The 57,671-nt window shown below is 62.4% G+C and carries 46 protein-coding genes and 1 pseudogene; 17 read left to right on the top strand and 30 right to left on the bottom strand.

Annotation, left to right across the window (positions count from 1 at the left end; all coding sequences use genetic code 11):
• Positions 1 to 366: 366 nt before the first annotated feature.
• From ACW9IN_RS04750 to tssA, 12 genes are all read right to left on the bottom strand, one after another.
• Positions 367 to 1,014 carry a hypothetical protein gene (locus tag ACW9IN_RS04750; protein ID WP_457364794.1) on the bottom strand — a complete coding sequence of 216 codons (648 nt, stop codon included), beginning with the start codon at positions 1,012 to 1,014 and terminating at the stop codon, positions 367 to 369.
• A gap of 21 nt (positions 1,015 to 1,035) precedes the next feature.
• Positions 1,036 to 5,421, bottom strand: a complete 4,386-nt coding sequence (locus tag ACW9IN_RS04755; protein ID WP_457364795.1) for an RHS repeat-associated core domain-containing protein — start codon at positions 5,419 to 5,421, stop codon at positions 1,036 to 1,038.
• 12 nt (positions 5,422 to 5,433) lie between these two features.
• Complete coding sequence (locus tag ACW9IN_RS04760; protein ID WP_457364796.1) at positions 5,434 to 5,868, bottom strand: DcrB-related protein; 435 nt, start codon at positions 5,866 to 5,868, stop codon at positions 5,434 to 5,436.
• 15 nt (positions 5,869 to 5,883) lie between these two features.
• Positions 5,884 to 7,827 carry a type VI secretion system Vgr family protein gene (locus ACW9IN_RS04765; protein WP_457364797.1) on the bottom strand — a complete coding sequence of 648 codons (1,944 nt, stop codon included), beginning with the start codon at positions 7,825 to 7,827 and terminating at the stop codon, positions 5,884 to 5,886.
• Positions 7,828 to 7,921: 94 nt separating this feature from the next.
• Entirely contained in the window at positions 7,922 to 10,600 is a 2,679-nt protein-coding gene (gene tssH / locus ACW9IN_RS04770) for a type VI secretion system ATPase TssH (RefSeq protein WP_457364798.1), read from the bottom strand.
• Positions 10,593 to 11,636, bottom strand: coding sequence for a type VI secretion system baseplate subunit TssG (gene tssG, locus ACW9IN_RS04775; protein ID WP_457364799.1), 1,044 nt, complete (start codon positions 11,634 to 11,636; stop codon positions 10,593 to 10,595). Before tssG ends, tssH begins: the two co-directional genes overlap by 8 nt.
• Positions 11,600 to 13,459, bottom strand: coding sequence for a type VI secretion system baseplate subunit TssF (gene tssF, locus ACW9IN_RS04780; protein WP_457364800.1), 1,860 nt, complete (start codon positions 13,457 to 13,459; stop codon positions 11,600 to 11,602). Before tssF ends, tssG begins: the two co-directional genes overlap by 37 nt.
• On the bottom strand, positions 13,456 to 13,971 hold the full coding sequence (gene tssE / locus ACW9IN_RS04785; protein ID WP_457364801.1) for a type VI secretion system baseplate subunit TssE: 516 nt from the start codon (positions 13,969 to 13,971) through the stop codon (positions 13,456 to 13,458). Before tssE ends, tssF begins: the two co-directional genes overlap by 4 nt.
• A 78-nt stretch (positions 13,972 to 14,049) precedes the next feature.
• Positions 14,050 to 14,538: an Hcp family type VI secretion system effector gene (locus ACW9IN_RS04790; RefSeq protein WP_457364802.1), complete on the bottom strand. Its 489-nt coding sequence runs from the start codon at positions 14,536 to 14,538 to the stop codon at positions 14,050 to 14,052.
• A 172-nt stretch (positions 14,539 to 14,710) separates the two neighbouring features.
• The gene (gene tssC / locus ACW9IN_RS04795; protein WP_248748435.1) at positions 14,711 to 16,207 is read right to left on the bottom strand and encodes a type VI secretion system contractile sheath large subunit; all 1,497 of its coding nucleotides are present in this window, start codon (positions 16,205 to 16,207) and stop codon (positions 14,711 to 14,713) included.
• Between the two features lie 2 nt (positions 16,208 to 16,209).
• Positions 16,210 to 16,716, bottom strand: coding sequence for a type VI secretion system contractile sheath small subunit (gene tssB, locus ACW9IN_RS04800; protein WP_010207547.1), 507 nt, complete (start codon positions 16,714 to 16,716; stop codon positions 16,210 to 16,212).
• Positions 16,717 to 16,770: 54 nt separating this feature from the next.
• On the bottom strand, positions 16,771 to 17,790 hold the full coding sequence (gene tssA, locus ACW9IN_RS04805) for a type VI secretion system protein TssA (protein ID WP_457364803.1): 1,020 nt from the start codon (positions 17,788 to 17,790) through the stop codon (positions 16,771 to 16,773).
• 394 nt (positions 17,791 to 18,184) lie between these two features.
• Here tssA and tagH point away from each other — a divergent pair, with 394 nt between their 5' ends.
• The 13 genes from tagH to ACW9IN_RS04870 all read left to right on the top strand — a co-directional run bounded on the left by tagH (position 18,185) and on the right by ACW9IN_RS04870 (position 35,729).
• Positions 18,185 to 19,537 carry a type VI secretion system-associated FHA domain protein TagH gene (gene tagH / locus ACW9IN_RS04810; protein ID WP_457364804.1) on the top strand — a complete coding sequence of 451 codons (1,353 nt, stop codon included), beginning with the start codon at positions 18,185 to 18,187 and terminating at the stop codon, positions 19,535 to 19,537.
• Between the two features lie 58 nt (positions 19,538 to 19,595).
• On the top strand, positions 19,596 to 20,105 hold the full coding sequence (gene tssJ / locus ACW9IN_RS04815; RefSeq protein ID WP_457364805.1) for a type VI secretion system lipoprotein TssJ: 510 nt from the start codon (positions 19,596 to 19,598) through the stop codon (positions 20,103 to 20,105).
• A gap of 18 nt (positions 20,106 to 20,123) precedes the next feature.
• On the top strand, positions 20,124 to 21,458 hold the full coding sequence (tssK, locus tag ACW9IN_RS04820) for a type VI secretion system baseplate subunit TssK (RefSeq protein ID WP_457364806.1): 1,335 nt from the start codon (positions 20,124 to 20,126) through the stop codon (positions 21,456 to 21,458).
• 6 nt (positions 21,459 to 21,464) lie between these two features.
• Positions 21,465 to 22,754: a DotU family type VI secretion system protein gene (locus ACW9IN_RS04825; RefSeq protein WP_457364807.1), complete on the top strand. Its 1,290-nt coding sequence runs from the start codon at positions 21,465 to 21,467 to the stop codon at positions 22,752 to 22,754.
• Positions 22,751 to 26,251 carry a type VI secretion system membrane subunit TssM gene (tssM, locus tag ACW9IN_RS04830; protein ID WP_457364808.1) on the top strand — a complete coding sequence of 1,167 codons (3,501 nt, stop codon included), beginning with the start codon at positions 22,751 to 22,753 and terminating at the stop codon, positions 26,249 to 26,251. Before ACW9IN_RS04825 ends, tssM begins: the two co-directional genes overlap by 4 nt.
• Positions 26,248 to 26,901: a type VI secretion system-associated protein TagF gene (tagF, locus tag ACW9IN_RS04835; RefSeq protein WP_457364809.1), complete on the top strand. Its 654-nt coding sequence runs from the start codon at positions 26,248 to 26,250 to the stop codon at positions 26,899 to 26,901. Before tssM ends, tagF begins: the two co-directional genes overlap by 4 nt.
• The gene (locus ACW9IN_RS04840; RefSeq protein WP_457364810.1) at positions 26,902 to 27,621 is read left to right on the top strand and encodes a PP2C family protein-serine/threonine phosphatase; all 720 of its coding nucleotides are present in this window, start codon (positions 26,902 to 26,904) and stop codon (positions 27,619 to 27,621) included.
• A complete protein-coding gene (locus ACW9IN_RS04845; protein WP_457364811.1) occupies positions 27,618 to 30,626 on the top strand; it encodes a serine/threonine-protein kinase in 3,009 nt (1,002 codons plus the stop codon). Before ACW9IN_RS04840 ends, ACW9IN_RS04845 begins: the two co-directional genes overlap by 4 nt.
• The gene (locus ACW9IN_RS04850; RefSeq protein WP_457364812.1) at positions 30,626 to 31,330 is read left to right on the top strand and encodes an ABC transporter ATP-binding protein; all 705 of its coding nucleotides are present in this window, start codon (positions 30,626 to 30,628) and stop codon (positions 31,328 to 31,330) included. Before ACW9IN_RS04845 ends, ACW9IN_RS04850 begins: the two co-directional genes overlap by 1 nt.
• Entirely contained in the window at positions 31,330 to 32,514 is a 1,185-nt protein-coding gene (locus tag ACW9IN_RS04855; protein ID WP_457364813.1) for an ABC transporter permease, read from the top strand. Before ACW9IN_RS04850 ends, ACW9IN_RS04855 begins: the two co-directional genes overlap by 1 nt.
• Positions 32,507 to 34,216: a formylglycine-generating enzyme family protein gene (locus ACW9IN_RS04860; protein ID WP_457364814.1), complete on the top strand. Its 1,710-nt coding sequence runs from the start codon at positions 32,507 to 32,509 to the stop codon at positions 34,214 to 34,216. Before ACW9IN_RS04855 ends, ACW9IN_RS04860 begins: the two co-directional genes overlap by 8 nt.
• Positions 34,217 to 34,300: 84 nt before the next feature.
• A complete protein-coding gene (tagQ, locus tag ACW9IN_RS04865) occupies positions 34,301 to 35,224 on the top strand; it encodes a type VI secretion system-associated lipoprotein TagQ (protein ID WP_457364815.1) in 924 nt (307 codons plus the stop codon).
• Between the two features lie 124 nt (positions 35,225 to 35,348).
• Entirely contained in the window at positions 35,349 to 35,729 is a 381-nt protein-coding gene (locus tag ACW9IN_RS04870) for a helicase (RefSeq protein WP_457364816.1), read from the top strand.
• Between the two features lie 47 nt (positions 35,730 to 35,776).
• Here ACW9IN_RS04870 and ACW9IN_RS04875 read toward each other — a convergent pair whose 3' ends face one another.
• The 7 genes from ACW9IN_RS04875 to exbB form a co-directional block, all read right to left on the bottom strand.
• Positions 35,777 to 36,712 carry a hypothetical protein gene (locus ACW9IN_RS04875; RefSeq protein ID WP_457364817.1) on the bottom strand — a complete coding sequence of 312 codons (936 nt, stop codon included), beginning with the start codon at positions 36,710 to 36,712 and terminating at the stop codon, positions 35,777 to 35,779.
• Between the two features lie 377 nt (positions 36,713 to 37,089).
• Complete coding sequence (locus ACW9IN_RS04880) at positions 37,090 to 38,490, bottom strand: HDOD domain-containing protein (RefSeq protein WP_457364818.1); 1,401 nt, start codon at positions 38,488 to 38,490, stop codon at positions 37,090 to 37,092.
• 77 nt (positions 38,491 to 38,567) lie between these two features.
• The gene (gene recG, locus ACW9IN_RS04885) at positions 38,568 to 40,643 is read right to left on the bottom strand and encodes an ATP-dependent DNA helicase RecG (RefSeq protein ID WP_457364819.1); all 2,076 of its coding nucleotides are present in this window, start codon (positions 40,641 to 40,643) and stop codon (positions 38,568 to 38,570) included.
• Positions 40,644 to 40,651: 8 nt separating this feature from the next.
• Positions 40,652 to 41,572, bottom strand: coding sequence for a LysR substrate-binding domain-containing protein (locus tag ACW9IN_RS04890; protein WP_457364820.1), 921 nt, complete (start codon positions 41,570 to 41,572; stop codon positions 40,652 to 40,654).
• 145 nt (positions 41,573 to 41,717) lie between these two features.
• Positions 41,718 to 42,464 carry an energy transducer TonB family protein gene (locus ACW9IN_RS04895; RefSeq protein WP_457364821.1) on the bottom strand — a complete coding sequence of 249 codons (747 nt, stop codon included), beginning with the start codon at positions 42,462 to 42,464 and terminating at the stop codon, positions 41,718 to 41,720.
• The gene (gene exbD / locus ACW9IN_RS04900) at positions 42,461 to 42,886 is read right to left on the bottom strand and encodes a TonB system transport protein ExbD (protein ID WP_017526806.1); all 426 of its coding nucleotides are present in this window, start codon (positions 42,884 to 42,886) and stop codon (positions 42,461 to 42,463) included. Before exbD ends, ACW9IN_RS04895 begins: the two co-directional genes overlap by 4 nt.
• A 6-nt stretch (positions 42,887 to 42,892) precedes the next feature.
• Positions 42,893 to 43,864 carry a tonB-system energizer ExbB gene (gene exbB, locus ACW9IN_RS04905; RefSeq protein ID WP_457364822.1) on the bottom strand — a complete coding sequence of 324 codons (972 nt, stop codon included), beginning with the start codon at positions 43,862 to 43,864 and terminating at the stop codon, positions 42,893 to 42,895.
• Between the two features lie 188 nt (positions 43,865 to 44,052).
• On the opposite strand from exbB, the gene ACW9IN_RS04910 reads away from it, so the two are divergent.
• A complete protein-coding gene (locus tag ACW9IN_RS04910) occupies positions 44,053 to 44,904 on the top strand; it encodes an SDR family oxidoreductase (RefSeq protein ID WP_457364823.1) in 852 nt (283 codons plus the stop codon).
• A gap of 125 nt (positions 44,905 to 45,029) precedes the next feature.
• Here ACW9IN_RS04910 and ACW9IN_RS04915 read toward each other — a convergent pair whose 3' ends face one another.
• The 6 genes from ACW9IN_RS04915 to ACW9IN_RS04940 form a co-directional block, all read right to left on the bottom strand.
• Positions 45,030 to 45,770: a hypothetical protein gene (locus ACW9IN_RS04915; RefSeq protein WP_457364824.1), complete on the bottom strand. Its 741-nt coding sequence runs from the start codon at positions 45,768 to 45,770 to the stop codon at positions 45,030 to 45,032.
• Between the two features lie 56 nt (positions 45,771 to 45,826).
• Positions 45,827 to 46,207, bottom strand: a complete 381-nt coding sequence (locus tag ACW9IN_RS04920; RefSeq protein WP_404697239.1) for a RidA family protein — start codon at positions 46,205 to 46,207, stop codon at positions 45,827 to 45,829.
• A 24-nt stretch (positions 46,208 to 46,231) separates the two neighbouring features.
• A complete protein-coding gene (gene spoT / locus ACW9IN_RS04925; RefSeq protein ID WP_457364825.1) occupies positions 46,232 to 48,337 on the bottom strand; it encodes a bifunctional GTP diphosphokinase/guanosine-3',5'-bis pyrophosphate 3'-pyrophosphohydrolase in 2,106 nt (701 codons plus the stop codon).
• Positions 48,338 to 48,397: 60 nt separating this feature from the next.
• A complete protein-coding gene (gene rpoZ, locus ACW9IN_RS04930; protein ID WP_060753671.1) occupies positions 48,398 to 48,661 on the bottom strand; it encodes a DNA-directed RNA polymerase subunit omega in 264 nt (87 codons plus the stop codon).
• A 167-nt stretch (positions 48,662 to 48,828) separates the two neighbouring features.
• Positions 48,829 to 49,449, bottom strand: coding sequence for a guanylate kinase (gmk, locus tag ACW9IN_RS04935; protein ID WP_457364826.1), 621 nt, complete (start codon positions 49,447 to 49,449; stop codon positions 48,829 to 48,831).
• A 10-nt stretch (positions 49,450 to 49,459) separates the two neighbouring features.
• Positions 49,460 to 50,323 (bottom strand): YicC/YloC family endoribonuclease, encoded by an 864-nt coding sequence (locus tag ACW9IN_RS04940; protein ID WP_457364827.1) that lies wholly within the window; start codon positions 50,321 to 50,323, stop codon positions 49,460 to 49,462.
• A gap of 185 nt (positions 50,324 to 50,508) precedes the next feature.
• On the opposite strand from ACW9IN_RS04940, the gene rph reads away from it, so the two are divergent.
• The gene (rph, locus tag ACW9IN_RS04945) at positions 50,509 to 51,231 is read left to right on the top strand and encodes a ribonuclease PH (protein ID WP_017735760.1); all 723 of its coding nucleotides are present in this window, start codon (positions 50,509 to 50,511) and stop codon (positions 51,229 to 51,231) included.
• Between the two features lie 22 nt (positions 51,232 to 51,253).
• The gene (locus tag ACW9IN_RS04950; protein WP_457364828.1) at positions 51,254 to 51,622 is read left to right on the top strand and encodes a DUF4870 domain-containing protein; all 369 of its coding nucleotides are present in this window, start codon (positions 51,254 to 51,256) and stop codon (positions 51,620 to 51,622) included.
• A gap of 58 nt (positions 51,623 to 51,680) precedes the next feature.
• On the opposite strand, the gene ACW9IN_RS04955 is transcribed toward ACW9IN_RS04950, so the two are convergent.
• Positions 51,681 to 52,460, bottom strand: a complete 780-nt coding sequence (locus ACW9IN_RS04955) for an exodeoxyribonuclease III (RefSeq protein WP_457364829.1) — start codon at positions 52,458 to 52,460, stop codon at positions 51,681 to 51,683.
• Between the two features lie 82 nt (positions 52,461 to 52,542).
• On the opposite strand from ACW9IN_RS04955, the gene pyrE reads away from it, so the two are divergent.
• The gene (gene pyrE, locus ACW9IN_RS04960; protein ID WP_457364830.1) at positions 52,543 to 53,187 is read left to right on the top strand and encodes an orotate phosphoribosyltransferase; all 645 of its coding nucleotides are present in this window, start codon (positions 52,543 to 52,545) and stop codon (positions 53,185 to 53,187) included.
• A 99-nt stretch (positions 53,188 to 53,286) separates the two neighbouring features.
• Here pyrE and argB read toward each other — a convergent pair whose 3' ends face one another.
• The 4 genes and pseudogenes from argB to coaBC form a co-directional block, all read right to left on the bottom strand.
• The gene (gene argB, locus ACW9IN_RS04965) at positions 53,287 to 54,192 is read right to left on the bottom strand and encodes an acetylglutamate kinase (RefSeq protein ID WP_457364831.1); all 906 of its coding nucleotides are present in this window, start codon (positions 54,190 to 54,192) and stop codon (positions 53,287 to 53,289) included.
• A 19-nt stretch (positions 54,193 to 54,211) separates the two neighbouring features.
• Positions 54,212 to 55,633 (bottom strand): annotated as a pseudogene (locus ACW9IN_RS04970) (phosphomannomutase/phosphoglucomutase); the annotation flags it as partial.
• 239 nt (positions 55,634 to 55,872) lie between these two features.
• Positions 55,873 to 56,328: a dUTP diphosphatase gene (gene dut / locus ACW9IN_RS04975; RefSeq protein ID WP_014720481.1), complete on the bottom strand. Its 456-nt coding sequence runs from the start codon at positions 56,326 to 56,328 to the stop codon at positions 55,873 to 55,875.
• 5 nt (positions 56,329 to 56,333) lie between these two features.
• The gene (gene coaBC / locus ACW9IN_RS04980; RefSeq protein ID WP_015886530.1) at positions 56,334 to 57,542 is read right to left on the bottom strand and encodes a bifunctional phosphopantothenoylcysteine decarboxylase/phosphopantothenate--cysteine ligase CoaBC; all 1,209 of its coding nucleotides are present in this window, start codon (positions 57,540 to 57,542) and stop codon (positions 56,334 to 56,336) included.
• Positions 57,543 to 57,671: the final 129 nt, after the last annotated feature.

Here is a 57,671-nt window from a genome sequence, read left to right on the forward strand (position 1 = left end):
ATGTAGAAAAGATCGCCCGGTTTAGGTGCCTTGAGGGTTTTCATGCAGCGGCCTCTTTATAGGTACAGGATTTGATTTTGCTCGGTTTGATGCCTAGCGCTTTGGCCGCGGCCCTGTAGTTTCTATAGTGACTTTTGCCCCGTGTATCAGTTCGGCTTTACATCGCTGATGTTGAATTACTCCACAACACCAGCGGTTCGCCGCATTCTATTCTTTTGGGCCATTTTGGCTGTGTTCGCAGGAGCCGGAAATGACTCTTTGTTTTAGCCATGATTGCAAGTCTTTTCGGATTGAGATTTTTGTTTTTCTCTGAAGTAGACCTGCGTGCCTAAGTGTGATGTTAATTGTTGAAGAAAAAGTTATTTTCTAAAACAATATCTCAAATGTTATTTTCCCTAGTCGATTCTTGACGTGATAGCCGTTTTCATTTATTTCTGCAGTTTTAAAAAAGTCTTGTCGATCAATAAAGCTGGGAAGCTCGTGCATCCAGGTTTTTTCCTTTTGATTGCTGTCTTCTTTACAATACCAACCTTCACCGACTGCAGAACTAAAAATCCTGTAGACGCTAAATTTGCGTTTTTTGTCTTTGCTGGATTTTGATAGTTTTTTAATTTGTGTCTCTAGCTCAAAATGACTTTGCAATACTGCGTCAGCCGTCGAATTAATAATATTTACAGTTGTAGAATTTTTTTCTCTTTTAGTTGCAATCGCAATTAATGCTTGGCGTAGCTCCTCCAGTAACTGTTTGTCCTGATTGACCCTGTTCATGGAGAGGAAATTATCAAAGTCGAAGTTTTCTATGAAAATGTTTGTGACACCTAGCACGTTATCAAATAAATCTTCGTCACCGCGCGGGCCTAAGGAAACAACAATTTTACTACTCCCATTTATTTCGATTTTGGGCAATAGCTCCATGAATATCTGAGTAATATGATGGCTTAGTTGACGTACGCGAATGCCATCACGCTTTGCGGATATATCACTTTCTTGCAAGGTCAGAAGATTAAGATTCATTGCAATGTTCGCTATAAAAAATTAAAGATTATCAGGTGTGCCATACAATTTAAGATAGCCATCTCTTGTGTCAACCTGCGGCAGTGGTTTTTTGTGAATGGGTGAAGGCATGTTGCCGTTGTTTCTTGCCGCGTGCTTGTCAGTGATTTTTTGCTCCGTCGTTTTTGCTTGAATCCGTGTTTTGTTCTTCTCGACAATCACTGCCTTGTAACGCCCAGGTTGGGGTATGTTTAGAACATTGACCTGTTGGTTGGCACGAGGTGATGTACCGTTCTTATTTAGCGGACGCCCGCTGATTCCCGGCTTCATCATCCGCCCTGTTCTTGTATCAACAATAACGTAGACGTGATTAGGGTTTTTGCTCGCATGACTGTTGCCGTGGACCTTTCCACTGCCTCCACATGTCAGCCCTGACGGATCGATCCATCCGAAGGGGTTGTCGGCATAGAGGTAGTTATTGATGCCCCCTGCCAACCCAATCGGATCCGGCGTCGTAAACCGCCCCACATCCGGATCATAAAACCTGAACGTATTGAAATGCAGCCCCGTCTCCCGATCCAGGTACTGCCCCTGAAACCGCAGGTTCTGCTCTTCGATGTAGTAAGGCTCGCGCACCTCTTCCAGCGTGTTGCCCCACACCCGATACGTGGCGTGCCAGACGCTGTGCCCATCCACTTCGGTGAGTTGTTCGGGCAACCCGTTCAGGTCGTTGTGGTAGTAGCGAATCTTCTGCAACGGGCCACTGCCGTCGACCCGGGCAAGGGGGTCGTAGCCATCATCGTCGTAGACATACAGGCTGGTCTGGCTGTGCTTCTGCTCCTGCAATAACCGCAAGCCATCCCACGCGAATCGAGTCTCGCCCAGCGGATACCCATCGCTGCCGTGCACGGTTTTTTCGATGCGACGGCCCAGTGGGTCGTACGTCATTCGCACGACGCTGCCGTCATCGTTGCGCACTTCGATCAAGCGGCTTTCGGCGTCATAGGCAAAGCGTTGCACGCCTCGCCTGGTACTGCGCTTTTCAATCGTGCGGCCAAAGGCGTCGTAGCGATAACGCTTGTCCTGATAGGTCAGCAACTTGTTGTGCACCACCAGCCCTGCGCCGGTTTGCGGGCCATCCAACAGATTGGCGGCCGCATCGTAGGCGAAGGTTTCGCGTTGACCGTGCAGGTTGTCCTGGCTGGCGATGATGCGGCCGGTGGCGTCGTAGTGCAGCAGTTGGCGGTGTTGCCCGGTGGGTTGCTGGTCGAGTTTGCCGATCAGGTTATCGGCGGGGTCATAGTCGAATTGTTTCTGCGCCGCCGCCGGCAGCAGCGAAGGCTGGCTGGCGTGACGACGGTGGCGGGCGCGCAGGCGGCCGCTGCGGTCGTATTCGCTGCGGGTGCTGAGCTGGCCCTGGGTACGCAGGACTTCGCGATGCAGGCGGTCGCGTTCGAAGTCGCTGATTACCTGGCCGTCGAGGTTGATCTGGTGCAAGTGGCCGCTGCCGTAATACAAGCGATTGAGCCAGCGGCCATCCGGCAGTTGAGTCTGGATCAGGTTGCCCAGTTCGTCGTAATGGTGTTCCAGACCACCCGCCGCACTCTGTTCGGCGCGTAGCTGGCCGATGGCGTCATAGGCGAAACCCAGGGCTTGGGCATTGCCCTGCACGTCGGTGAAGGTGACGGCAGTCAGTTGGTCCACTTCATCATAGGTGTATTCGGTGCGGCCATCGTCGGTGGTCTTGGCGATCAGCCGGCCCACTGCGTCGCGTTCCAGCCGATGGACGATAGGGGCGGGCGGCGCCTCCGGCACCAGCGACAGGCCTGTGCCGTACGGCGCCGGAACAGCGGTGACTTCGGTGATGTTATCCAGCGCATCGTAGCGGTAACGCTTGGCGCTGCCGTCCAGGTCCTGCTGTTCGACCAGGCGATCGCCGGCATCCCACGCAAAGCGATAGCGCTCGCCGTTTTCGTTGATCAGGGCCTGCAGCCGCCCGTAACTGTCGTAACCGAACTGCACCTGCCGGCCATGGGCGTCGGTGCGTTGGCTGACCAGGCCGCGGCGGTTGTGCTGGTAAAGCGTGGTGTGCCCGACGGGGTCGGTGTAGGCGATCAGTTGGCCGCCGGTATTGCGTTGGTAGTGCTCGGTGCGCCCGTCCGGAAGCTGGGTGCCCAGCAAGCGACCCTGGGCGTCGTAGCTGAACTGCGTGCGCTCGCCAAGGGCATCGATGATGACCTGCAAGTAGCCTCGCTCGTTGTAGCCGAAGCGGGTGGGGTAACCCGAGCAATCGATGTGCTCGGTCAGTTGCCCGAACGGGTTCCAGCGCAGCTTTTTGCTTTTTCCGGTGGCGTCGATGATCTCCACGACCTGGCCGTGGTCGTCGTAGCGATAGCGCGTGATGTAGCCCAGCGGATCGGTCTCGGCAATGCAGTTGCCGCGCGAATCGTAGCGATACTGCCAGCTGTTGCCGGCGGCATCGGCTTCCACCAGCGGCAAGGCCCAATGCTCCAGCCACTGGGTCGAATCGCTGCGGCCCAACGGGTCGGTCTCGCCGATCAGGTTGCCGGCCTCATCGTAGCTGTATTCATAGCGCCCACCCTGGGGGTCGGTGGCGCTGAGCAACTGGCGCTCGTCGTTCCACTCAAAGCGCCAGGTCTGGCCGAGGGTGTCGCTGTACTGCGTGATCTGATGCTGGGTGTTCCACTGCCGCGTGCTGACACGCTGCAAACCATCGGTGATGCGCGTAAGGCCGGCTTGCAGGTCATAGTCGAACTGATAGGCGTCGCCGTCATCGGTCCAGTGCCGGACCACACGCCATTCCACACCTTCAACCAGCGCCCACTCATAAAAACAACGCAATCCACTGGGCAGTTGATGCTCCACCATCCGGCGCCCACTGTCGTAAGCGAAGCGGCGCTGCACCTGGTCGGTCGCATCGCGTACTTCAGTCAAGCTCCCTGCTGCGTCCAAACCATAGCTCACCAGCACTTCGCGACGTTGGTCGGGGTACAGGCGTTCAATGCGTGCCAGTCGGCCCTGATCGCGGATCAACTCTACCTGCACCTGATCAAACGTGTCGCGCAGCCGCACCAGGCGTCCGCCGTCGTCGTAGTCGACATGGATCCGGTTGTCGTTGCGGTCGCCCAACTGGCTCAGGCGCAGCCGCGACGGGTTGGCCGTGGGTTCGAACAAACGGTACAGGCCATCGTCGCTTTCGATCAGCAACTGCCCATTGAGGTGGCGCCGTACCGCCAGCCCTTCACCGGCGCTGAACACGGCGCCGCCCAAGGCAATCCAGCCCATATCGATGGCGCGGCCCTGTTCGTCGGTATAGATCAGCGTCTCACCGCCTTCAGGATGGGGGCGGATTTCCACGCACACTTCATAGGGCACGCTCCAGCCGGCGCCGAACAGCTCGCCCGGGCGTTCATCGCGACTGTTGTAGAAGCGTTGCCAGTCGATCGGCAGGATGCCGGGCAGCACGAAATCCAGCTCCTCGACATCACCCAGCACCTTGGCGCCTGTGGCGGCGTGCACCGGGTTCGACGAGCCGAGCGCCGCGTTGGCCAGCGCGCCCATGGCACTGCTGACGGCCATTGAGGTCGCCCCGCCGATCAGCATGCACGGCAGCTTGCTGAAGAACTTGCCCTTGCCGCCCTTGAGCATCAGCAGCGCCGTGACCGCCAGGCCGACGCCCGGGGTCTTGCCGCTGCGAATTTCGCGCACCACCACCGAGCCGCCGCCGATGGTCACGTTGGAAGAGATCAGCCCCGACGACACCACCGTCGCATCGCAGGTGCTGCGGTCGCCACTGCGCACCGCCGGCTGGCCGTTGATCGTGACCTTGTCCGAACCCTCGGCCAGAAACTGCGGCGGCATCGGTGGATGCTTCATGCACGTGACCATGTCCAGCGGCTTGGGCACAGCGCCAGGCGCAGGCGTGGCGACGGTCGGGCGCCACATCTGCGAGAAGAAGCTCTCGGCCATGTCCAGGTAGCTGGGTTCCGGCGCGGGCTCTTCCAACTCGGTGCCCGCTGGCGCGACGTGGGAACTGATCGCGCCGGCGGCGCGGGCCGCCGGAATGTTGTTGGTGAGAGTGTCAGTGGAGCCGGTCAGAATGTTCGCCTGCACCGTGGGTGGAAACAGCGCGTTGCTGAAGCTGTCGCATAAATTCGTCAGGCCTTTGTCCGCCCCCGTCTTGCTCATGGCCAGGCCGACAATCGTGCCTACCACGGCGCCCAACAGGAAGCAGCCAAGCCCGCCGGTGGCGACAGTGATCCCGGTGGCGGCCACCACCGCAGCCGTCGCCACGGCGGTGATCGCGATGTTGGCCGCCACCTCCAGCACACCGCCGAGGATGTCGGCCATCATCGAGGTGTGGGAAAGTGCGTCGCCCATCCGGGCTGCCCAGAGCGCGTCAGACATGCAGGCAGCTCATCAGGAGATAGCGTCGAACGACAGCGAGTTTTTGATCAAGGCCCAGTGCGCAGCCTCGGCATCCCCGAGTTTTTCCGCCTTCACATAACTCAGCGCAAGCATCTTGCGCGTACCCGGTATCACCAGTGCCAACTGATACTGGAACACCTTGTCATTGCCCTTGTTGAACTGGCTGCGCAGCTCGATGCCCTCGATCTCCTGGGCCGTGCCCAGGCGCACGCTGACGCTGGGTTGGCAACGCAGGTCCTGCACCTGTTTTTCCAGGCGTTCGAGCTGGTCCTTGAAATTGCTGTGCAGGGTTTCGCCGTCGGCCAGCAGGCTGCGGCTGATGATCAATGAAGTGCCCAGTTCGGGGAACTTGAGGATATTGATCGTCGCGTCCTGCAACTCGGTCGCCGGCAGTTGAAACTGGAATTCGTTGATGCGGTACGTCATGGAAAACAGGTCTCGTCAGGATGGGCTCTTGGGCGGCGGGAACATGGCGTTGACGCTGGAGTCGATGCTGGCCTTGACCCCCTGGCCCTCGGGCGAGGCGCCGGCACCGCCGCCGTTGTTCAAGTGCAGCACGCCGCCGGTATTGAATTCGGCATCGCCACTGGCATAGAAACTGATCTGCACCCCGGTCAGGTTGATCTGGCCACTGGCGTTGAGCTCCAGCACGCTTTCGCCGCAGACCAGGCGCAGATTTTCGCCCACTTCGATCACGTAGCTTTTGCTGATGCTGTCGGTCTTTTTGTCACCCACCACCAGGATGTCGTAATCCTTCACCGCCCGCAGGCGCGTCGAGCCGATGGTCACGGTTTCGTCGCGGCCCACGCTCTTGGTGCGGTCATGCCCCACCGCATGGGTCTCATCCACCTCGACCACGATGTCCTGGTTGCGCTCGGCGTGGATATACAACTGCTCCAGGCCCTTCTTGTCTTCCATGCGGATTTCATTGAAGTTGGCCGGCGTGCCGCCTTTGCTCGAACGGCTTTTCATGCCGCTCTGGGTGGCGTTTTCCGGCAGATCGTAAGGCACGGTCTGCTCGGCGTTGTACACCCGGCCCGTGATGATCGGCCGATCGGGGTCGCCTTCAAGGAAGCTCACGATCACTTCCTGGCCGATCCGTGGAATCTGCATCGAGCCCCAGTTCTTGCCGGCCCAGGACTGCGACACACGAATCCAGCACGAGCTGTTTTCGTTGGATTGGTCATGACGGTCCCAGTAGAAGTGCACTTTCACGCGGCCATACTGGTCGGTCCAGATTTCCTCGCCTTTGGGGCCGACCACCAACGCGGTCTGCGGGCCTTTGACGATGGGCCGGTGGGTACTCGCCAGCGGGCGGAAGCTTTGCTGGGCGTCGATGCACGTCAGGCTGCTTTCGAACTGCGCGCCGCCTGCGCCGCTGCCGCTTTCCAGGCTTTCCTGAACGATGTAGTAGCGACAGCCCACGATCAGGTATTCGCGGTTCTGGTCCTGGCGGCTGAAGCCGGTCAGGCTGAACAAATGCCCCGAGCCCAGACCGCGTGCATTGCCGGCGAACTCGATCTGTTCATGCAGGGTTTGCAGCGCTTCGATGCGGGTGCGTGCGTAGTGTTCGCCGTCCTCGCTTTGCACGTAGGTACCGGGATAGTCGTACAGCGGATAGTCGCCGGCGGTGTGCGGGCGTGGCATGGCCGAACGCACGTCGATGCTGGCGCTGGGGCGCTGGAAGTCGTAGTCGTTGAGCTCCAGCGAACCCGGTTGTACTTCCTGCGCCAGGTGCCAGTTGTGCATGTGGTCGCGTTCGCGCTGCTGCTCGTCCTTGGGGTAGTACGGAATCGACGCATAGCCCGGCACCGTGGTGTGGGCGCCGTAGGCATCGGCCAGCACCAGCACATGGCGGTCCTGTTCGTGGCGGAAGAAATAGTAGATGCCTTCCTGTTCCATCAGGCGGCTGACGAAATCGAAACTGGTCTCGCGGTACTGCACGCAGTATTCCCACTCGCGGTACGGTCGGCTCAGCGCGTCTTCGAAGTCGGAAAAGCCCAGGTCGCGGAACACCTGCTTGATGATCTGCGGAATGCTCAGGTTCTGGAAAATCCGGCAGTCCGACGTGCGACTGAGCAACCACAGCCACGGGCGCAGGGTCACCTGGTAACTGGCGAACTGGCCCTGGTCGATGTTCTGGCTGCACCGCGCGACGATGCCGTGGAAGTGCCGCTCACCGCCGTCCGCCAGTTGCAGGCCAACGCTCATGGGCTTGCCGAGCAACTGGTTGAGGTCGATGTTGGCGTCCAGGGACGTCAGTTGCAGCTCGTAATTGAACAGCCGCCCCAGCTCTTCACCGCCGCCCATTTCATTGAGCAGCAGCACATCCGGCCCGAGGGGGCTGGTGATCTTGGCCAGTCGTGAGGCTTGGTTGAATAGCATCGGTTGTCCCGTAAATACCGTTGTCACTGACGGAACCGGCTCAAATGTGGGAGCAGGCTTGCCAGCTCCCACACTGACCGTATTCCAACAATAGTTATTCGGCGTCGCTGAAGGCGTAGTGCAATTCGTTATCCCGACTGCTGATCCGCACCCCCGCCAACGCCTTGCCCTCCAGCATGCGCGTGAGGAATTCACGGCTCATGTCCGGTAGCAGGCTGTTGGTGAGGATCGTGTCGATCATGCGCCCGCCGCTTTCGGTCTCGGTGCAGCGCGAAACGATCAGGTCGACCACCGCGTCGTCGTAATCGAAGGCCACCTTGTGGGTGTTCTCCACGCGCTTCTTGATGCGGTTGAGCTGCAAGCGGGTGATCGCCTTGAGCATCTCGTCGCTCAGCGGGTAGTAAGGGATGGTCACCAGGCGGCCGAGCAACGCTGGCGGGAAGATTTCCAGCAGCGGCTGGCGCAGGGCTTTGGCGATCTCTTCCGGCTCGGGAATGTTCGCCGGGTCTTTGCAGACGTGGGAAATCAGCTCGGTGCCGGCATTGGTGGTCAGCAGGATCAGGGTGTTCTTGAAGTCGATCACCCGGCCTTCGCCGTCTTCCATCACGCCCTTGTCGAAGACCTGGAAGAAGATCTCATGCACGTCCGGGTGGGCTTTTTCCACTTCGTCCAGCAGCACCACGCTGTAGGGTTTGCGCCGTACCGCTTCGGTCAGCACACCGCCTTCGCCGTAGCCGATATAACCCGGTGGCGCGCCCTTGAGGGTCGACACGGTGTGGGCTTCCTGGAACTCGCTCATGTTGATGGTGATCACGTTCTGCTCACCGCCGTACATGGCTTCGGCCAAGGCCAGGGCGGTTTCGGTCTTGCCCACGCCCGAGGTGCCGGCGAGCATGAACACACCAATCGGCTTGCTCGGGTTGTCGAGGCCGGCGCGGGAAGTCTGGATGCGCTTGGCGATCATCTCCAGGGCATGGTCCTGGCCGATGATGCGTTTCTTCAGGTGCTTATCGAGGTTGAGCACCGTCTCCAGCTCGTTGCGCGCCATGCGGCCCACCGGAATGCCTGTCCAGTCGGCGACCACCGAGGCCACGGCCTGGTAATCCACGGTTGGCAGGATCAGCGGTGCTTCGCCTTGCAGGGCGCTGAGGCGCTGTTGCAGATCGACCAATTGCGCGCGCAGCTCGTCGTTCTCGTTGTTACCGGCAGCACTGTCCACCACGCCCGCTTTTTCGCGCAGGGTTGCCCGCGTGGCGAGCAGCTCGTCCACCAGGGCCTTCTCTTCGGCCCAACGGCTTTCCAGGGTCGCCAGGCGCTCGCGCTCAGTGCTCAACAACGCCTCAGTGTTGGTCTGACGCGCACCAATCGCAATGCCAATGGCATGCTCGCGGGCGATGATCTGCAATTCGGTTTCCAGGGCCTCGATGCGGCGACGGCTGTCGTCCACTTCCGCCGGCACTGCGTGCAGGCTGATGGCGACGCGGGCGCAGGCCGTGTCCAGCAAACTCACGGATTTGTCCGGCAACTGGCGCGCAGGGATGTAGCGGTGGGACAGCTTCACCGAAGCTTCCAGCGCTTCGTCGAGGATCTGCACCTGGTGATGCTGTTCCATGGTCGACGCCACGCCACGCATCATCAGCAATGCCTTGTCTTCCGACGGTTCGGCCACCTGCACCACCTGGAAGCGACGGGTCAGGGCCGGGTCTTTCTCGATGTGCTTCTTGTACTCGGCCCAGGTGGTGGCGGCCACGGTGCGCAAGGTGCCGCGCGCCAGGGCCGGCTTGAGCAGGTTGGCCGCGTCACCGGTGCCCGCTGCACCACCGGCACCCACCAGGGTGTGGGCTTCGTCGATAAACAGAATGATCGGCTTGGGCGAGGCCTGCACGTCTTCGATAACCTGGCGCAGGCGCTGTTCGAACTCGCCTTTCATGCTGGCGCCGGCTTGCAGCAGGCCTACGTCGAGGCTGCGCAGTTCCACGTCTTTCAGGGCTGGCGGCACGTCGCCGGCGACGATGCGCAGCGCGAAGCCTTCGACCACGGCAGTCTTGCCCACGCCAGCTTCGCCGGTGAGGATCGGGTTGTTCTGGCGGCGACGCATGAGGATATCCACCAGTTGGCGAATCTCTTCATCACGGCCCACGATCGGGTCGAGCTTGCCGGTGCGCGCCTGTTCGGTCAGGTCCACGGTAAAGCGCTTGAGGGCTTCCTGTTTGCCCATCGCACTCGGGGCCATGGCCCCGCTGGCTTCGCCCGGCACGGCGCCGGCATTGAAACCGTCGCTGGCGCTCAAGGCGTTTTCCGGCGAATCACCGACGTATTCATCAAAGCGTTCGCTCAGGGCTTCGGCCTTGATCTTGTCGAACTCCGACGACAGGCCCAGCAGTGCGTGGCGCAGGCTTGGTGTCTTCAAGATTCCGAGCACCAGGTAACCCGTGCGCACCTGGCTTTCACCGAACATCAGGCTGCCGTAGACCCAGCCACGTTCGACCGCTTCCTCTACGTGGGATGACAGGTCGGTGATCGACGTCGAGCCGCGCGGCAGGCGGTCCAGGGCTTCGGTCAGGTCGCGGGCCAGGCGCGCCGGCTCCACGTTGAACTGACGAATGATGCGATGCAGGTCCGAGTCCTGCAGTTGCAGCAACTGATGAAACCAATGGGCCAGTTCCACGTACGGGTTGCCCCGCAGTTTGCAGAACACGGTGGCGGCTTCGATGGCCTTGTAGGCCACGCTGTTGAGTTTGCCGAACAGTGCGGCGCGACTGATTTCACCCATGCTCTGGATTCCTTGAGGTGGTGGCCCGATCGGCGTAGTGCCGGGCCAGGATTAGGTCGTTGGCGTCTCGCTCGGGCTGGCCGAGCCAGGTGTTGAAGCCCAGGCGGAACTGGCCGTTCAGTTGCAGCGCCGGGACTTCGGGTTGTTGCAGGACCAGGTTCAGGTCCCAGTCCAATTCATGGCCCAGGTATTCGGCCACCCACGCCACCAGCTCGTTGAACGGCTGCTGGCCGGGCAGCATGCCCATGTAGTCATCGAGCTTGAGCGGGCCGAGGCGGATACGGAATTTATGCTGGCGGTCCCACACGAAGCTGCCCAGGCAAAAGTCCACGCCCAAGCGGTTGGCGCTCACGCTGACGCGGCTGCGCTCGGGCAACTCCAGCCATTGGCCGACGTATTCTTCGATCTGCACCGGCAGACCGAAATACTCGCTGAGGATCGCCTTCAAACCGTCCGGGTAGCGGGTTTGCGCCGCCAGGTGGCCGCTGTAATGCAGCTTCGCCGTGTCGGGAATCAGCCCTTGGTTGAGCAGGCTCGGCATGCCCCGGCCACTCAACGCCGCGAGGCGCGCCGACCAATAGTCGTCATCCGGGCGGTCGTGGCTGATGGTCGGGCGCGCTTCGGCCCAGGCCCGGTAAAACAGGCTCAGCAGGCGATGGTGGAACACGTCCAGAAACTGTTTGCTGGTGCTGTCGGCGTTGTTGCGCTGGCGCTCGCGCACGTATTCGGTGATATGCAGCGGCAGCGGGCCGTTGGGGCCACCGAGGCCGAAAAAGAACTGTTCCAGGCGCGCGGGTTTGCCGTCGCCGCCGGGATCGACCGCCGCCAGGGTGGCGGGGGCGAAGGTGCAATCGGCTTGCTGCCCAAGTCGCAGCGGGTCATCCGCCAGACGCAGGGAATGGCCCAGGCGCGGCAAATTCGGCGATTCGCACTCGATACGCCGCAGCGCCTGGAAGAAATCGTATTCCCAGGGCTCCTGATGCATCGCATCCAGTGTGTTCACAGGGTCGGACGACGCCCGGGCTTGGCTTTCCATCGCATGATCTCGCCGCGTTCGGTGGTACGGATCACCGTCTCGGTAAAACTGTTGATCGACACGTAGCGTGCCAGGAAGCGCTCCAGTACCGCACCAAGCAGGAACACGCCGGTGCCGCGAAACGCGTTTTCATCGAATTCCAGGGTGATCTCCAGGCCGCGACCAAACACGATCGGGCCAGGCATCGGCAGGCGCCGGGTCACCGCTTTGCTGCTGACTTCGCGCAGGCCCTCGATCTGCAATTGCAGGGCCGCGTCATTGCTGTCGCCATACAGGCGCAGCAGTTCGCGCAAGGCGCCGGCGCCCTGGCCCTGTTCGCTCAGGGACAGGTAATTGAGCGAGAGCTGGCTGATCAGGCGCCAGGCCTTGGCGTCGTGGGCATGGCTGGCGCGCGGGCGACTGGGGCCGGCCACGCAACGTACCGCCAGCACCGGTGCGCTGTCGGCCAGGGTGAAGTCGGTCTTGCCGTTGCCCACGCTCATGAACAGCGGCAGGTCGCGGTTGGTGCACAGCGCCGTCACGCCGAGCTGGCGCAGGTCGTGGCGGTAGGGCGCTTGCTGGCTGTCGACCAGGCTGACAAAGGTTTCGCTGCCCACGTAAGTGGAGCGCGGGCCGTTGCGGCGCTGGTCGCTGGACAACACCCGTGGCTCGCGTCGTACGGTGTAATACGCCTGGTCGCGGCCATACCGCGAGGGATCGCGCACCGCGTAGAACGGCAGGAATGGCTGTTCGGGGCCGGTGCCATGTCCGGTTAAACCGCTCAGGGAGTGAATCTCGAAATCCATCGGTCGCGTGCGGTCGGCGATCACATGGTGTTCGTTGACCCGGTCGGACAAGTGGATACGATCCACCCGTTTGGGAAACAGGTTGATTGCCGGCGTGCAGAACGGCAGGAACTGCGCTGCGCCGACGCTGCCTTCCAGGCTCTGCTCGTGACGGTCGAACAACACGATCAGCTCCAGCTCCTGACCGTCGCAGCGCTTGACCGCACGGCTCAGCTCGGCGAACTCCACGAACAGGAAGCGATGGGGCAGGGCAAAGTATTCCTGCAACAGCCGATAGCCCTGGAAGGCGCGTGCGACGACCGGCATGGCCGCGTCGGCATCGTCGAAACCCCGGGAGCGCAGGGCGTCCGGCGGCAGGCGTTCCACCCAGTCACCGCCGGGTTTGCGTGCGAACACCGCGCAGGCATTGCCCAGCAGTTGCTCGTAGAGACGGAATGGCTGCTCATCGGCGCCACTGAGGTACAGCGGCAGGTTGTCCAGGGCCAGGCTGTTGAACGGCAATTCGGCGCCGGTACGCAGGGTCAGGCGCAAGCCGGCCTTGGCCTTCGGTTCGCTGGCGGCCAGGCGGCCCAGCACGGCGGCGGGGTTGCCGAAGTACTCGGCGTTGCTGACTTGCAGCGGCCACAGCGTCACCGGGTGCGCGGTGCGGTACTCGCAGCAGGTCTGGGTTTCGCGGCCCAGGGCAGCCCGCAATACGCTGTCGCGTGGTAATGGAAAACCGTCGGCGAGGGAGCCTTCATCCGGGTCGGTCTGCAATTGCACCACGGTCATCGACGGCGTCGGTGCCAGGTAGTGCGGATAGGCGATTTCCAGCAAGTTGTGGGTGAAGGTCGGGTACTCGGCGTCGAGTTTGAGCTGCACGCGGGCGGTGAGGTAGGCAAAGCCTTCGAGCAAACGTTCGACATACGGGTCGGCGCAGTCCATGCCGGACAGGGTCAGCCGACTGGCGATCTTCGGGTATTCCTTGGCGAACTCGGCGGCGCTTTCGCGCACGTGGTGCAGTTCCTGGTTGTACAGCTCCAGCAGGCGCGGATTCATGGGCGTCTCCGCTGGTCGGCGTTCACCACGCGCACATGGCCGGACTCCAGGTCCAGGTCGGTTTGCAGCAGCAGGCGCAACGGCACCGGCTGTGCCCACAGGTCGCCTTCGATCTCGAAACTCAGGGCGTTGTGGTTCATTTCGTCATGGCCGACACGGGCTTTCACGCGCAGTGTGTGGCGCAAGATCCGTGGCTCGAAGGTGGCGATGGCCTGATAGATCAAGGCTTCCAGCGCCTTGATGTCCACGCTGGAGACGCTGTTGCCCGCCAGTGCCGGCAGGCCGTAATTGACCACCGACGTTCCCGCCGGGGTATGCAGCGTGGCATCGGCGCCGAGCAACGAGGTGGTGTTGAGCAGCCACGCCAGGTCGCGCAGCACCGAGGCTTTCAATTGGGTCAGGGACAGCACACGTTTGTCGGCGCTTTCCTTGGGGTTGGTCGGATCGTCGTCGGTCAGCCGGTCCAGCAGGGACGGTTGCAGACGGTCGCGGGAAGCGATTTCAGTGATCACCAAAGCAGCTCCACGGACGGGTTGCGAGAGGGACAAAAACACGGTGGCCGTGGCGCGCGGCCACGGCCACCCGAGCTATCAGCGCTTGGTGTTGGAACGGATGTTCCAGCCAAACTTGATCGCGCCGCCGTCTTTGGTGCCGTCGGCTTTCTGCGGCTGGTAGTCGACCATCACCTGGGCGAAGTTCAGGGTGACGTTCTCGGTCAGGCGATCATCGGTGCCCGAACCGCCGGTGCTCAGCGAGGTGACCAGCACTTCTTCCAGGTTGATCACCATGTACTCGACCTGGCTTTCACCGCCGGCCTTGCGCACGGTCAGCTTGACCTTGTCGATGTGCTTGCCGCTGGCACAGTGCATCATCAGGTTCGGCGAGGCCTTGTCGACGTACTTGGTCAGCGACAGGTCCTGGATATTCACCTTGCCCGCGCCGCCGCCACCACCGACGTGCATGTTGCCGGACTGGGCCATGCCCCAGCTCCAGTTCAGCACGTCGATCTCGTCCTTGTGGACCTTGTCCATGGACTCGCCTTTGATGTCGCCGATCTTGATGAAGATATCAACAGCCATGTTTTCTCCCTGTGTGGCCCGTGCCACGATATTTGGTTAAGCCCAGTGGGGCTTTGCTTTTCTGTGGGAGCTGGCTTGCCTGCGATGGCATCACCGCGACCTGCCTGCCGGACCGCGCCGCCTGCATCGCGGGCAAGCCCGGCTCCCACAGAAGAGCCGGTTCAACAGCTACTTACGCGCTTTTCGCCGAAGGCAGCTTCGATACCAGGCGCAACGACACGGTCAGCCCTTCGAGCTGGTAGTGCGGGCGCAGGTAGAACTTGGAGTTGTAGTAACCCGGGTTGCCTTCGACTTCTTCCACGATCACCTCGGCGGCCGCGAGCGGGTGCTGGGCCTTGGTGGTTTCGGTGGAGTGCGCCGGGTCGCCGTCGACGTAGTTGAGGATCCAGTCCTGCAACCAGCGCTGCATCTCGTCCTTCTCTTTGAAGGAACCGATCTTGTCGCGCACGATGCACTTCAAGTAATGGGCGAAACGGCACGTGGCGAACAGGTACGGCAGGCGCGCCGCCAGGTTGGCGTTGGCGGTGGCGTCCGGGTCGTCGTATTCGGCCGGTTTCTGCAACGACTGCGCACCGATGAACGCGGCGAAGTCGGTGTTTTTCTTGTGCAGCAGCGGCATGAAACCGTTCTTCGCCAACTCCGCTTCACGGCGGTCGCTGATGGCGATTTCGGTCGGGCACTTCATGTCCACGCCACCGTCATCGGTGGGGAAGGTGTGGGCTGGCAGGTTTTCCACCTCACCGCCGGACTCCACGCCACGGATGCGCGAGCACCAGCCGTAGTGCTTGAACGAACGGTTGATGTTCACCGCCATCGCGTAGGCAGCGTTGGCCCAGGTGTACTTGGAGCTGTCGGCGCCGTCGGTGTTTTCTTCGAAGGCGAAAGCTTCCACCGGGTCGGTCTTGGCGCCATACGGCAGGCGCGCCAGGAAGCGCGGCATGGTCAGGCCGATGTAGCGCGAGTCTTCCGATTCACGCAATGAGCGCCAGCCGGCGTATTCCGGGGTGGTGAAGATCTTGGTCAGGTCACGCGGGTTCGACAGTTCCTGCCACGAGCCCATGCCCATCACGGTCGGCGAGGCCGCAGCGATGAACGGGGAGTGCATGGCGGCGCAGACTTTCGACAGCTCGCCCAGCAGCTCCACGTCGGGAGGCGACTGGTCGAAGTAGTAGTCGCCCACCAGACAACCGTAAGGTTCGCCACCGAACTGGCCGTATTCTTCTTCGTACATCTTCTTGAAGATCGGGCTCTGGTCCCACGCGGTGCCCTTGAATTTCTTCAGGGTCTTGTGCAGGTCCGGCTTGGAGATGTTGAGCACGCGGATCTTGAGCTGCTCATCGCTCTCGGTGTTGTTGACCAGGTAGTGCAGGCCACGCCAGGCGCTTTCCAGCTGCTGGAAATCCTGGTGATGGATGATCTGGTTGACCTGGGCGGTCAGCTTGGCGTCGATGGCGGCGATGATCGATTCGATCGACTTGATCGCGTCATTGGACACCAGGTCGGTTTGCGCCAGGGCCTGTTCGGCCAGGGTGCGCACGGCGGTTTCCACGGCTTCGCGGGCACGCTCGGTCTTGGGCTTGAACTCTTGCAGCAGCAGGTTGGCGAACTCGCTGGCTTCTTCGGTGGCACCCAGGATCTGGCTGCCTTCGCGGGCGGTATTGTCGGTCATGATTACTGGTCCCCTGCAGGCTTGGGCGCACTGGCAAGTGCCTGGAGCAGTGCCGGGTCCTTGATCGCCTTCATGATGATTTCTTCAGCGCCGGTCTTGCCGTCCATGTAGGTCAGCAGGTTGGCCAGCTGGGTGCGGGCTTCGAGCAGTTGGTTCAGCGAGTCGACCTTGCGGGCCACGGCGGCCGGGCTGAAGTCGTCCATGCTTTCGAAGGTGATGTCCAGGCTCAGGTTGCCTTCGCCGGTCAGCTCGTTCGGCACGTGGAACGCCACGCGCGGCTGCATGGCCTTGAGGCGCGAGTCGAAGTTGTCGACGTCCACTTCAAGAAACTTGCGGTCGGCCACGGGCGCGAGCGGTTCGGCGGGCTTGCCGGCGAGGTCGGCCATCACGCCCATCACGAAGGGCAGCTGGACCTTTTTCTCGGCGCCGTAAAGCTCGACGTCGTACTCGATCTGCACTCGAGGCGCACGGTTGCGCGCGATGAATTTCTGAGAACTTTGCTTCGCCACGTTGCTGCTCCTGGTCGCTTGAGCGACGGTGTTGTTACTGCACGGTCAGGCGGTTTACTCGCCGTCCGGCCCGCGCAGGTTTTCAAATTGGGACATGCCGTCGGGAATCAGGTTGCGCACGATGGCCGCGAAGTCGGCGTGCACCAGATTCTTCGCCCGGTTCAACAGCACCGGCAGCGGGCTCGAAGGCTCGTGCCGGGTGTAGTACGCAAGGATCTTGTCGAGGCTGCGCAGCACATCGTCGCGACTGGCGATATCGCCAACGGGGCGAGCAACTGCGGGGGCCGCAGCGAAGTCGGCCGAGGGGGCATCGTCGTCACTGACGGTCTCGGGTTCGCTGCTGCTGTCGGTGCCGGGCACCGCTTGATTGAGTAGCTGCAACGCCTGTTTGAGCGGTTGCTTCAGGGCACTGAGGTCCACGCCCTGGGCCGAGCCGACCTGGTCGTTGACCTGCTGTTCGATGGCTTCGCAGGCCGCGCGCGCCGCAATCAGGGCGTCGCGGGTGGCTTGCAGTTGTTCGGGGTCGCTGTCGAGGAACGCAGCGTTGAGTTGCTGGGCGCCGAGTTGTTCGTCGGGGAAGCTCAGCAGGCCGCTGGCGTTGAGCGCAGCACGCAGGCTCACGGGACCGAAGGTGCGCGAACGGGTGAGGATGCTTTCGCGCAGCAGACGAATGGTCGTGTCGCCGGTCAGGCCGGACAGCGCGTTGATGCGCACCGTGGGGTCGTTATCGTCGTCGGCATCCAGGCGCGGGTGCAGGTCGGCCCAGTATTCGCGCAGCAACGCGTCGATCAGTGTGAGGACTTCGGCCAGCCCGGCGACACCCTGGAGGGCGAGGGAACTTTGCAGCAGAAAATGGGTGATGCGCAGGTCTTTGCTGCGCTGCAACAAGTCGAGGCTTTGCTGCTGGATGCTGCGCCATTCCGGTGGTTCAGCGGGCAGGATCGAGTCGCCCATGCTGCGTTCGGGCTGGCCCTTGGCATCACGCTCCAATTGCAGAAATTGCGCGTCATATTCCATGTCTTCACCACACGGCGAAGTCGCGGAAACGGCGGTGAGCAGCAACGGCACATCCACTGAAATCGATCTCCCTATCAGCCCGTTAGATACCGGGCAACTCATGCATTAGTTGCGTAATGAACTTTGCATGTTTTCTTGGTCATATAAGTAAGATGCCACTACTGTGCCATCACTGGTATTCAAGAAGTTGTGCATTTTTGGTGTAGTACTTATCCCTTGTCAAGGTAAGCTATTCGCCCTCTGTGACAGATGTGCGGTGCTTAACAACCTGTGCGACTGGTGGGTCTGACGGCGCACCGGGACAGGATTTTTGTCATGGAGGCCAGTTAAGATCAGCGATCATGCTGACATAGGCAGGTTTTGACGGTCGTTCAGGCGACCGTGTGGGGATTTCTCGGGGAGCGGTCTGCCCGGGAATCGACTGCGCGCGAAGTATCAGCAAGGAGGCAAGATGTCGCTGTGTTTGACTATCACTAGTTATCACAAGATTACCCCCGGGCAGTGCCCCGAAAAGTCCATGAATCAGGGCGCGATGGCGATCGGCCGCAGTTCTGATAATGACTGGGTATTGCCTGATCCAGAGCGGTTGGTCTCCTCTCGACATTGCGTTATTCAATACAAAGATGGCCGTTATTATTTAACCGATAACAGCACCAACGGTGTGGAGTTGGTTAATGCCGGTATTCGTTTGCGCAGAGGTAATAGCGAGCCTTTGCAAGATGGCGAGTTGATCCGCATCGGTGACTACGAAATCCAGGCGCGTATCGATTTCAACGTGCAAGCCGTTGAAAGCCAACCCTTTGCCGGCGAATCACCGAACAGCTTCGAAGCGCTGATGGGCGCCGTGGCGAGCCCGCCCACACCCGCGCCTGTGCCGGTGATCGCGCCGCAGTTCCAGGGTGCCTCGTCGATGGACACCCTGCCGGACCTGTTCGACTTCCTCAGCCCAACCGCCGTGCCGCCGCCGACCGTGGCGGACCACGTACCGTCCGAACAACACGATTTCCGCCCGCCGACCCCGGTAACAGTGCCTGTGGCGGAAAAACCGGCAGTGTCGGGCTCGGTGATTCCCGAAGACTGGGACCTGTTTGGCGACACACCGGCGCCGGTGGCCAGTGCACCGACACCCGTGGCCCCGCCTGCTGCGTCACCGCCGGTGGCGGTCGTCCAGCCGCCTGTGGTGGAGCCCGCGCGCCCGGTGGCCGTTACCGCCGGACAACCTGACCTGCTGCAAGCCTTCCTGCGCGGTGCGGGCCTCGACCAGCTGCGCCTGGACAACGCGCAAGCCGAAGCCCAGATGGAAAACATCGGCCGCAGTTACCGGCTGATGGTCGAAGGCCTGATCGACGTATTGCGTGCCCGCGCCAGCCTCAAGGGCGAGTTCCGCATGCAGCAGACGATGATCCAGCCGGCGGAAAACAACCCCTTGAAGTTCGCGCCGAACGCCGATGAAGCCCTGCTGCTGTTGCTGCGCCATGGCAACCAGGCGTTCATGGCGCCGGACGCGGCGGTGCGCGACAGTTTCGACGACCTGCGCGCTCATCAACTGGCAGTGATGGCGGGCGTGGAGGCCGCGATCAAACACCTGCTCAGCCGTTTTGAACCGGGCCAGCTGGAAGAACGCATGGGCAAGCCCGGCGGGTTGTCGAGCATTTTCAACGGTTCGCGGCAGGCCCAGTACTGGCAGCAGTTCACCGAGCTTTACAGCAATATTTCCCGCGAAGCCCAGGAAGACTTTCAGGACCTGTTCGGTCGCGAATTCAGCCGGGCCTACGAAGAGCACAGCGCACGACAGCGTCGCTAGCGCACCCCGCAACACCCATGGATCAACGGATAGTTAAATACGTCATTGAGGACGCAGGATGATTTCCAGGTTTTTACTCGCAGTTGCCACCTTTCTACTGCTGACGGCCTGTGCCAAGGATGCCGCCAAGCCCGAAGCCACCGCCGAGGCAGACGCCGACACCGCCGCCGTCGAGCTGCACTTTCACGCCATTGCCGGGCTCAACCCCGCTGCCAACGGCCAGGCCGCGCCAGTGCGGGTGCGCATTTTCGAACTGAAAAATGCCGCCAACTTCAGCCGTTCCGATTACTTCGCACTGGCTGACCGTGCGCAATCGACCCTGGGCCTGGACCTGCTCGACCAGGATGAAGTCATGGTGCAGCCCGGCCAGCAACTGAGCGTCCAGCGCGACCTTGACCCGTCCACCCGCCAGATCGGGCTGTTGGTGGGCTACCGCGAACTGGACCGCGCGCAGTGGCGAACGGTGATCAACGTGCCTGCGCGTCAGTACACCGAATACCAGATCAGCCTCGATGTGCGCGCCGTGCGTGCCGACGTCGTGGTTCCCCCATCCAGCCCTGCCCAATAAGAAGTCATCGGAGCCCCCATGTCCTGGAACAATCGCGTGGTCTGGTCGGAAGGCATGTTCATCGGAACGCAGCACTTCCAGCAGCATGACCGTTACCTGGAAAACCTGATCGACGCCCGCAGCCGCCCGTTGTCCGCAGGCGCCTGGGGCTTTTCCGAGCTGCTGATCGACCAGGGCCTGCTGGCCCAGGGCAAGCTGGCGATCGTTTCGGCCCGTGGCCTGTTGCCCGACGGCACGCCGTTCAACATTCCCCAGGATGACTTGGCGCCGAGCCCGCTGAACATCGATGACAACCTGCGCGACGGCCTGGTCTACCTGGCGCTGCCGCTCAAGCGCGCCGGCGCCCGCGACACCGTCGACGATGGCGAAGACCTCGGCGCCGCGCGTTACGTGAGCCAGGTGCGCGAAGTGCGGGACGACAACGCGCCGTTCGAGAACCGCGCGCCGGTGGCCGTGGGCTCTCGCGCCTTGCGCCTGCTGACCGCCCAGGATGGCATCAGCGATTACGCCGCCGTGGGCCTGGTGCGCATCAAGGAAAAACGCGCCGACCGCGCGCTGGTCCTCGATGACACTTACATCCCGCCGGTGCTGGACGTGGCCGCGAGCAAACCGCTGACGGCGTTTCGCAGCGAACTGCTGGGCCTGCTGCATCAGCGCGGCGAAGCCCTGGCCGGTCGTGTGGTGGCGTCAGGCGCGGGCGGCGCCTCGGAGATTGCCGACTTCATGCTGTTGCAACTGGTCAACCGCGCCCAGCCGCTGATCCAGCACTTCAGTCAGTTGAGCCCGTTGCACCCGGAGCGCTTTTTCAGCGAACTGGTCAGCCTGGCCGGCGAGTTCTCGACGTTCTCCACCTCAGGCCGTCGCCCCCAGGAATACCCGCAATACCAGCACGACGACCTGGCCCTGAGCTTCGCTCCGGTGATGGCGGCATTGCGTGAGGCGCTGTCGATGCTGATCGACAGCAAGGCCACGCCAATCCCGATTGTGGAGAAAGCCTACGGCATCCACGTGGCGATCCTGGCCGACAAGACCCTGATCGACAACGCCAGTTTCATTCTCGTGGTACGGGCCGATGTGCCCGGCGAAACCCTGCGCGCGCGGTTCGGCCAGCAGAGCAAGGTCGGCTCGGTGGAACACATCCGCGACCTGGTCAACCTGCAACTGCCGGGCATCGGCCTGCTGCCCCTGCCGGTGGCGCCGCGCCAACTGCCGTACCACGCCGGCTCCACCTATTACGAGCTGGACCGGGGCAGCGAACATTGGCAGCAGCTCAGCAATTCCGGCGGTTTTGCGTTCCATATCGCCGGGCAGTTCCCGGGCTTGAACCTGGCCTTCTGGGCGATCCGAGGATAAACCGCGATGCATCCCAATGATGACGAACGCACCCAGTTCATGCCGCGCCCGGGTGGCCGGGCGCCAGAGCCCGTGCGGGCCGAGCCTGCGCCCTTGTCGATGCCGGCCGCGCCGATGCTCACCGGCAAGAGCCAGGGCCTCAACCCGCTGGAAAGCGCCGCCGGCCCGCTGTTGGCGCTGCTGACGCGCCTGCGCAACACCATCGCCCATCCGGCGCCCGCCAGCCTGCGTGCCCAACTGTTGGCCTACCTGCGCCAGTTCGAAGAACGCGCCGAAGCCGCCGGCATCGCGCGCAACGAAGTGCTGCTGGCCCGTTACGCGCTGTGCACTGCGCTGGATGAAGCCGTGCTGAGTACGCCGTGGGGCAGCACCAGTGACTGGGGCAAGCAAAGCTTGCTGATCACCGTGCACAACGAAGCCTGGGGTGGCGAGAAAGTCTTCCAACTGCTCGACCACTGCCTGCAAAGCCCGCGCGAACGCCTGTACCTGCTGGAGCTGTTGTACCTGTGCATGTGCCTGGGGTTCGAAGGCCGCTACCGCGTGATGAATGACGGGCGCAGCCAATTGGAAGCCCTGCGTGAACGCACCGCCGCCGCGATCCGCAGTGCCCGTGGCGAGCACGAGCGCGAGCTGTCGCCGCACTGGCGCGGCGTGACCGTGGCGCGGGACCGCCTGGCGCAGTTCATGCCGCCGTGGATCGCCGTGGCCATCGGCCTGGCGCTGCTGCTGGCGCTGTTGTTCGGCCTGCGCATGAAGCTGGCCTCGGACGCCGAGCCGGTGTTCAAGAACATTCATGCCCTGGGCGAAATCCCGGTGCAGACCATCGACCGCCAGGTGGCGCAGCCGAAGGTGGTCGAACGCCCACGCCTGGCCGGCTTTTTGGTGGAAGACATCAAGGCCGGGCGCGTGGCGGTGGAAGATGCCGTCGACCGCTCCGTGGTGACGATTCGTGGCGACGAGCTGTTCGCGTCCGCCAGCTCCAGCATCGTCGATGACTACCAGCCGCTGATGCTGCGCATCGCCGATGCGATACGCAAAGTCAAAGGCCAGGTGCGCGTGACCGGGCACAGCGACAACCGCCCGATCGCCACGCTGCGCTTCCCGTCCAACTGGGCGCTCTCCGAGGCGCGGGCCAGGTCGGTCCTGGAAATCCTCGCGGCCAAGACTGGCCAGGGCGACCGTTTCAGCGCCGAAGGCCGCAGCGACACGGAGCCGGTGGCGACCAACAGTACAGCCGAAGGCCGTGCCCGCAATCGTCGGGTTGAAATCACCGTATTGGCGGAGGGCGTCGAGTGAAGGCGTTTTTCAGTTTCATGATTCGCTGGGTGATCCCGTTGCTGGGCCTGATCGCCCTGAGCCTGATCATCTGGTTCGTCGGGCCGCTGCTCGATGTGCTGGTGCCGGAAGGACGCCGCTGGGCGCTGATCATCCTGGTGTTCGCGGTGTGGATTGCCTACCGCGTGTTCCGCATTATCCAGGCCCGCCGGCAAGCCGCCGAAGTGATGCGCAGCCTGGCCGCCGAAACCCCGGCCGACCCCAACAGTGTCGCCACTGCCGAAGAACTCTCCACCCTGCGCCAGCGCATGGACGAGGCCCTGGCCCTGCTGAAAAAGGCCAAGCTCGGCGGCGATGAGCGGCGCAACCTCTACGAGCTGCCGTGGTACGTGATCATCGGCCCACCGGGCTCGGGCAAAACCACGGCGCTGGTCAATTCCGGCCTGCATTTTCCGCTGGCCGCCCAGTTGGGGGCCGGCGCCGTGCGCGGCGTTGGCGGTACGCGCAATTGCGATTGGTGGTTCACCGATCAGGCGGTTCTGCTCGACACCGCAGGCCGCTACACCACCCAGGACAGCAACTCCACGGTGGACAAAGCGGCGTGGCTGGGCTTTCTCGACCTGCTGAAAAAGCAGCGTTCGCGCCGGCCCATCGACGGTGCGTTCATTGCCATCAGCCTGTCCGACCTGTTGCTGGGCAGCGACGCCGAGCGCGCGGCCCATGCGGCCGCCATCCGCCTGCGTATCCAGGAGCTGTACACCCAGCTGGGCGTGCGTTTCCCGATCTACCTGATGCTGACCAAGCTCGACCTGGTGCCGGGCTTCATGGAGTTTTTCGACAACCTGAGCAAGGAAGACCGCGCCCAGGTGTGGGGCATGACCTTTGCCCTGGACGACGGCAAGAGCAGTGACAGCCCCCTGGCACACTTGCAAAGCGAGTTTGCCGGGCTGGAGCAGCGCCTCAATGAGCGTCTGGTGGAGCGTCTGCAACAGGAGCGCGACCCGGCGCGGCGCGACCTGATCTACGGCTTCCCGCAGCAGTTCGGCGCGTTGAAAGACTGCCTGCAAAGCTTCCTCGACGGCGTGTTCAAGCCCAATGCCTTCGAAGAGCGCGTGTTACTGCGCGGCGTGTATTTCACCAGCGGCACCCAGGAAGGCAGCCCGATCGATCGCCTGATCGGTGCGATGGCCCAGAGCATGAACCTGGACCGCCAGCACCTGGCGCGCCAGAGCGGTACCGGGCGCAGCTACTTCATCGAAAAACTCTTCAGCGCCGTCGCGTTTGCCGAGCGTGGATTGGTCGGTGTGAACCCCAAGGTCGAGCGTCGGCGCAAATGGATCGCGCGCGGTGTACTCGCCGCGACCGTGGCGCTGGTGGTGGTGGTCAGCGGCTTGTGGTGGGTGAGTTATCGCGCCAACCAGGCCTACATTGCCCAGGTCGACCAGAAGGTTGCGCCGCTGGGGCAGGCGGTACAAAGCCTGAGCCCGGCGCAGCGCGAAGTGCTTGCCGTGCTGCCGTTGCTCAATGCGGTGAAGCACCTGGCGGGCGATTCGCCGAGCTGGTCCGAAGGCTTGGGGTTGTATCAGGGCGACATGCTGGAAGCCGAGTCCGCCAGTGTCTACCGCAAGCTGCTGATTGCCGTCTTCGCGCCGCGGCTGGTCACGCGCATCGAAGAGCAACTGCATGGCGGCGGCAATTCCGACTTCCTCTACGAGGGTCTCAAGGCCTACCTGATGCTCGCCGACACCGAGCATTACGACCCGGACTTCATCAAGGCCTGGATTGCCCTGGACTGGGACCGCAACCTGCCGCGCGACTTGCCGGCTGACCAGCGCCAGGCACTGACCGGGCATTTACAGTCCCTGTTCGAGCGCCATCCGCCGAATGCGCGGCTTGACCCACGGTTGATCGACGACCTGCGCCGGCAACTGCAACAACTGCCGGTGGCCCAGCGCGTGTATGACCGGGTCAAGCGTCAGAAACTGCCGGAAGGCATCCCTGACTTTCGCCTCAACGAAGCGGCGGGCCGTGATGCCGCGCTGGTGTTCAGCCGCAAGAGTGGCAAGCCGTTGGGCGAGCCGCTGAGCGGGTTCTTCACCGCCAAGGGGTATCGCCAGGCGTTTCTGTTGAGCAGCCTGAACCAGACCGGCACCCTCGCCGAAGAGCAATGGGTGCTGGGCCACGAACAGGCGGATCAACAGAACGTGGTGAGCCTGGCCGCCGACGTGCGTCGCCTGTACTTCCAGGACTACCAGCGCCAGTGGGACGCGCTGCTCGCGGACATCGACTTCGTACCTATCACCAGCGTGGCCCAGGCGGCCGATGTGCTGCGGGTGATTTCCGGCCCGACCTCGCCGTTGAAAAAACTGCTGGTGGCGGTGGCCAGGGAAACCGATCTGCAAGCCGAAGAGCGCCAGCTGGCTGCCAAGGGCGTGCCGGTGGAAGGCGGTGTCGACAAGCTCAAGGAGCGTCTGGGCAGCTTGCTGGGTCAGGAACAACCGGCGGCCAATGCGCCGGCAGCGGCAGACGATCCGGTGACGGCGCACTTTGCCGATCTCAACGGCATCGTCAGCAAGAACGAAGGCGAGCCGGCGGCCATCGACGGCCTGCTGGCGGACATGAACGCGCTGTATGTGCAGGTCAGCGCCATGGTCGGTGCCAGCGGCGATGCCTTGCTCGGCGAGGCCAAGAACCAGGCGGCGGCTGCGGCCACGCGGGTCAGCCTGAACGCCGAGCGCCAGCCGCCGCTGGTGCAGGGCATGGTCAAGTCGGTGGTCAACGCCACCACCAACAGCATGATGGGGGGCGTGCGCAACCAGTTGAACGCCGCCTGGGTCAGCGAAGTGGTCAACGTCTACCGCCAGTCCCTGGCCGGGCGTTACCCGATGGCGCCGGGCAGTGCGCGGGACGCCACGCTGGATGACTTCGGCCAGTTCTTCGGCGTGGGCGGGGTGATGGACAACTACTTCCGCAAATACCTGCAACCGTATGTGGACACCTCGGCGCAGACCTGGCGTTGGCAGCCGGGCGCTGCGCAGAAGCTGGGGATTGCGCCGGGCGTGCTGCAAACCTTCCAGCGCGCGGCGGCGATTCGTGATGCGTTCTTCCGGGCTGGCGGCACCCAGCCCATCGTGCGTTTCGAGCTCAAGCCGGTGTCGATGGACCCGACCATCACCCAGTTCCTGCTCGACCTCGACGGCCAGCAACTGAGCTACGACCACGGCCCGAGCCGCCCGGTGGCGATGCAATGGCCGAACCCCGGCAGCATTGGCGTGGTGCGTATTTCGATCATGCCGCCCTCGGCCAGCGGGCGTTCCGGCGTGACCCTGGACGGGCCGTGGGCCTGGTTCCGCCTGCTGGAGCAGTCAGACCTCACTGCCGGGAACTCACCGGACCGTTTCAACCTGCGCCTGCGGGTGGACGGTGCGAGCATCGCCTACGAATTACGCGCCAACAGTGCCTTCAATCCGTTCAAGAGCCGCGTGCTCAGCGGCTTCAGCCTGCCGGAGCGGCTATGACGACCCTGGGTTTCTACGGCAAGTTGGCCAGTCGCGGAGATTTTGTCAGCCGCGCCTTGCCCCAGAGTTTTATCGGCCCGTGGGACAGCTGGCTGGCGGCGGGCTTGCTCGCCAGCCAGAACAGCCTCGGCGGTGACTGGCTCAACACCTACCTGGTCAGCCCGCTGTGGCGCTTTGTGCTGGCGCCGGGCGTGTGCGGGCCGGACGCCGCGGTGGGGGTGGTGATGCCAAGCATCGACCGGGTCGGGCGGTATTTTCCGTTGGCGGTGGTTGCCTTGCTCGATCACGACACCAACCCCGCGTCCCTGGTCGGCGGGCCGGACAGCTGGTTCGAACATGCCGAGGAGTTGTTGCTCAGCACCCTGGAGCCGGGTGCCACGTTCGAGCAGTTCAGCGACGGCGTGGACCAACTGGGTGCGCCGGCCAGCGAGGCGCGTGCGGTCGACAGCCGCTTCGCCGGCCTGCAACGGATGGCGGCCACCGTGCCCCATGGGCGCCTGGCCGCGCTGGCCGAGCAGGCCTGCGAAGGTGTGAGCCTCTGGTGGGGCCGGGGTTCGCAACGTATTTCCCCAGGTTTATTGCGGTGTCAGGGCCTGCCTGCCGCCGGCGATTTTGCGCAGTTTTTGCTCGGACAAGAAGGTGTGGTGTAGATGGGGGCGACGTACAAATCCGCGAGCAAGAGCCATGTGGGCATGGTGCGCCAGGTCAACGAAGACGCCTGCCTGGACCTGCCGGAGAACCGCCTGTGGGTGGTCGCCGACGGCATGGGTGGGCACGCGGCCGGGGACTATGTGAGCAGCCTGATCGTCGACAGCCTGCGCAGCGTGCCGGTGGGGCGTTCACTCGATGAATACACGGCGGCGCTGCGCACCGACCTTATCCGCATCAACAGTGCTGTGCGCGAAGAAACCGCCCACCGTGGCGTGACCCTGATGGGCAGCACCGTGGTGTTGCTGGCTGCGCGCGGGCTGCGCGGCGTGTGCCTGTGGGCCGGCGACAGCCGCTTGTACCGCCTGCGCGATGGTGTGCTGGAAAGCATCTCCCGAGACCACAGCTACGTACAGGACCTGCAAGACAGCGGCCTGCTCAGCGAGGCCGATGCGCGCTTGCATCCGCGCGCGAATATCGTCACCCGCGCGGTGGGCGTCGAAGCCCAGCTGGAGCTGGCGGTGGTCGACCTGCTGATCGCTCCCGGCGACAGCTACCTGCTGTGCAGCGATGGCCTGAACAAGACCGTCGAAGACCATGAGATCCGCGAAGTGCTCAGCCACGACACTCCGGATGAAATCGTGCGCAGCCTGGTGCACCTGGGACTCAACCGGGGGGCGCCGGACAACATCACCGCCATTGTCGTGAAGGTTTCGCCATGAACATCCTGATCCCGGGCTATGACATCGAAGGCGAGATCGGCGAAGGCGCCATGGCCAGCGTGTACCTGGCCACCCAGCGCTCGCTGGAGCGCAAGGTGGCGCTCAAGGTGATGGCGGCGGCCCTGGCCGCCGACCCGAGTTTCTGCGAGCGTTTCCTGCGCGAGGGCAAGACCCTGGCGCGGCTGTCGCACCCGCACACCGTGACCATCCACGACATCGGCAATGTCGGTGAGCTGTATTACATGGCCATGGAATACCTGCCCAACGGCACGCTCAAGGAGCGCATCGCCGCCGGCCTGACGCCGGAGCAGGGCCTGGTATACATCCGCCAGATCGCCTCGGCGCTGGGTTACGCCCATGCCCAGGGCCTGGTGCACCGCGACGTCAAGCCGGCGAACATTCTGTTCCGCGCCGACGGCACGGCGGTGCTGTCGGACTTCGGCATCGCCAAGTCCCTGGACGATCGCACCCAGTTCACCCAGGCCGGGTTTGCCGTGGGCACGCCGAGCTACATGAGCCCGGAGCAGGCGCGAGGCCAGGAGATCGATGGCCGCGCCGACCTGTATGCGTTGGGCGTGGTGCTGTATGAAATCCTGGTCGGCAAGCTGCCCTATACCGGCACCGACGCGCTGTCGACGGCGCTGGCACACCTGACCGAACCGCTGCCGGAATTGCCGGTGCACCACGGGCGTTATCAGGAGGTGCTGCGCAAGCTGTTGGCCAAGGACCCGGCGGAACGTTTCCCCGACGCTGCCGCGCTGCTGCACGCGCTGGACACTTTGCCGAGCGAGGCGCTGGAAGCCACGCTGGTGCGGCCACTGCCGATCCCGATGAGCTTCGATCTGGCGGGCATCACTCCGGAATCCATCGAGATTCCCACCGACAAGCCCCAACCCCAACCCGCTGTGGTACGCCAACCGGTGGTGACGCCGACACAGCACCGCGCCGTGTCCGAGCAGCGCCGTGGGCCTGTACTGGCGCTGGCTGCCGTGGCCGTGGCGGTCGCGCTGGCCATCGGTGGCGCGAGTTACTGGTGGCTCAGCGGCAGCGATGAGCCTGCTCCGCCGCCGACGGTCGTGGTGCCCAAGACGCCGCTGACCCCGACAGCGCCACCCCCTGAAGCCAAGCCGCCGGTGGTGGCAGATACCGACGGAGGCCAGCGCCCGTTGCTGATGGCCGGCAAGAAGACCTTGTTCCAGCGCGTGCTCAGCAAGCCGGGCGCCAAGCTGTCCAGCGAGGCGGGCGGTGCGCCGGGCAAAGCGCTGCCGGCGTTTTCCGTGCTCTATGTGTATCAGCGCAAGGACATCGACGGCAGCCCGTGGGTGCGCGTCGGTGCTGCCACCGATGGCCGCAGCGACGGTTGGTTGCCGGCGGCTCAGGTCAGTGACTGGAAGCAAAGCCTGGTGCTCAAGTTCACCGAGCGTTCGGGCAGAGCACCGGTGATGTTCCTGCGCCAATCCGGTGAAATCGAAAAGCTGCTGGCCGATCCCGCTGCCGCCAAAGGCGTGCTGGCCAAGGCGCAGAAGAACAGCGACGACAACAGCCAGATCCTGGCCCTGGAGCCTGCGACCAGCGCGGTGCCGCAGAACCAGTTCTACCTGCTGCCGATCTTCGACTCCAAAGAGAGCTTCGACGAAAACGGCCAGCCGGTGCAGTTGCTCAATGTGGCGTCCATCGACCCCGGCAAGGCCGTGGCAAAACCGGCCACGCCGGTGCTCAGCGCCAATGCCGATGCCTTCCGTACCGCTGTGGTGCTGGTGGTGGACACCACGGTGTCGATGCAGCCGTATATCGACCAGGTGCGCGACGTGGTGCATGAGTTGCAAACCCGCATTGCCGAGCGCGGCGAGTTGGACAGTGTCAGTTTCGGGTTGGTGGGTTTTCGCAACAGCATCAAGAAGACCCCCGGCCTGGACTACGTGGCCAAGACCTTGATCACCCTCGATCAGGGCCGCGACCCGCAGCGCTTCCTCGACATGGCGCGCCAGGTCAAGGCGTCCACGGTGTCCAGTCACTCCTTCAACGAAGACGCGTTCGCCGGGGTGATGCAGGCCGTCGAGGGCATGGACTGGTCCGGTTACGGCGGGCGCATCATCCTGCTGGTCACCGACGCGGGCGCGCTGCGCAAGAACGATCCGTTCGCCGCCACCCAGATGAACGAGGCCGAAGTGCGCCAGGCGGCGCTGGGCAAGCAGATCAAGATCTACGCCTTGCACCTGCGCACCGATGCCGGCAAGAAAACCCACGCCGGTGCCGAAAGCCAGTACCGCATCCTCACCGCCGACGCCAACCCGCAGATCGGCGACCTCTATACGCCGGTACCGGGTGGCGATGTGCGCAAGCTGGGGGAGCGTGTGGATGAAATCGGCAGTGTGTTCGCCGACCTGGTGCACCAGGTGCGCAGCAACACGCCGCAGGCGGTGCCGACGCTGGGCGCGGCGCCGAGCCTGGCGGACAAGTCGGCGGCGGTCGGCTATGCGATGCACATGGACTTCCTCGGTCGCAAGAGCGCCAGCCAGGCGCCGCAGTTGGTCAGCGCCTGGACCGCCGACCGCGACCTGACCAACCCGGCGTTGCCGGCGTTTCAGGTGTGCGTGATGCTGACCAAGTTGCAGCTCAACGAGTTGCAACAGTCGCTGAAGCTGATCGTGGATGCGGCGCGCAAGACCCAGTCTTCGCCCAAGGACTTCTTCCAGGAAATCGCCAGTGCTTCGGCCTACATGAGCCGTGACCCGCAAGCCCTGCGCAAGGGCGGCAACCTGGCCGACGGCGGCCTGCTCGGCGAATACCTGGAGGGCCTGCCGTACCGCAGCAAGTCGCTGAACATGACCCAGGATTTGTGGTTGTCGTTGAGCGTGGCCGAACAGGAAGACTTTATCGACGAGCTGGATTCGAAGATCCGCCTCTACGAAACCTTCCACAACGACGTGGCCAACTGGGTGCGTTTCGGTGACGCCGAACCGGGCGACGCGTTGTACCGCGTGCCGTTGTCGACGTTGCCGTAATGCTGAGCCTGAGCGCGGTGCACAAGAGCCGGGGTGTCGGCAGCCAACGCTACAGCCTGGTGATCCCGGCGTTGCAGTTGGGGGCGGGTGAGCAAGTGGCGATTGTCGGCGCGAGCGGTTGCGGCAAAAGCACCTTGCTGGACTTGCTCGCGCTGGTGCTGGCGCCGGATCAGGCGGGGCAATTCGAGTTCCATCAGCAGGATATCGGTGGGCTGTGGCGCGCGGATCGCCAGTCCACCCTGGCCGCGTTGCGCAGCCGGCACCTGGGCTATGTGTTGCAGACCGGCGGGTTGCTGGGCTTTCTCGATGTGCGCGGCAATATCGCCCTGCCCCGGCAACTGTTGGGTTTGAAGGATGACGGCAGCGTGACGCGGCTGGCCGAGCAGCTGGAAATCAGCGATCAACTGGCCAAGCAACCGGCGGCGCTTTCAGTGGGCCAGCGCCAGCGCGTGAGTTGCGCGCGTGCCCTGGCCCATGCGCCGCAACTGGTGTTGGCGGATGAACCGACGGCGTCCCTCGACCCGCTGAACGCCGAGCGTGTGATGCAGGCGTTGCTGGCCCAGACCCGCGAGCGTCGCGCGGCCTGCGTGATTGCCACCCATGACGAGCCCCTGGCCCGCGCCAGCGGCTTGCAGGTGCGCCGCATCAGCTGCCGCCGTGATGCCGATGGCGGCGTCACCGCGACCCTAGGGGAGGCGTGCTGATGCGCATCGGATTGGTGGGGACGCTCGCCTGGCAGGACTACCGCAATGACGCTTGGCTGTCGGCCTGTTCGGTGCTGGCGCTGGTGGCGGTGATCGCACCGTTGCTGGTGTTATTCGGCCTGAAATTTGGACTGGTTAGCAGTTTGACCGAACGTTTGGAGACCGACCCCGCGACCCGTGAAATTATTCCGCTGGGCGGTGGTCGATTCAGCAGCGCCTTTGTCGCGCAGCTCGGCCAGCGCAGCGATGTGGCCTTTGCGGTACCGCGTACGCGGCAGATCGCAGCCACGGCGCAGGTGGGTACGTTGACCCTGGAAATGTTGCCGACGGCCTCGGGTGATCCGTTATTGAACGGCCTGCCGATGCCCAGCGGGCTGGACCGGATTGTGTTGAGCCACACCGCCGCGGAAAAGCTCGCGGCGCGGCCTGGCGATTGGCTGGAGAGCGTGTTTGCCCGGCAGGTGGCGGGGCGTGTGGAGAGCCAGCGCACGCGTGTGCAAGTGCTGGCGGTGCTGCCGCTGCAAGCCTTCGCCCGTGACGGTTTGTTTGCCGACCCGGGCCTGCTGGAAGCGGCAGAAGATTATCGCGATGGCCGCGCGGTACCGGCGCTGGGTTGGGACGGCGAAGCGGTGGGTGTGGCGGAACAGCGGGTGTATCCGGCGTTTCGTCTGTATGCCCGCAGCCTCACCGATGTGGAGCCGCTGCGGGTGTATTTCGCCGGGCAGAACCTGTTGGTGTCGACCCAGGCGCAAACCATCGCCCAGGTGCAGTCGCTGAGCCGCAACCTGTCGATCGTGTTCTGGGTGATCTGCGGGTTGGCATTGGCGGGAGCGTTTGCGGCGATCTTCGCCGGGGCGCTGGCGGCGGTGGCGCGCAAACGCCGGGAGCTATCGGTGTTGCGCCTGCTGGGGTTTTCCACCGGTGGGCTGTTGCTGTTTGTGGTGTTGCAGGCGCTGTACAGCGCAGGTTTTGCCGCCGTGCTCAGTGCCGGGCTGTATGGCTTGGCCGAGACTGCGTTGAACCAGTTGTTCGTGCAGGTGCCGGGCGAGTACGCCAGCCACCTGCTGGCGCGTCATTATGGCCTGGCCCTGGTTGCGATCCTCGGCGTCAGTGCCGTGGCGGCAGCCTGTGGTGGTTGGCGAGTGGCGCGGATCCAGGCTTCTGAAGGAATCAGAGATGTATAAGTTACTGGGCGCCTGTGTGGCGCTGACCCTGGCGTCGATGGCCTGGGCCGACGAGGCGAGTGACAAGCTCGATAACCCCAAGCCCCTGGACGGTGATGTGAGCCTGCCGTTGCCGTGCGAAGGCAACATGGTGTTCCGCTACGCCTATGTGCTGGCCCAGGGCACCCTGGATGACCGCGAAATCAGCCTGGGCTATCCCTTCGCCGAAGGTGAGGCGGGTTATCAGCAGTCGTTCATTTCCGGCTACCGTCGCGACTTCATCAACGGCCAGTTCACCCTCAAGGACTTGCCGAAGGACTGGAGCAAAGTCATCGCGCCGCTGATGCCGAAGACCGATGCCAAGACCCCGCTCAAGCCGATGCTGTACTTCATCGGCAAGTACGAAGTGACCGCTCGCCAATATGCCCAGGTGATGTCCCAGGCGCAGTCCCTGGCCAGTGGCGAGCCCGCGCCGGCGTGCGATGTGCCGACGGGTATGGCAGCGCGTTTGCCCAAGGTGAAACTTTCGCGCTTCGAGGCCGAGCGTTTCTCGGCGGTGTACAGCGCCTGGTTGATGAAGTACCACCGCGACCTGCTGCCCGTGAGCGGGCGTGGTGCGTCGGCGGACGATGGCGGCATCGGTTTTGTGCGCCTGCCCACCGAGGTGGAATGGGAATTCGCCGCGCGCGGCGGCCAGGCCGTCAGCCGTCAGGACCTGGAAGGGCGCCTGTTCCCGCGCCGCGCCGAGGGCAGCGACAGCGACGGCCCGCTGGCCGATTACGCGGTGTTCAACCAGGTTGCCGGCGGCACCGGCCAGGCCGCGCGGCTGATGCCCATCGGCACCAAGTTGCCGAATCCCATCGGGATGTTCGACGTGATCGGCAACGCGGCGGAAATGGTCCAGGAGTCCTTCCAGCTGGTACACGCCGGTCGTCGCCAGGGCACCTATGGCGGATTTGTGGTCAAGGGCGGCAACTACCTCGAAGGCGAGGGCACGTTGTTCACCGGCATGCGCCGCGAGTACCCGCTGTTCGCCGCTGACGGCACCGAGCAGAGCAACGAGACCACCGGTTTTCGTGTGGCCATCGGTGCGCTGTCGGCACCGCGTTCGCGCTACAAGGAGCTGTTCGCCCAATGGCAGAAAGAGGGGCGCCTGGCCTCGCTGACCGACGCCATCGACGATGCCCAGGACCCGACCAAGCGCCTGGACAGCATCATCGCCGCCAGTGTCGATCCCAAGCTGCAAGCCGAGCTGGGGCTGGTCAACGAAGAGCTCAAGCGCAATGTCTCGCTGATCGCCCAGCAACGCGAAGAGGCGGCGGGCAACCTGATTCAGTCGGCGGCACTGGTGGCCGAGACCATCAGCAACTACAACATTCGTCTGGCCAACTTGCAGAAGAGCCGCCAGCAGGCCATCGACAACAAGGACGAGGCCAGCGCGCAGCTGTTCGCCATGGCCATCGAGAATGGTCGCAGCGCCCTCGACGGTGCGGTGGCAATCTACATCGACAACCTGGCCACCGGCACGCGTTATACCGATGCGGTGATCCAGGCGCAGTTTCAACGAATCAAGGAAGAGTTGGATCGCAAACCGGTGCTCGGCAAGAGCCTGGTGACGCGCGCAACACTGTTCGTTCGCCATGTCGGCAATTACCGCAAGCAACAGCGGGCCGACCCGGCAACGATCTTGAAGGAATTGCTCGCAGCGAGCGGACAGCGATGATCGCTGGCTGTATGGCGAGCTTGGAAGGGACTCAGGCGGCGGTGGGCCGTGCTGGGCAAGTCAAACTTAAACGAGAACACACCTATGCTTTTTTCCCGTAAGGCGGTTTCCAAGCGTCACTTGCTGCTGATCGCAGCCGGTTTCAGCACCGTGCTGACCGGTTGTGCCACGTCGCCGGCCTCCAAGGTCGCGTCGAGCACCAAGGTCGAGTACTACCCGAACTGCTACGAGCCGGTGCAACACCTGCGCGCGACCGATTCGGACATGACCAAGTCGGTCGTCACCGGCGCGGCCCTCGGCGCTGCCGGTGGTGCACTGCTGGGCGCCCTGACCGGTGACTCCGACAAGCGCGGTCGCAATGCCGCCATCGGTGCCGCGGGCGGCGCCCTGGCCGGCGGCGCGGCGGGTTACTACACCGAGCGTCAGAAGCAGATCAGCGATGACAACCAGCGCATCGCGTCGTACTCCAGCGACTTCAACAAGAGCGCGTCCGACATCGACCGCAGCACCGCCTACGCCCGTGCGTCGCAGCAGTGCTACCAGAGCGCGTTCACCAAGCTGGTCAATGACCGCAAGGCCAAGACCGTCAGCGACACCGAAGGCCGCAAGCGCCTGGCGGAAATCGTGTCGGGCTTGAAGGAGTCCAACGACCTGATCGTTGCGGTCAACGGCAAGGCTGCCGAAGACCTGAACAACTACACCCAGGCGTACGAAAAGGACCTGCAACAAGTCGGCGTACAGCGTAACGACGTGGTCACCGTGGCCACCGCCGACACCACACCGCCTGTGGCCCCGGTCAAAGGCAAGAAAGCCGTGAAACCGGCGAAGAAGCCGCCGCTGCCTGTGGTGCCGAAAGAAGCTGTCACCACCGAGAAGAGCATCCAGACCGTGCAGGCCAAGCAAGCGGAAAGCAAGCAGGTCGCCAGCGCCGGCAAGGCTCAGATCGAAGGCACCTGCCGCGATCCGAACCTGGTCGACTGGGCACCGGTACCTTGCCCGAACGTTTAAGTAACATGCTGCTATAAGTGCCAAACGCCAGCCGATCTTCCGCTAATGCGCTAGATCGGTGGCGTTCCTCAGGCAAATCGTTACACTGCTGCGGCTACTCCATCATTACGTTGAGGCCGTGTGCATGAAATTTCGTCTGCTTCTCTGGGTGCTGGGCCTGATCATGGGCAAAGCCAGCCGCACCAATCCTGCCTTCCAGCAACAGCTGGGTGACAAGGACCTGGCTTTCCAGCTGCAAACCCTGGACGGCAAGGTGGCCCGTCACTTCATCGTCAAAGACCAGCGCATCACCAGCCGCTCGGGCGTTCACCCGGCGCCGGCGTTCGCCATCGCGTTCAAGGATGCGGCCTTCGGCTTCGCCACGATGCAGGCGAAAGACAAGCAGCTGGCGTTCATGACGGGGATTCAGGACAAGACGATCCAGATCAAGGGCAACCCGGCGCTGGTGATCTGGTTCCAGGGGCTGACCAAGTATTTGAAGCCGCGCAAAAAAAAGGGAGGTTAGTTGTAGTGGGTTCCCGGAGCGCTGAAGGCTCCGGGACCGGTATCAATTTACGACGAGGTCGGGCCACAGATCATTTTTTCTTGCTCATTTCGTGGCGCCTGTTGAGTGCGCTGAGTATCTTTTCCAACTTCATTGCGCCCGGTGAAAGTGACATTCATGTCGTTATCATCACTGCCGGATTCAAGACTCACGGTTTCAGTGTTACCCGCAGTTTCTGTAATCTGGATCTGTGCTTGAGCGTCTGGTAGTACGACCGTGTAGGCAGACTGTGATTCAATTCTGATGGTAGTCAGAGAGCGTACCATTATTTTATCGTGTTCTCCTTGGGCCAATATCCATGTCGATTGATCGTCAGTACGCTGGATGCCGCTCATCATAATGTTACTACCGGAGCCACCGGAGAGATGGGCGGCACCAGCTGTGCCACCATATAACTTGTCATCGCCGGCTTCGCCAGATAATTCTCCTCCCCCCTGACCGAGTACGCCCAAATCATCGCCATTTCCAAGATGTACTTGAGCATGTCCCCCGCCAGTCATTACTTGGTCGTTGCCTTCCCCAGTGTCAATCGTTACTTCTGTTTTGACGTCAGGGTCAATTATTACCGTATCGTCGCCCCCATGAGTTTTGATAAAAAGCTTGGCTTGGTTGCCACTGCGGTTGGACTCATCAATATCAAGTTTGATTGCTACACCATTCGCGATAGCAGTTATCCGACCATCTATTTTTTTTATGTGGACAATGTCGTCCGAGTTGCCTGTATTTATTTTCACCTCTGAGGCGGGGTAGAAACCGCGTTCATCAAAGGCTGCTCCTTGATCCCTGTGGGTAGTAACTTTTGTCCCTCCGTAATTAGCTATTCTGATGTTGCTGTTACCGTCCCACCCTGTTGAAGTATCAATCGACTGGGGCAGGGGATAGGACAGATTGCCAAGTTCGGGGCGCGGGTCGATATTAAGAAACTGATTGATGGGCATAGACATAGTAGGACGCTCTGCTTTCATTAAGTAAGAAGAATTTACTTGCGCACACTATGTGTATGGAGGTGATAGTTGAGTTCCGCTTTGTTTGTAACTGAGTGTCTTTAATATGGAATCTAAGCGTTTGGTGTAGAGCTATAGTATTGATTAACCACCTCTGTCGTCGCTTTTTAATAGGCGCATAGCCCTATCAGGCGTCAGCTGTTCCAGTCCAGGCTTGGAGATCAGTCGAGCATTTGAAAACGAAGAAAAAGAAATCCGTTTTCGGGAGGGCAGAGTTGGATTTATCGCAGGCAAGCCAGCTCCCACATTTGACGGTGTTTACACATCAAAATGTGGGAGTTGGCTTGCCTGCGATAGCGGTCTGACAGACTACAGAGTCAACCCTGGCTGAACTGGGAAGCCAATTCGCGCAACAGCACCTCGGCATCCAGCACCTTGCCCACTACTTCCTCGGCCTTCTCCCGGCTCAAGCCCAGGCGCTCCAGCAGCGCGTCGGGAATCGAGTCGTCCGGGCCGGAGCCGATGCCACGGCTGCGCAGCAGGCGCACGGCCAGGCATACCAGGTTCGGGTATTCGGCGTACTGGCCGTCATAGGTCGGGTCGTGCTGGAAGCGCAGGGCGGTGGACAGTTCGTCCGGCATGTCCCAGTAGCGCATCAGCCAGGCACCGATCTGCTCGCGGCTGATTCCCAGCAAATGCTGTTCGATATAGCTGTGGCACAGGTGCGGGTTGACCTCCAGGTGGCGGCAGATCAGCGAGAAGTGCGGCGGGAACACGTGGGCCAGCAACAGGTAGCCGAAGTTGTGCAGCAGGCCGGCCAGGTAGGTCAGGCCGGCTTCGGGGCGCTGGGCGCGCGGCATGGCGCGGGTCAGGCCTTCGATCACCGCAGCGGTGTAGATCGACTGGTGCCAGTACGGTGTGGACTGGTGCGGGTGGTCCTTGGGCAGGCTCAGGGTTTTACCCAGGGCCAGGCCCAGCGCCAGGTTGATCACCAGGTCGAAGCCCAGCACGCGCACGATGGCGTCCTCCACCGAGCGGATCTTGCCCGGTGAGGCGTAGTACGGCGATGCGGCCCAGCTCACCACTTGGGCGGCCAGCGCCGGGTCGGTTTCCACCACGCCGGTGATGTCGTCGATGGTGGCGTTCGGGTCGACGCGCAGTTTGATGATCTTCTGCGCGGTATCGGCCAGCGGCGGAATCTCGATGGTCGCCTCCAGGCGCTGCTGGATGCGGCGGGCGGTGAACGCCTGCATCGCCTGGGTGATTTCCTCGCGGTCATCGTTAGGGCGGTCGAGGTTCGGACGAATGTTGGCAATCGGTTCGCCGAATTGCCCGGCACTGGCCTTGTTGAGCAGGGTCTTGAACGCGTCGGTGGGGATTTCCAGCAGCAGCCCGGCTTCACCCGAATGCACCAGCAGGCTCGGTTCGTTGAGCAGGCTGCCTTCGTACAGGCACGGCGAACTGGTAATGGGCGGCAGGCCGGGCAGCAGGCTCAGCTCGTGTTTGGCCAGCATGCGCTCGACGCGGTCCGGCGACACGGCCGTGAGGCGGCGTCCGGTGAGTTCGGCGAGGCGGTTGAGGTCGAGCAACTGATTCTGCGGGAACAGCACCATCAGGGCGCCCACCGCATCTTCCAGCAACACGGCCTGGACCTTTCGCGCGGGATTCAGGCCAGGTTGTTCGGCAACTTCCGTGTAGCTGATGGCGAGTTTTGCGAGCAGGGCCCGAATGACCGGCGGGGCGGTCAGTGGGGCTGTGGCGAGGGCAACTTCTGACATGGCCTGATCCAAATTCGTACAGTCATCGAAGTATAACCAGCTTGATACAACTGTTGGTCGACTAAGTGAGTCAGGCGTCACACTTGGCCGTATTGTTGCCCATGGCGCAGCCAGCGATCGAGCAGCGGGCTGACGTGGTCCGGCCAGCGTTCGAGCAGCGCCTGGGCGGCATCGCGCACGGCGGGCAGCAAGTCGGCATCGCGCATCAGGTCGGCGACCTTGAATTGCAGCAGGCCGGTCTGGCGGGTGCCGAGCATTTCGCCGGGGCCGCGCAGTTCGAGGTCTTTTTCGGCGATGACAAAACCGTCGTTGGTTTCGCGCATGATCCCCAGGCGCTGGCGCCCGATCTGCGACAGCGGCGGGTGATACAGCAGCACGCAATGGCTGGCGGCGCTGCCCCGGCCTACGCGTCCGCGCAGTTGGTGCAGTTGCGCAAGGCCCAGGCGCTCGGGGTTTTCAATAATCATCAGGCTGGCGTTGGGCACGTCCACGCCCACCTCGATCACGGTGGTGGCCACCAGTAGTTGCAGATTGCCAGCCTTGAACTCCGCCATCACCGCAGCCTTTTCCGCCGGCTTCATGCGGCCATGGATCAAGCCGACCTTGAGTTCGCCGAGGGCGCTGGTGAGGTCTTCGAAGGTGGTCTCGGCAGCCTGGCAGGTCAGCTCTTCGGATTCTTCGATCAGGGTGCACACCCAGTACGCCTGGCGGCCTTCGGCGCAGGCGCTGCGCACCCGTTCGATCACTTCGACCCGCCGGGTGTCGGTGACCAGCACGGTGTTGACCGGCGTGCGCCCGGGGGGCAGTTCGTCGAGGATCGAGGTGTCGAGGTCCGCGTAGGCGCTCATGGCCAGGGTGCGCGGGATCGGCGTGGCGGTCATGATCAACTGGTGCGGGCTCATGCGGCCGCCCACGCCTTTCTGACGCAGGGCCAGGCGCTGTTGCACGCCGAAGCGATGCTGCTCGTCGATGATCACCAGGGCCAGGTTCTTGAACTGCACTTCGTCCTGGAAGAGTGCGTGGGTGCCCACCACCATGGGGGCGCCGGCGGCAATTTGTTCCAGGGCGGCGGTGCGGTTCTTGCCCTTGAGCTTGCCGGCCAGCCACGCCACTTCAAGGCCTAGAGGTTCAAGCCAGCGTTTGAAGGTGATGAAGTGCTGCTCGGCGAGAATCTCGGTGGGTGCCATCAGGGCGACCTGGTAACCCGCCTCCAGCGCTTGCAAGGCGGCGAGGGCAGCGACCACGGTCTTGCCCGCACCCACATCGCCCTGGATCAGCCGCAGCATGGGTTCCTGCTGGCTGAGGTCGTAGGCGATTTCATTGCCCACGCGTTGCTGGGCACCGGTCGGCGCAAAGCCGAGGTTGGCCAGGTATTGTGCGGGCAAGTGCTTGGCCTTGGGCATGGCCGGCGCACGCAGGGCGCGCATGCTTTCACGCAGGCGCTGTTGGGACAGCTGGTGCGTCAGCAGTTCTTCGAAGGCCAGACGGTGCTGTGCCCAGTGATGGCCCAGGGCTAGCTCGTCGACATCGGCATCGGCGGGCGGGTGATGCAGGTAGCGAATCGCATCGGCCAGCGGCGCCAGTTGATAGTCGCGGGCCAGTTCCAGTGGCAGCCAGTCGGGCAGGCTTTTCGGGCCGAGCAGGGTCAGGGTCTGCATGCACAGCTGGCGCAGGCGTTGCTGGGTGAGGCCTTCGGTGAGCGGGTAGATCGGGGTGAGCGTGGCGTCCACCGGTGGTGGCTCGTCGCCGGTAATGGCGCGGTATTCCGGGTGGTAGATTTCCAGGCCCGATGCACCGGGCCGCGCTTCGCCGTAGCAGCGTACGCGGGTGCCACGCTTGAGGCCTTCCTTCTGCGCGTTGCTGAAATGGTAGAAGCGCAGGCTCAGTCCACCGGTGCCGTCTTGCAGGCGTACCACCAGGCTGCGGCGCTTGCCCATCACCACGTCGGCGCCACTGACGGTGCCCTCGATGACGGCATCCTGACCGGGGCGCAGATGACCGATGGGCACTACGCGCGTGCGGTCCTGATAGCGCAGGGGCAGGTGGAACAGCACGTCCTGGAGGTTTTCCAGGCCGACCTTGGCCAGCTTCTCGGCCATGGCTTCACCGACACCTTTTAGGGTCGTCACCGACACCTGCGACAGCTCAGTCATACGGTGAATCAGCTCGCGACAGGCGGCTTGGCCACCGAGCACAGGCGGATCGAGTCGGCAAGGATCTCAATGGCTTTTGGCCGTGGGAAGCTGGCGCGCCAGGCGATGGCCACGGTCCGGAACGGCACCGGTGGTGTCAGTGGGCGCACTTCGATCACGCCGGGGGCGTAGTGATGGCTGTCCACTGCCGACAGCGGCAGGATCGAAATGCCCAGGCCGGAGGCGACCATGTGACGGATGGTTTCCAGGGAACTGGATTCTACAGTGGTGTGCTTGGCGCCGTCGTTGCCCTTGGTCAGGGTCGGGCAGGCTTCCAATACCTGGTCGCGGAAGCAGTGGCCTTCGCCGAGCAGCAGCAGGCTCTTGTCGTTGAGCAGGGCGGCGTCGATGGTGTCTTTTTTGGTCCACGGGTGGTCGGCTGGCATCAACACCTGGAACGACTCGTCGTAGAGCTGCAGGGTGAGTACGTCCGCTTCGCTGAATGGCAGGGCGATGATGATCGCGTCCAGCTCGCCGTTGCGCAGTTTGTCGCGCAGGACGTGGGTGAAGTTTTCTTCGATGTACAACGGCATCTGCGGGGCGACGCGGTGCAGTTGCGGGATCAGGTGCGGGAACAGGTACGGGCCGACGGTGTAGATGGCGCCGACCTTGAGCGGTGCGGTCAACTGGTTCTTGCCGGCCTGGGCGAGCTCGCGGATGCTCTGGGCTTGCTCCAGGACCTTCTGGGCCTGGGCGACAATGCCTTCGCCCACCGGAGTCAGGCGTACGGCGCTCTTGCTGCGCTCGAAAATCAGCACACCGAGTTCGTCTTCAAGCTTTTTCACGCCCACCGACAGCGTCGGTTGGCTGACGTGGCAACGCTCGGCCGCGTGGCCGAAGTGCTGCTCTTGGGCGAGGGTAACGATGTAGCGTAATTCTGTCAGAGTCATAGCGGGCGTCCATGAGGTGCGGGCCAAGCATACCGGCTGCAATCGATAGACGCACGTTATCAGAACTTTGACAGGGATTGAGCGCAGAGCAAGGGAGATTTTGCTGAAGGTGGCGAGGATTGCCCCTCACCACCGTCATTTTTCGCTAGCGGCGCTTTTCGATGTTGTAGACGAAAGGCGCAACGATTTCGATGCTGCCGCCTTTCAACATGTCGGCCGGTGGCTTGGGCAGGGGCTGGGCACGACGGATCATGTCCAATGTCGCGCGGTCGAGGTCGGCATTGCCGGAGCGGCCCACCAGTTCGTACGACAGCACGTTGCCTTCGCCGTCCACCACGAAACGCAAGCGGTTCAAGCCTTCCTTGCCACGGGCCTGGGCGCCTGGCGGGTACTTCTTGTACTTCTGCAGGTGCGCGAGCAGGGTGCCTTCCCACGAAGCCTTGGCGGCTATCTGTTGGGGCGACGGACCTGGCGCCGGCTGGGCGGATTTTTCCACCGGTGCATTGGTCGGCGGGGTTTCGCTCGGCGGCTCTTCGGAAGGCTTCTCCTTGGGCGGCTCGGGCTTTTTCTCCACCGGTTTGGGTGGCTGCGGTTTCGGCTTGGGCTTGACCGGCTTGGGCACCTGGATGGTCGGTTTGGGGGCCTCGGCCAGTTTCGGCAGGGGCAACTCTTCTACCGGTGCAGGCGGCTGCGGTGGCGTGACTACCTTGGGCGGTGCCGGCGGTGGAGGCGCCGGCATGGGTGCCAGGTCGATGACCATGGCCGCTGGCGGCAGCACCACCGTGTGCGGCGCCGACCAATGGAGCGCGATGGCGATCGCGACGGCATGCACGCCCAGCACGACGGCGAGGCTGGTGCCATAACGCGTCAGTTTGTGGCGCGTCGTGATCATTTCTTGGCTGCCGTCTCAAGTCCGACCAGGCCTACCTTGAGGTAGCCGGCTGCCCGCAGGGCATCCATCACGCTCATCAGGTCGCCGTAGTCCACGCCCTTGTCGGCCTGGAAGAAGATCGTCGTGTCTTTCTTGCCCTGGGTCTTGGCGTCGAGCACCGGGCCCAGGGTTTCAGTCTTGACTTCTTCTTCGCCCAGGAACAGACGCTGGTCCGCCTTGACGCTGAGGAAGATCGGTTTCTCTGGCCGTGGCGCCGGCTTGGCGCTGGACGCGGGCAGGTCAACCTTGATGTCCACGGTCGCCAGCGGGGCTGCCACCATGAAGATGATCAACAGCACCAGCATCACGTCGATGAACGGCGTGACGTTGATTTCGTGGTTCTCGACGAGTTCGTCGTCGCCTTGATTCAAATGCAGGCCCATGGCCGATTACCCCACTTTCACCATGTGCGGTTGCGAGCTGCGCTCGGTAGGCAGGTGGTCGAGGTCGCGGCTGACCAGCAGCAGGACTTCTGCCGACGCATCCGACACCTGGGCTTTGTAGCCGGCGATCGAACGGGCGAAGACGTTGTAGATGACGACCGCAGGAATCGCGGCAACCAGGCCCAGGGCGGTTGCCAACAGGGCTTCGGCGATGCCCGGGGCAACGACGGCGAGGTTGGTGGTCTGGGTTTTGGCGATGCCGATGAAGCTGTTCATGATGCCCCACACGGTACCGAACAGACCCACGAACGGCGCGGTGGAACCGATGGTCGCCAGTACGCCGGTGCCGCTGCTCATGTTGCGGCCGCAGGCGGCAACCAGGCGCTCCAGACGGAAGCTGACGCGTTCCTTGATGCCTTCTTTCTCGCGGGTGTTGGCCGACAGGCGCATTTCTTCCAGCGCGTCGTGTACCAGCAGGTTCGCCAGGGTGCCCTTTTTGGTTGCGGTCTCGCTGGCTTCCTTGAGGGTGGTGGCTTTTTTCAGGTGGGCGATTTCACTGCGCAGACGACGCTTGGCGCCCAGCAGCTCGAAGCCCTTGGCGATCCAGATGGTCCAGGTAATGATCGAGGCGATGGCCAGGCCGATCATCACGGCTTTTACCACCACGTCAGCATTCTGATACATGCCCCACGGCGACAGGTCGTGGGCCATGCCCAGGGTGTTGTCTTCTTCGAGGACAACGCCGGTGTCGTCGGCAGGGGCTGCGGCCGGGTCGGTGGCAGCCGGCGCGGCGGCGGCCGGTGCAGCCGGAGTGGCGGTATTGTGCTCGGCAGCGGCCGGTGCGGCAGGGGCAGTGGCGTCTGCGAAGGCGGCGGTCGGCGCCAGCAGTACGCTGAACAACAGCGCGGCAATCGCGCGCCAGGCGCGGGACGAGCTGTGAGGCTTGGTTGGCGAAGCGGGAAGGTTATTGCGTGTCATGCTGGCCGGACCTGAGTAAAAAAATGAGTGATCGCCCTGCCAGACCCAAGGGGGTCGAGGACAAATGGGCGGTTATTATTGCAAGTAATTCTTGTTAACTAAAGTAATACAGTTACTTTATTTGTCGTTTTGCTGGCCGCTGGTCATCTGCGAGGGCTAATCTTGAGCTTTGCGTACGGAGTTCTGTGATGTCTGCGCCTTCTGTTGTGATTGCCGGCTGCGGCGACGTGGGTAGCCGGTTGGCCAGCCAATTGCTGGCGTCGAAATGGGAGGTTCACGGCCTGCGCCGCGATATTTCGCGCCTGCCGGACGGGGTGATCGGTATCGCCGGTGACCTGTTCAACAAGGATTGTCCCGACACCTGGCCCATTGGCGGGGTGGATTATCTGGTGTATTGCGCCGCTGCGACCGACCATGACGAGGCCGGCTATCGTGCAGCCTACGTGCAAGGGTTACAGCATGTGTTGGAGTGGCTGAATGACTATGGCCAGTCGCCCAAGCACTTGCTGTTTGTCTCCAGCAGCAGCGTTTATGGGCAGCAGAAGGGCGAGCGCGTCGATGAAACGTCCGACACCGAGGCGAAGGGCTATTCCGGCAAAATCATGCTGGAAGCCGAGCAAGTGGCGCTCGACAGCGGCATTCCGGCGAGTATCGTGCGTCTGACCGGCATCTACGGGCCGGGTCGTGAGTGGTTGCTGACTCAGGTGCGACAAGGCTATCGCGTGGCAGTCGATCCGCCTTTATATGGCAACCGGATTCACGCAGAGGATGCGGCAGGGTTGCTGGCCTTTTTGTTGCGTCATGTGGAAAAAGGCGGGTCGCTGGACAAGATCTACATCGGTGTCGACGATGCGCCCGCGCCGCTGGCCGAGGTGGTGGGCTGGTTGCGCGAATACCTGGGCGTGACCGAATGGGCCGAGGACGCCAGTGTGCGCCGTGCAGGGAGCAAACAGTGCAGTAACGCACGGGCCAGGGCCCTGGGTTGGGAGCCGATCTATCCAAGCTATCGCGAGGGCTACGCCGCCATCCTCAAAGGCTGAAACGTGATCTAACAAAGTGGGAGCTGGCTTGTCGGGTCGCCGCATCGCTGCGAAGACGGCGGCATGGCCAACAGAGTGTCTGCCAAGACAGTTGCTCCCACATTTGTAGCGTGTGAGGCGGGTTATTACTTTTCCAGGAGCCACTGGCGTGGGCCCGGAGTAAACGACGGCACTTCGTCCGTCTGTGCGGTGTTCACCGCCTGGAAAATTTCCAGCTGCTTGCCCTTGCGAGCGAAGATCCACGGGTTGCCCTTGCCGTTCAGTTGCAGCCAGATGCTGTCGTAGCCGCCGCTCATGGAGGCGCAGTCACCTGCCAGGCAGAGCGAGTACTGATCGACGCCAGGCAGGCCGGCCACTTGACCGTTGGGCTGGAACTGCACCGTTGCGCCCTGGCCGTTGCCGTCGATGATTTTCCAGTCGCCGCCCATGTAGGCCGCATACAGCGCGCGTTCGAAATTGGCGCCCAGTGGCGCGCCTTCCGGAGCAGGGTCTTTGGCGCGTGCGAACAGTTGCTCTGGCTCGTTGTCGTTGGCCACTTGCAGCAGTTGTTTGCCTTTGCGCTTGAGTTCGGTGGCGGAGCTGCCGTAGAAGTCCACGCTCCAGGCGCCGGATTTCTCACCGAGCAACTTGCCTTCGGCGACTTCAAAGCCGTTGTAGTAGCGCGCCTGCGCAGCCTTGGCGTTGACCTCCCATTCGAGGTTCGGGCCATAGCTTTGCAGCGCTTCACGCAAAGGGCCGCCCTTGGCTGCCGCATCGATGGCAACCTGGTTGATCCAGGTGCCGCTCACATCCAGGTCGGCGGGATTGCTGGCACAACCGCCGAGCAACAGGGCGAGCAGTGACGAGGCTACAAGCGCTTTGCGCATCATGAAATCCTTTTAAAACGAAGTCGGCGCAACCGATGGCGGTTGCGCCGGGTGTTTTACTCGATGACCAGGATCGCGTCCATCTCAACCTGTGCACCCTTTGGCAGGGCGGCTACGCCAATTGCGGCGCGGGCAGGGTAAGGCTGTTCGAAGTACTTGCCCATGATCTCGTTGACCTTGGCGAAGTGGCTCAGGTCAGTGAGGAAGATGTTCAGCTTGACGATGTCTTTGAACGAACCGCCGGCGGCTTCGGCCACGGACTTGAGGTTCTCGAAGACCTGAACGGTCTGGGCTTCGAAGCCTTCCACCAGTTCCATGGTCTTCGGGTCCAGCGGAATCTGGCCGGACATGTAGACGGTGTTGCCCGCCTTGATGGCCTGGGAGTAGGTGCCGATGGCAGCCGGGGCCTTGTCGCTGGAGATAACGGTCTTGGTCATGAATGACTCCTTGTTGGAGGGGATTTATGCGCGCATGCGGGTGATGCGGATCACACCGGTCAAGGCGCGCAGCTTCTTGATCACGCGGGCCAGGTGCACACGGTCGTGCACGCTGACCACCAGTTGAACCACGCTGATGCGGCCATCGCGCTCGTCCATGCTGATTTTCTCGATGTTGCCGTCGGCCGCGTTGACGCTGCTGGCCAGCAGGGCGATCAGGCCGCGCTGGTGTTCCAGCTCCACCCGCAGCTCGACGTTGAATTCGCCGGTGACATCCTTGGCCCACGAGAGCTGGATGCATTTTTCCGGGTTGTGGCGGATTTCGGTGATGTTGCGGCAGTTGTCCAGGTGCACCACCATGCCTTTGCCCGCGGACAGGTGACCGACAATCGGGTCGCCCGGGATCGGCGTGCAGCACTTGGCGTAGCTGAGTACCAGGCCTTCGGTGCCGCGGATCGCCAGCGGACCTTCGGGGCTTGGCAACTGTTCGCCTTCGCCCAGCAGACGGCGTGCGACCACGTAGGCCATGCGGTTGCCCAGGCCGATGTCTTCCAGCAGGTCTTCGATGGTTTCCTGACGATACTCGTGGAGCATCGCTTGCACGCGTTCGGCCGGGATCTTGTCCAGGGCGCTGTCGAAACCGTTGAGGACTTTGTTCAGCAGGCGTTCGCCGAGGCTAATGGACTCGGAACGGCGCTGCAGCTTGAGGGCGTGGCGAATATGCGTGCGCGCCTTGCCGGTAACCACGAAGTTGAGCCAGGCCGGGTTCGGGCGTGCGCCGGGTGCGCTGACGATCTCCACGGTGGAACCGCTTTGCAGGGGTTCGGACAGCGGCGCGAGACGTCGATTGATCCGGCAGGCGATGCAGCTGTTGCCCACATCGGTATGCACGGCGTAGGCAAAGTCGACCGCCGTGGAGCCTTTGGGCAGCTCCATGATCCGGCCTTTGGGCGTGAACACGTAGACCTCGTCCGGGAACAGGTCGATCTTCACGCTTTCAATGAATTCGAGGGAGTTACCCGCACGTTGCTGCATTTCCAGCACGCCCTTGACCCATTGACGGGCGCGGGCATGGGTGCCTTTGGGCTGTTCGTCACCGCTGGATTTATACAACCAGTGCGCGGCGATGCCGTTGTTGGCCATCTCTTCCATTTCGCGGGTGCGGATCTGGATCTCGATCGGCACGCCGTGCATACCGAACAGCGTGGTATGCAGTGACTGGTAGCCGTTGGCTTTGGGAATGGCGATGTAGTCCTTGAACCGGCCCGGCAACGGTTTGTACAAATTATGTACAGCGCCCAGTACGCGGTAGCAGGTGTCGACCTTGTCGACGATGATCCGGAACGCATACACGTCCATGATCTCGTTGAAGGCCCGGCGCTTGCCGCGCATCTTCTTGTAGATGCCGTAGATGTGTTTCTGCCGCCCGCTGACCTCGCCTTCGATTTCGTCGATCGCCAGGCAATGGCTCAGGGACTCTTCGATCTTGTTGACGATTTCCTTGCGATTGCCCCGGGCGCGCTTGACCGCCTGGTAGATGCGCGCGGAGCGCATCGGGTGCATGGCTTTGAAGCCGAGGTCTTCGAATTCGATGCGGATGGCATGCATGCCCAGCCGGTTGGCGATGGGCGCGTAGATTTCCAGGGTTTCCTTGGCGATACGCCGGCGCTTTTCGCCGGAGAGCACTTCCAGGGTGCGCATGTTGTGCAGTCGGTCGGCCAGCTTGACCAGGATCACGCGGATATCGCGTGCCATGGCCATGGCCATTTTCTGGAAGTTTTCCGCCTGGGCTTCGGCCTTGGTCTCGAAATTCATCTGGGTCAGTTTGCTGACCCCGTCGACCAGTTCGGCCACGGTATCGCCAAATTGGGAGCTGAGCGCTTCCTTGGCAATGCCGGTGTCTTCGATCACGTCATGCAGCATCGCGGCCATCAGGCTTTGATGGTCCATGTGCATGTCGGCCAGAATATTTGCCACCGCAAGAGGATGGGTGACGTACGCCTCGCCGCTGCGGCGGCGTTGGCCGTCGTGGGCTTGTTCGGCGTAGAAATACGCTCGGCGGACCAGGTTGACCTGGTCTGGGCCGAGGTAGGCCGATAAGCGATCGGCGAGGGCGTCTATGCTCGGCAAAGTGTGAACTCCTGCCGTTGGCTGTGACCCCGCGCCGTGCTACGTCGACCAGGCATAGGCTTAGACCGCCTCGTTGGACTCGTCCTCGAACGCTGCGAACAGCGGTTCATCTTGAACGATTTCCTGTTCGGCGATGAACTCGTAGCTCATCAGGCCTTCGGCGATTTCACGCAGGGCGACAACGGTAGGCTTGTCGTTTTCCCACTGGACCAGGGGCTCTTTGCCGCCGGTGGCCAGTTGACGGGCACGCTTGGTAGAGAGCATGACCAGCTCAAAGCGGTTATCCACGTGTTCTAGGCAGTCTTCAACGGTTACGCGGGCCATGGTATTCCTCGGAGCGAATGCAAGATGCGCGCTGCCCGGTTGGGCAAGCGGACTGAGCAGTTTAAAAAATCACCAGCGTTTAGGGAAGCGCTGATTTTTCGCAGGCCCTCGCAAAACCGCCACAAGTGCCAATGTAAGGCCCTTGCGACGGTTTTGGGAAGAGCGGGTCAACCGAGCAGTTCGGCGAGTAATTTGCCAAAACGCTGCTGTTGGCGTTTTTGCTGAAGCTGATTGGTGCGGAAAATCGCCTTCAAATCATCCAGGGCGTGGGAAAAGTCGTCATTGATGATCAGGTAGTCGTAGTCGACGTAGTGACTCATTTCGCTGACGGCTTCACGCATGCGGCCTTCGATGATCTCGTCGCTATCCTGGCCACGGTTGGTCAGGCGCTGGTGCAAGGCTTCAAGCGACGGCGGCAGGATGAAGATCGAGCGCGCCTTGGGCATCAGCTGGCGTACTTGCTCGGCGCCCTGCCAGTCGATTTCCAGGATCAGGTCGTGGCCTTCGTCCAGGGTCTGCTGCAGGTGGCTTTGCGAGGTGCCATACAGGTTGCCGAATACTTCGGCACGCTCCAGGAAGTCGCCGTGTTCGATCATCTTGACGAACTCGGTGCGCTCGACGAAGTGATAGTGCACGCCATTCACTTCGCCCGGGCGCATGGCGCGGGTGGTGTGGGAGATCGAAATGCGGATCTGCTCGTCGGCGTCGGTCAGGGCCTTGACCAGGCTGCTCTTGCCCGCGCCCGAAGGGGCGGAAATGATGTAAAGGGTGCCAGTACTGTGGGTCATGGAAGTTGCCTTACTCGATATTCTGTACTTGTTCGCGCATCTGCTCGATCAACACCTTGAGGTTGACCGCCGCCTGGGTACTGCGCGGGTCGAATGCCTTGGAGCCCAGTGTATTGGCTTCGCGGTTGAGTTCCTGCATCAGGAAGTCGAGGCGCCGACCGGCGGCACCGCCGGACTTGAGCACGCGGCGCACTTCGTGGATGTGGGTGCTCAGGCGGTCGAGCTCTTCGGCGACGTCACTCTTTTGCGCCAGCAGGACCATTTCCTGCTCCAGGCGTGTCGGGTCGAGTTCGGCCTTCATGTCGGCGAAGCGGTCGAGCACTTTCTGGCGCTGGGTGGCGAGCATCTGCGGCACCAGCTCGCGCAGGGTCGCCACGTCTTCTTCGATGGAGGTCAGACGCTCATTGATGAGGCGGGCCAGCTCGGCGCCTTCGCGCTCGCGGCCGGCCTTGAGCTCCTTCAGACCTTGATTGAACAGGGCGAGGGCTTCGGCGTTGAGGGCTTGCGGATCGGTCGCATCGGCGACCAGCACGCCGGGCCATGCCAGCACTTCCAGCGGGTTGAGGGCGGCAGGCTGCTTGATCAGGCCGGCGATGGTTTCGGCGGCGGCGACCAATTGCGCAGCACGGTCACGGTCGATCTGCAGCGGCTTGCCGGTATGCTCCTCGGTAAAGCGCAACGTGCATTCCAGCTTGCCCCGGGAGATACCCTGGCGTAGCGCTTCACGCACAGCGCCCTCGAGGTCGCGAAAGGATTCCGGCAGGCGCAGGTGCGGTTCCAGGTAGCGGCTGTTGACCGAGCGCAATTCCCAGCTCAGGGTGCCTTGTGCGCCGGCTTTTTCGACGCGGGCGAAGGCGGTCATGCTGTGCACCATGGCGGTACCTCGCGTTGCAGCCCCGCAAACACGGGCTGATGGTTAAGAAGGCGCAGGATTGTAGCGCAGTGGGGCGAGTGCGCCCAAACCCGGCCATTCGTAACCGAATTTTTAGATGTGCCCCGAATCGGTTGGCGGCTCTATAATGCTCGGCAGTTTTTCGTCCTCAGTACAGGTGTCTCCCTATGAAACGTCCAAGTGGTCGCGTTGCCGATCAGCTCCGCTCGATCCGCATCACCCGCAACTACACCAAACACGCCGAGGGGTCTGTACTGGTCGAGTTTGGCGATACCAAGGTGATCTGCACCGTCAGCGTCGAAAACGGTGTGCCGCGTTTCCTCAAGGGCCAGGGCCAGGGTTGGTTGACGGCTGAATACGGCATGCTGCCCCGTGCTACCGGCGAGCGTAACCAGCGTGAAGCCAGCCGCGGCAAGCAAGGCGGGCGTACCCTGGAAATCCAGCGTCTGATCGGTCGGTCCCTGCGCGCAGCCCTGGACATGTCCAAGCTGGGCGATGTGACCCTGTATGTCGATTGCGATGTGATCCAGGCTGACGGTGGAACTCGTACTGCCTCCATCACCGGCGCCATGGTGGCGTTGGTCGACGCGTTGAAAGTGATCAAGAAGCGCGGCGGCCTGAAAGGCGGTGACCCGCTCAAGCAAATGATCGCTGCCGTGTCGGTCGGCATGTATCAGGGCGAGCCTGTGCTGGACCTGGACTACCTGGAGGACTCGGCTGCCGAGACCGATCTGAACGTGGTGATGACCAGCACCGGCGGTTTCATCGAAGTGCAGGGCACCGCCGAAGGTGCGCCCTTCCAGCCGGCTGAACTGAACGCCATGCTGGCCCTCGCCCAGAAAGGCATGACCGAAATTTTCGAACTGCAGAACGCCGCCCTGGCGGACTGAGCCCGCCTCAAGGAGAAGCGCCATGAATGACAGCCAGATGCCGGTACCTACGCCTTCCTACGAAGTGCGACAGGGGGCCATGTTGTGCCATCTCGCGGCGTTTCTGGGGTTTGTATTTCCCTTCGGCAGCGTCGTGGGGCCGCTGATCCTGTGGCAGATGAAGAAGGAAAAGGATGCGTTCATCGACGATCAGGGCAAGGAAGCCTTGAACTTTCAGATCACCGTGGCCATCGCCTGGCTGGCTTGCATCGTGCTGGCCTTCGCGGTGGTTGGGTTCTTCCTGATGTTTTTCCTGGCGATCGCCACGGTGGTGCTGACGATCATCGGCAGCATCAAGGCCAACAAGGGTATTGCCTACCGCTACCCGTTGACCTGGCGTGTGATCAAATAATGAACGCCCACAAAAAAACCGACAGCGATGTCGGTTTTTTTGTGCCTGGAGTAAGACCTCAGATGGTCAGCGTCCAGTCGTAGTCCACGATCAGCGGCGCGTGCTGCGAGAAGCGCGGCTGGCGCGGCAGGCGTGCGCTGCGAACGAATCTGCGCAGGCCCGGGGTCAGCAGCTGATAATCGAAGCGCCAGCCCAGGTTGAGCATCTCGGCCTGTTCGTTATCCGGCCACCAGCTGTACTGGTCGCCTTCGCGATTGACTTCCCGCAGTGCGTCGACATAACCCATGTTGCCGACAATCTCGTCCATCCAGGCCCGCTCCGGCGCCAGGAAGCCCGGGGATTGCTGGCTGTCGCGCCAGTTCTTGATATCCAGCTTCTGTTGCGCCACGTACAGCGAGCCACAGTAAATGTACTCGCGACGTTTACGCCGCTGTTTATCCAGGTAACGGGCGAAGTCGTCCATTAGCTTGAACTTCTGGTTCAAGTCTTCATCGCCGTTCTGCCCCGAAGGGAGCAGCAAGGTCGCGATGCTGACCTTGTCGAAATCGGCTTGCAGGTAGCGCCCGTAGCGATCGGCTGTCTCGAAGCCGAGGCCGCTGATGACTGCCTTGGGTTGCAACCGCGAGTACAAAGCCACACCACCTTGGGAGGGTACTTCGGCATCGCAGGCATAAAGGAAGTAGCCATCCAGTTGGAAGGCTGGGTCGTCCAGTTCAAAGGCGGAGGCGCGGGTGTCCTGCAGGCAGATGACGTCGGCATTCTGTGCTTGCAGCCAACTGAGCAAACCACGCTCGACTGCAGCCTGAATACCATTGACGTTCACACTGATGATCCGCATAAATGGCCCCAAAAATCGCGTGCGTGTATGATACACGCCGTCTACCTAATTAGCTAAATCCGTGGTATCTGAGGCTTTTTTCATGCAGGCGTATCAACGCGATTTCATTCGTTTTGCCATCGATCGCGGGGTTTTGCGCTTCGGTGAGTTCACCCTCAAGTCCGGGCGCACCAGCCCGTATTTCTTCAATGCGGGCCTGTTCAACTCCGGTTCCGCGTTGGCTCAATTGGGTCGTTTCTATGCGGCCGCTATCGTTGAAAGCGGTATTCCTTTCGACGTGCTGTTCGGCCCGGCCTACAAAGGTATTCCCCTGGCCGCCGCGACCGCCGTCGCCCTGGCCGAGCACCACGGGCAGGACCTGCCATGGTGCTTCAACCGCAAGGAAGCCAAGGCCCACGGTGAAGGCGGCAGCCTGGTGGGCGCTCCGCTCAAGGGTGACGTGCTGATCATCGATGACGTGATCACTGCCGGCACCGCGATCCGTGAAGTGATGCAGATTATCGCCTCCCAGGACGGCGCCAAGGCCGCCGGCGTGCTGATCGCATTGAACCGTCAGGAGCGTGGCAACGGTGAGTTGTCGGCGATCCAGGAAGTGGAGCGTGACTTCGGCATTCCGGTGGTGAGCATCGTATCGCTGAACCAGGTGCTGCAATTCCTGGAAGATGATCCGCAGCTCAAGCAGCATTTGCCTGCGGTTCGCGCATACCGCGAGCAGTTTGGCGTCTGACCCAAATCCCACAGGGGATCTCCACATTGCTGCAAAATCTGTGTGTATAAAAAAGCCCCCGCTCAATTGAATTGAGCGGGGGCTTTTTGTTTTCAGTGTTTAAGGACGCTTGCGGTTACTGATCAGCGTGCCCATGCCGGTATCCGTGAAGATCTCGAGCAGCACCGCGTTCGGCACGCGGCCATCGATGATCAGCGAGCTGCCGACGCCGCCCTGTACTGCTTCGAGTGCGCAGCGGATCTTCGGCAGCATGCCGCCGTAGATGGTGCCGTCGGCGATCAGGTCGTCCACCTGTTGGGTGGTCAGGCCGGTCAGCACCTTGCCTTCCTTGTCCAGCAGGCCGGCGATGTTGGTCAGCAGCATGAGCTTTTCAGCCTTCAATGCTTCGGCCACCTTGCCGGCCACGAGGTCGGCGTTGATGTTGTAGGACTCGCCATTGGCGCCTACGCCGATCGGCGCGATCACCGGAATGAAATCGCCTTTCACCAGCAGATTCAGCAGGTCGGTGTTCACGCCAACCACTTCGCCCACTTGGCCAATATCGATGATTTCCGGTTGGGTCATCTCCGGCGTCTGACGGGTGACCGTCAGTTTTTTCGCACGGATCAGTTCCGCGTCCTTGCCGGTCAGGCCGATGGCACTGCCGCCATGGCGGTTGATCAGGTTGACGATGTCTTTGTTCACCTGGCCACCGAGGACCATTTCCACCACGTCCATGGTCTGCGCGTCCGTGACGCGCATGCCATCGATGAAGTGACTCTCGATCGACAAGCGCTTGAGCAGGTCGCCGATTTGCGGACCGCCACCGTGCACCACCACCGGGTTGATCCCTACGGCTTTCATCAACACGATGTCGCGGGCAAAGCCGGTTTTCAGCTCGTCGCTTTCCATGGCGTTGCCGCCGTACTTGATCACCAGCGTCTTGCCGACGTAGCGTCGAATATAAGGCAACGCTTCGGACAGGACTTTGGCGGTGTTGGCAGCGGCTTCGCGTTCGAGGGTCATTCAGGGCTCCGGTAAAAAATCAGAACGGTAATTGGAGATCAGGGGCAACACGTTTCAACTGGGCGTGGAACACGTCCTTGATGCGCTGCAACTCAGCCTCGGTATCCGCCTCGAAACGCAGGACCAGCACCGGTGTGGTGTTGGACGCGCGAACCAGGCCCCAGCCTTTGGCGTAATCGACTCGCACACCATCAATGGTGGTCGGGTTGGCACCTTCACCCCATTGCGCATCGTGCAGTGCGTCAATGATGCTGAATTTGCTCTCTTCGGTCACATGGATATTGATTTCTGGCGTAGAAATATCGTTCGGGAAGGTCTGAAACAGCTCCTGCGCCGTGGATTTTTCCTTGCTGAGGATCTCCAGCAGGCGTGCGGCACTGTAAATACCGTCGTCAAACCCGAACCAGCGCTCCTTGAAGAACACGTGGCCGCTCATTTCGCCGGCCAGCAGGGCGCCGGTTTCCTTCATTTTCTTTTTGATCAACGAATGACCGGTCTTCCACATTAGGGGGCGACCGCCGTATTCCTTGATCAGTGGCGTGAGACGACGGGTGCACTTCACGTCGAAAATGATTTCGGCGTTGGCATTGCGCGACACCACGTCACGGGCGAACAGCATCAGCAGGCGGTCGGCAAAGACGTTCTCACCGGTATTGGTCACCACGCCAACACGATCGCCATCGCCGTCGAAGGCCAGGCCCACATCGGCACCGGTTTCCTTGACCTTGGCAATCAGGTCCACCACGTTCTCAGGTTTGCCCGGGTCGGGGTGGTGGTTGGGGAAGTTGCCGTCGACCTCGCAGAACAACGGGATCACTTCGCAGTTGAGGGCTTCGAGCAATTGTGGAGCGATCACGCCGGCCGCGCCGTTACCGCAGTCCACCACCACTTTCAGGCGGCGCGCGAGTTTGACGTCGCGGGTAATTTCGTCAGCGTAGCGTTGCAGGATGTCGACTTTGGTGATGCTGCCTTTGCCGCTCGTCAGGTCGTTGGTCTTCAGGCGGGTATGCAGGGCCTGGATCTGCTCGTTGGCGAGGGTGTCGCCGGCGATGACGATCTTGAAGCCGTTGTAGTCCGACGGGTTATGGCTACCAGTGAGCATGACGCCGGATTTGCCGGCCAGCACGTTGGCGGCGTAGTACAGCGCCGGAGTGGGTACCAGACCGACGTCGCTCACGTGGCAACCGCTGTCGGCCAGGCCCTGGATCAGTTGTTCCACCAGCTCCGGACCGGAGAGGCGACCGTCACGGCCGACCGAAACGTTGGGTTCGCCCTGGGCCAGGCTCTGGGCGCCAATGGCGCGGCCGATCCAGTAGGCGGTTTCGGCGGTCAGGGTCTTGGGCACCACGCCGCGGATGTCATAGGCGCGAAAGATGCTGTCGGGGAATGTCGGGGCTACTCGGGCTGCGGTACTCATCGCGGGGGGAAACTCCATCTGAAGGGGGCAAGGCTGGCCTTGTGTGGCTGACCGGCAGGCTCAAACTGAAGGGTATGACGACGTTTTCGGCAGAGAGTTCGTGGTGCAAAAATGCCATCGGCGCACAAGCTTTGTGGCTTTTTCTGCGTAATACCTTGATTTCGCTGGGGAAATCTCGCTGATTCGGTGCGCGCATTCTTCATCCTGAAAGGCCTTGCGCAGGCGTCGGGCCGGACAAAGGCGTCCGGCCTGATTCAGCTTAGTCAGTGACTGCCGGAATGCCCAAACCCGCCGGCACCGCGTTGGGTTTCGTCGAATTCCTGCACCAGTTCGAAGTGCGCCTGCACCACCGGCACCAGCACCAACTGGGCGATTCGCTCGCCGACAGCGATGTTGAACGCGGTCTGGCCACGGTTCCAGCACGACACCATCAATTCGCCCTGGTAGTCCGAGTCGATCAGGCCGACCAGGTTGCCCAGCACGATGCCATGTTTATGGCCCAGGCCCGAACGCGGCAGGATCAGCGCAGCCAGGCCCGGGTCGCCGACATAGATCGACAGGCCGGTAGGGATAAGGATCGTCTGGCCCGGCTCAAGAACGGTGTCTTCCTTGAGCATGGCGCGCAGGTCCAGGCCGGCGGAGCCCGGTGTGGCGTAGGCTGGCAGAGGGAATTCGTTGCCGAGTCGGGGGTCGAGAATCTTGGCTTGCAAAGCGTGCATGTAAATTAAACCTGGTTCAGCCGTTGGGCGATGAAAGAGATCAGTTGGCGGGCAATCTTGCCTTTGCTGGTCTGGGCGAAAAGGGTGGCGTGCAGCTCGCGATCAATCACGCTGCAGGCGTTTTCCTCGCTGTTGAAGCCGATGCTCGGGTTGGCGACATCGTTGGCAACGATCAGGTCGAGGTTTTTGTCTTTCAATTTGCGGGCGGCGTAGTCCAGCAGGTGCTCGGTCTCGGCGGCGAAGCCGACACTGAAGGGACGGTCCGGGCGGGTGGCGATAGTTGCCAGGATGTCCGGGTTGCGCACCATTTGCAGGAGCAGGCCGTCGCCGCTTGTAGGGTCTTTCTTGAGCTTTTGCGGGGCGACCACTTCTGGACGGTAGTCCGCAACCGCTGCCGAAGCGATAAACAAGTCGCACGGAATAGCGGCTTCGCAGGCCGCCAGCATGTCCCGGGCACTGACCACGTCGATTCGCGTGACGCGATCCGGGGTCGGCAAATGCACCGGACCTGTGATCAGGGTGACGCGTGCGCCTGCCTCGACCGCCGCTTCAGCCAGGGCAAAGCCCATTTTTCCTGAACTATGGTTGGTGATGTAGCGCACCGGGTCGATGTTTTCCTGGGTCGGACCGGCAGTGATCAGCACATGTTTACCGGTGAGGGCCAGGTGCTGGAAGCACTCGGCCGCGCACAGCGCCAGGTCGGTGGCTTCGAGCATGCGGCCCATGCCGACGTCGCCGCAGGCCTGGCTGCCGGACGCCGGACCGAACACTTTGAGGCCACGGCTTTGCAGCAGTTGGGTGTTGGCTTGGGTGGCAGGGTCGCGCCACATGGCCTGGTTCATGGCAGGGGCGATGGCAACGGTGGCATCGGTGGCCAGTACCAGGGTGGTCAGCAGGTCGTCGGCGATGCCTTGGGCCAGGCGGGCAATCAAGTCGGCGGTGGCCGGGGCGATCAGCACCAGGTCGGCCCATTTGGCCAGTTCGATATGGCCCATGGCGGCTTCGGCGGCCGGGTCGAGCAGGTCCAGGTGAACCGGGTGGCCGGACAGGGCCTGCATGGTCAGCGGGGTGATGAACTCACTGCCACCACGGGTCATGACCACACGCACTTCGGCACCTTGGTCCAGAAGCCTGCGGACCAGTTCAGCGCTCTTGTAGGCGGCAATGCCGCCGCCGACGCCGAGAACGATGCGTTTCCGATACAGACGCTGCATTGGTTTGCCTTTCCAGTTCAGTGATGCCAGTTCAATGGCGCGAACGATGCCCCCTCCCCAGGTGAAATCGCTCGCAAAAAAGAGGGCCTAAGATAACACAGCGTCCGCCAGGCAACAGCGGAGCACGTA

Source organism: Pseudomonas sp. SDO5271_S396 (assembly GCF_054071795.1).

Bases quoted from the DNA above. Each gene is read 5' to 3' on its own strand.
- dut (WP_014720481.1), bottom strand. From the start codon at position 56,328: ATGCACGCTTTGCAAGCCAAGATTCTCGACCCCCGACTCGGCAACGAA.
- ACW9IN_RS04840 (WP_457364810.1), top strand. From the start codon at position 26,902: ATGGGGGCGACGTACAAATCCGCGAGCAAGAGCCATGTGGGCATGGTG.
- ACW9IN_RS04765 (WP_457364797.1), bottom strand. From the start codon at position 7,827: ATGCTATTCAACCAAGCCTCACGACTGGCCAAGATCACCAGCCCCCTC.
- ACW9IN_RS04845 (WP_457364811.1), top strand. From the start codon at position 27,618: ATGAACATCCTGATCCCGGGCTATGACATCGAAGGCGAGATCGGCGAA.
- exbB (WP_457364822.1), bottom strand. From the start codon at position 43,864: ATGACACGCAATAACCTTCCCGCTTCGCCAACCAAGCCTCACAGCTCG.
- tssF (WP_457364800.1), bottom strand. From the start codon at position 13,459: ATGAATCCGCGCCTGCTGGAGCTGTACAACCAGGAACTGCACCACGTG.
- ACW9IN_RS04880 (WP_457364818.1), bottom strand. From the start codon at position 38,490: ATGTCAGAAGTTGCCCTCGCCACAGCCCCACTGACCGCCCCGCCGGTC.
- ACW9IN_RS04750 (WP_457364794.1), bottom strand. From the start codon at position 1,014: ATGAATCTTAATCTTCTGACCTTGCAAGAAAGTGATATATCCGCAAAG.
- pyrE (WP_457364830.1), top strand. From the start codon at position 52,543: ATGCAGGCGTATCAACGCGATTTCATTCGTTTTGCCATCGATCGCGGG.
- ACW9IN_RS04895 (WP_457364821.1), bottom strand. From the start codon at position 42,464: ATGATCACGACGCGCCACAAACTGACGCGTTATGGCACCAGCCTCGCC.
- rpoZ (WP_060753671.1), bottom strand. From the start codon at position 48,661: ATGGCCCGCGTAACCGTTGAAGACTGCCTAGAACACGTGGATAACCGC.
- argB (WP_457364831.1), bottom strand. From the start codon at position 54,192: ATGACCCTCGAACGCGAAGCCGCTGCCAACACCGCCAAAGTCCTGTCC.
- tssG (WP_457364799.1), bottom strand. From the start codon at position 11,636: ATGGAAAGCCAAGCCCGGGCGTCGTCCGACCCTGTGAACACACTGGAT.
- ACW9IN_RS04910 (WP_457364823.1), top strand. From the start codon at position 44,053: ATGTCTGCGCCTTCTGTTGTGATTGCCGGCTGCGGCGACGTGGGTAGC.
- tssC (WP_248748435.1), bottom strand. From the start codon at position 16,207: ATGACCGACAATACCGCCCGCGAAGGCAGCCAGATCCTGGGTGCCACC.
- ACW9IN_RS04890 (WP_457364820.1), bottom strand. From the start codon at position 41,572: ATGACTCTGACAGAATTACGCTACATCGTTACCCTCGCCCAAGAGCAG.
- ACW9IN_RS04875 (WP_457364817.1), bottom strand. From the start codon at position 36,712: ATGTCTATGCCCATCAATCAGTTTCTTAATATCGACCCGCGCCCCGAA.
- ACW9IN_RS04850 (WP_457364812.1), top strand. From the start codon at position 30,626: ATGCTGAGCCTGAGCGCGGTGCACAAGAGCCGGGGTGTCGGCAGCCAA.
- tagH (WP_457364804.1), top strand. From the start codon at position 18,185: ATGTCGCTGTGTTTGACTATCACTAGTTATCACAAGATTACCCCCGGG.
- tssH (WP_457364798.1), bottom strand. From the start codon at position 10,600: ATGGGTGAAATCAGTCGCGCCGCACTGTTCGGCAAACTCAACAGCGTG.
- gmk (WP_457364826.1), bottom strand. From the start codon at position 49,449: ATGACCCACAGTACTGGCACCCTTTACATCATTTCCGCCCCTTCGGGC.
- coaBC (WP_015886530.1), bottom strand. From the start codon at position 57,542: ATGCAGCGTCTGTATCGGAAACGCATCGTTCTCGGCGTCGGCGGCGGC.
- rph (WP_017735760.1), top strand. From the start codon at position 50,509: ATGAAACGTCCAAGTGGTCGCGTTGCCGATCAGCTCCGCTCGATCCGC.
- tagF (WP_457364809.1), top strand. From the start codon at position 26,248: ATGACGACCCTGGGTTTCTACGGCAAGTTGGCCAGTCGCGGAGATTTT.
- recG (WP_457364819.1), bottom strand. From the start codon at position 40,643: ATGACTGAGCTGTCGCAGGTGTCGGTGACGACCCTAAAAGGTGTCGGT.
- ACW9IN_RS04950 (WP_457364828.1), top strand. From the start codon at position 51,254: ATGAATGACAGCCAGATGCCGGTACCTACGCCTTCCTACGAAGTGCGA.
- ACW9IN_RS04855 (WP_457364813.1), top strand. From the start codon at position 31,330: ATGCGCATCGGATTGGTGGGGACGCTCGCCTGGCAGGACTACCGCAAT.
- tssJ (WP_457364805.1), top strand. From the start codon at position 19,596: ATGATTTCCAGGTTTTTACTCGCAGTTGCCACCTTTCTACTGCTGACG.
- ACW9IN_RS04755 (WP_457364795.1), bottom strand. From the start codon at position 5,421: ATGTCTGACGCGCTCTGGGCAGCCCGGATGGGCGACGCACTTTCCCAC.
- ACW9IN_RS04760 (WP_457364796.1), bottom strand. From the start codon at position 5,868: ATGACGTACCGCATCAACGAATTCCAGTTTCAACTGCCGGCGACCGAG.
- tssK (WP_457364806.1), top strand. From the start codon at position 20,124: ATGTCCTGGAACAATCGCGTGGTCTGGTCGGAAGGCATGTTCATCGGA.
- ACW9IN_RS04870 (WP_457364816.1), top strand. From the start codon at position 35,349: ATGAAATTTCGTCTGCTTCTCTGGGTGCTGGGCCTGATCATGGGCAAA.
- ACW9IN_RS04955 (WP_457364829.1), bottom strand. From the start codon at position 52,460: ATGCGGATCATCAGTGTGAACGTCAATGGTATTCAGGCTGCAGTCGAG.
- ACW9IN_RS04920 (WP_404697239.1), bottom strand. From the start codon at position 46,207: ATGACCAAGACCGTTATCTCCAGCGACAAGGCCCCGGCTGCCATCGGC.
- tagQ (WP_457364815.1), top strand. From the start codon at position 34,301: ATGCTTTTTTCCCGTAAGGCGGTTTCCAAGCGTCACTTGCTGCTGATC.
- ACW9IN_RS04915 (WP_457364824.1), bottom strand. From the start codon at position 45,770: ATGCGCAAAGCGCTTGTAGCCTCGTCACTGCTCGCCCTGTTGCTCGGC.
- exbD (WP_017526806.1), bottom strand. From the start codon at position 42,886: ATGGGCCTGCATTTGAATCAAGGCGACGACGAACTCGTCGAGAACCAC.
- ACW9IN_RS04940 (WP_457364827.1), bottom strand. From the start codon at position 50,323: ATGGTGCACAGCATGACCGCCTTCGCCCGCGTCGAAAAAGCCGGCGCA.
- ACW9IN_RS04860 (WP_457364814.1), top strand. From the start codon at position 32,507: ATGTATAAGTTACTGGGCGCCTGTGTGGCGCTGACCCTGGCGTCGATG.
- ACW9IN_RS04825 (WP_457364807.1), top strand. From the start codon at position 21,465: ATGCATCCCAATGATGACGAACGCACCCAGTTCATGCCGCGCCCGGGT.
- ACW9IN_RS04790 (WP_457364802.1), bottom strand. From the start codon at position 14,538: ATGGCTGTTGATATCTTCATCAAGATCGGCGACATCAAAGGCGAGTCC.